We start from the raw sequence: 57,671 nt of genomic DNA, 5'->3' as shown, positions 1-57,671 counted from the left end.
TATACAACCAAACTTGAAGCCAAAAGCAGTAAAATACTTGCCAAAATCGGTTTTAAATTAATTTTTTCCATTGGTGTTGTGTGTTTGTAAAAATTTGAAAATTAAGTAGTTATCGTAAAGTTGGTAATTATTTTTAGTATGAAAATTGAAAAAAATGTTAATTGTCGTAAAAAAAATGAAAACGCTTGTTTTTTCATTTTTTTTGATTTCATTTGTCATGTCCTAATATACAACTTTGTGTGTTGGAGATTTCAAGCTTTTAGCTGAACATTATGTATCGTTATTCTATGTTCGGGTTTGAGGGAAATTGGAAGTATTTCCCACAAATGGCTTATAAGATAGGTTGCCGATTAGTAAAGCAAACTTCCAATTCATTTTCTACTATCATGCAAAGTCAGCATGATTACTTCTTTATTCCTACTACGCAGAGGCAAATTTTGGTGTGATACACTATTCAACATGGTTACGTTTTCTTAACTTTAAGTCTTTGGGCTAGTTACTATATTTAACAAATATCAAATTTCATTATAATTCAATTTCATGAATACCAAATACATTGATCTAATTGATCAAACTTACTATTTCCCCCAAGAAGAGTTCAATCTAGATGGTGAACACCTACAATTTCACGGCATACCTCTAAATGAGCTGGTAAAGCAATATGGCAGCCCTTTGAAATTTACTTATTTGCCTAAAATTTCAGAAAATATTCTAAGGGCAAAAAACTGGTTTGCAAATGCTATAGAAAAAAATAATTACAAGGGTAAATATCACTATTGTTACTGTACTAAAAGCTCGCATTTTCAGCATATAATGCATGAAGCTTTAAAAAACAATATTCATATGGAAACCTCTTCTGCCTTTGATATCAATATCATTGAAAAACTTAAAGCAGATGGTAAATTAAGCAATGACACTTTTGTTATCTGTAACGGATTTAAACGTGAAAAATACATTGATAATATTGCTCGCTTAATAAATAATGGACACCAGAACTGTATTCCTATTATAGATAATTATGAAGAAATAGATTTACTTTCAGATGCTATCAATGACACCTTTAAAGTAGGTATTCGTATAGCATCTGAAGAAGAGCCTAAATTCGAATTTTATACTTCTCGTTTAGGTATTGGCTATAAGAATATTGTTCCTTTCTATGAGAACCAGATCAAGGATAATGATAAGGTAGAGCTTAAAATGCTTCACTTCTTCATTAATACCGGTATTCGTGACAATGCTTATTACTGGAACGAGCTTGTAAAATGTCTTAAGGTTTATGTTCGTCTAAAGAAAATTTGCCCATCATTGGACAGTTTAAATATTGGTGGCGGCTTCCCTATAAAGAACACCCTGGCTTTTGAGTATGATTACCAATACATGATCAATGAAATTTTAAATCAGATCAATATCACTTGCTCAGAAGCAGATGTGCCCGTTCCTCATATTTTTACCGAATTCGGTAGCTTTACTGTAGGTGAAAGTGGTGGTGCCATTTATGAGATCTTATATCAAAAACAACAGAATGATCGCGAAAAGTGGAATATGATAGATTCTTCTTTTATAACCACATTGCCAGATACTTGGGCAATCAATAAAAGATTTATCATGTTACCGATCAATAGGTGGAATGATGAGTATGAGCGTGTATTGTTGGGCGGACTAACTTGTGATAGTGATGACTATTATAACAGTGAGCAGAACATGAACGCTATTTATTTGCCTAAGTATAAAAGGGAAAAACCGTTGTATATAGGTTTTTTCAATACTGGAGCCTATCAAGAGACCATTGGCGGGTATGGTGGTTTACAGCACTGTTTAATTCCACAGCCAAAACATATTTTGATTGATAAAGATGAAAACGGTAACTTCACTTACAAACTCTTTAGGTCCCAGCAAAAAGCAGAAGACCTGCTAAATATTCTGGGTTATGAGGTAGAGCCAGAAAATGAATAAAAATAATCCGGTAACAAAGACCGATAGAAATAGAAATACGTATATAAAATTGAAAATATTACTAAAAAACCACTTAACAATAGCTAATATATCATGAGTACATCTAAGAATTATGCCGGTATTTCCGATGAATTCGCACAACTAGAAAAATCCAAAATTATCTTGATACCTGTTCCTTATGACGGAACAAGTACTTGGGGTAAAGGAGCGGACAAAGGTCCTGAAGCTTTCTTGGAAGCTTCGGAAAACATGGAATTGTATGATATTGAAACCGATTCTGAAGTCTACAAGCAGGGTATTCATTTAACTGAGCCAATTACAGAGAATAGTTCTCCAGAGGCAATGGTAAATGAGGTACATAACATTACCAAAGATTTTATTAAACGTAACAAGTTTGTAACCCTTTTTGGCGGTGAACATTCAATATCTATTGGTTCTATTAGAGCCTTTAACGAGTGTTTTGATAATTTAACGGTATTGCAGATAGATGCACATGCGGATCTTAGGGAATCTTATGAAGGTACAAAGTATAACCATGCCTGTGCCGTATACGAAGCTAGCCAGACTACCAATTTGGTTCAGGTAGGTATTCGTTCTATGGATGTGATTGAAAAGACTGTATTGGATGAGGAAAAAACTTTTTTTGCCCATGATATGGTTGCTGATGAATATTGGTCAGATAAGGTTATAGAAGCAATGACCGAAAATGTCTTTATAACATTGGACCTTGATGCTTTTGATCCGTCCATTATGCCTTCTACCGGTACACCAGAACCAGGAGGACTACTTTGGTATGAGACCTTGGAGTTTTTAAAGCAGGTTTTTGAAGATAAGAACGTGGTAGGTTTTGACATTGTTGAACTTTGCCCTAACAAAAATGATAAATCGTCAGACTTTTTGGCGGCTAAATTATATTACAAAATGCTCAGCTATAAATTTGCGGGGCAAGACATAGATCAAGAGTATGACAATACTTTTGATATTGATTATAAAGCAAATACAAATTCAAGATTCGAAGATGACGAAGACTAAAGGTGCAATCACCAATTTCATAGAAAAATATTATTTACACTTTAATGCGGCTGCTTTGGTAGATGCTGCCAAAGGGTATGAAGAACAGCTGGACAACGGTGCCAAAATGTTGGTTTCTTTGGCCGGTGCTATGTCTACTGCTGAATTGGGTAAGATCTTTGCAGAGGTTATACGCCAAGATAAGGTACAGATCATTTCCTGTACCGGTGCCAATTTAGAAGAGGATATTATGAATTTGGTGGCGCATTCTCATTACAAGCGTGTACCTAATTATAGAGATCTGACTCCGCAAGACGAGTGGGACCTGTTGGAAAAAGGCTTGAATAGGGTTACCGATACTTGTATTCCAGAAGAGGAAGCTTTTAGAAGATTGCAAGAGCATATTTTCAAAATTTGGAAAGATGCAGATGATAAGGGCGAGCGTTATTTGCCACATGAGTTCATGTACAAAATGTTACTTTCCGGAGTGTTAGAGGAATATTATGAAATAGACCTTAAAGATTCTTGGATGTACGCTGCTGCAGAAAAGAACCTGCCTATTATTTGCCCAGGTTGGGAAGATAGTACTATGGGTAACATTTTTGCATCGTATGTAATGAAAGGTGAACTAAAGGCAAGTACCATGAAATCTGGTATTGAATACATGACCTTCTTGGCAGACTGGTATACGGCAAATTCTGAAAACGGAATTGGGTTCTTCCAAATTGGTGGAGGTATCGCCGGAGATTTTCCTATTTGTGTTGTACCAATGCTGTATCAAGATATGGAACGTACAGATACTCCGTTCTGGAGCTATTTCTGCCAAATTAGCGACAGTACCACAAGTTATGGTTCATACTCGGGCGCTGTACCAAATGAAAAAATTACCTGGGGAAAATTAGATATCAATACACCCAAATATATAATTGAAAGTGATGCGACAATTGTTGCGCCCTTAATTTTTGCTTACCTATTAGACATGTAATTATGGACAAGAACGCACATTTAAAAAGAGTCATAGTCGACTTTAAAAAATTGACACCAGAAGTGTTGAAACTGTTGGTAGAAAGATACCCGGATGGGTATGATGACCGTAATATTATCTCCTTTAGAAATGCTCAAGGAGAGCGTATAGAAGCTGTTGAGGTATTGACCGAAGACACTAAGTATTTAGTAAAAATCAGTGCTAAGCTTGAATATACAATGGAGAATTATGACGAGGATGATTATGAAGATTTTGATGATGATGATCCAACTGCCGTTGTAGAACCAAATCCTGAGGATATGGTGGATGGCGATGATGAAGATTAGTTTTTCTATCGCTCAAGTTGCTCCTGCACTTTAGAGAATAATACATCCGGTCTATTTTTTGTAGACCGGAAAACCAGGTCTTTCTCGCAATGCGAGATGTTACGATTACAATTTCCGATTGTCCTTTGGGACTGTCCCAAAATGGATTACCAATAAAACTATAAAACTAATTATCGTTGTGCTTACAACAGGTATATGAAAATTGATGAAATTGAAAATATTGAATTAAAGTTTTTGGACCTTGATGATTATCAAGAACTTAAAACTGCTATGATTTCTGCCTACACCAATATGCCGGGTTCATATTGGAAAGAGAAACATATAAAATCGTTGATCGAAAAGTTTCCTGAGGGTCAGGTCGTTATTAAGATCAATGGTCAACTTGCAGGGGTAGCCCTTTCTATTGTCGTAGATTATGATGCTTTTGATGACAACCATACCTATGAGCAGATTACGGGCAAATACTCTTTTGACACCCATGATAATGAGGGTGATGTGCTCTATGGTATTGAGGTGTTTATAAAGCCAAGCTTTAGGGGTCTTCGTTTAGGGCGTCGTTTATATGATTATAGAAAAGAGCTTTGTGAAAAGTTAAACTTAAAAAGCATTGTTTTTGGTGGTAGAATGCCAAATTACCATGCCTATGCATCAAAACTATCACCCAAAGAATACATTGATAAGGTTCGTAGAAAAGAGATTCAAGATCCTGTACTGAATTTTCAGATCAGTAATGACTTTCATCCTGCCAAGGTAATGAAAGGGTATTTAGATGGCGATAAGGCTTCTCAAGATTTTGCTATTTTGATGGAGTGGGATAATATCTATTACCAAAAACCGTCTAAAAAAGCCGCTACTAAAAAAACCGTAATTAGATTAGGGTTGATTCAATGGCAAATGAGACCGTACAAGGATCTAGATGAATTGTTGGAGCAGGCAGAGTATTTTATCGACGCCGTTTCTGGTTACCGATCAGACTTTGCATTGTTTCCGGAGTTTTTTAACGCACCCTTAATGGCGGTTAACAATCATATGTCTACGCCAGATGCTATTCGTGAATTGGCAAAGCATACACAGGCAATTGCCCAAAAATTCTCTGAGTTTTCCATATCGTACAACATTAATATCATTACAGGTAGTATGCCGGAAATGATCGATGGTCGCTTGTACAATGTGGGGTATTTATGTAGAAGGGATGGTAGTATGGAGCGCTATGAAAAACTTCACGTAACACCAGATGAAGCCAAGGTTTGGGGAATGCAAGGCGGTAATCAATTAAAGGCTTTTGATACTGATTGTGGTAAAATTGGGGTGTTGGTGTGCTATGATTCTGAGTTTCCTGAGCTTAGTAGACTGCTTGCAGATGAAGGTATGGATATTTTGTTCGTTCCTTTCTTGACAGATACCCAAAATGGTTATTCTAGAGTGCGTAATTGTGCGCAGGCTAGAGCAATAGAAAATGAATGTTATGTTGCTATTGCAGGTAGTGTGGGTAACTTGCCAAATGTTCAGAATATGGATATTCAGTTTGCCCAGTCAATGGTTTTTACACCGTGCGATTTCTCTTTTCCAACAAACGGAATCAAAGCGGAGGCAACACCGAATACCGAAATGATCTTAATTGCCGATGTTGATATTAGTTTATTACGTGAACTAAATCAGTTTGGTGCAGTACGTAATCTTCGTGATAGAAGAACAGATTTATTTGAGCTTAAAAAGAAATAAGAAAACTCCGTATTTAAAAGGAGCTAAAAATAAACAGAATTGGATAATTTAAAAATAATAGGTAGTGAAGAGTGGTGTGTGTTCAATGACCTGGGTATACCGGCAATTAAAGCCAGGGTAGACTCTGGAGCAAAAACATCTTCCATACAAGCTACTAATTTAAAAATAGTATCAAAAGGAGGTCAGGAATGGGTAAAATTTGAGGTTAGTCCGCTTCAAGAAAACCGTAGTATTGCCATTGAATGCCAAGCAAGGTTGATTGCCCGTCGTATGGTTAAAAGTTCATCGGGTATATCAGAAGAACGTCTGGTGATAAAAACACCGGTTACCTTAGGTGATGCCACATTTGATATTGAATTGACATTGGCCAATAGAGATACTATGGAGTTCCGTATGCTTTTAGGTAGAGAGGCTTTAAATGAGCGCTTTATTGTAAACCCTGCGGTAAACTATCAATTAGGATCGTTTGAAGATCAAGAGGTCAATAAGCTTTACGCTCCTTATTTTAAAGAAAAATCAGGACTAAAGATTGCTCTTTTGGCCAGTAATCCAAATTTGTACAGCAATAAGAGAATCATGGAAGCCGCAGAGGCAAGGGGTCATGAAATACATTTCTTAAATGTTGAGCAAGCCTATATGAAGCTTGATGCCCATTCGCCCGAAATTAGATATCGGGGTGGTATTATTCTTAAAGATTATGATGCGGTAATACCAAGAATAAAGCCATCCGTAACATTCTACGGTTGCGCATTGATCCGTCAGTTTAACAATCTAGGGGTGTACTGTCAGAATTCGGCAGAGGCTATTACACAATCCAGAGATAAATTGTTCGCATCACAGTTGTTTTCAAACTATGATATCCATATTCCTATCACCGGTTTTGCAAAATCACCTATGGATACCAAAGACTTGATCAAAATGGTCAACGGTGCACCATTGATCATTAAACTTTTGGAAAGTACCCAAGGTAAGGGTGTTGTTCTTGCCGAAACCAATAAGGCCGCTGAAAGTGTAATCAATGCCTTTAAGAGTGTTAACACCAACATTTTGGTACAAGAGTTTATTAAAGAAGCAAACGGACAAGATATCCGTTGTTTTGTGGTGAACGGTAGGGTAGTGGCCAGTATGCAGCGCCAAGCCCAAAAAGGAGAATTTAGGGCCAATATTCACCAAGGTGGTACCGCATCAATCGTTAAGATTACAGCTGATGAAAAGAAGTTGGCTTTAAAAGCCGCTAAAGTATTGAACCTTGCCGTTGCGGGCGTAGATATCATACGATCTAACAAAGGACCGTTGCTATTGGAAGTTAACTCATCACCAGGTTTAGAAGGTATTGAAAATGCTACAGGTAAAGATATCGCCAATGCCATGATCATGGCAATTGAAAAACGATTGAAGTTTAGTAACTAAATATTCATTTGAAGAACAGGCTAAATCCTGTTCTTCAAATTTTCCAACATTGTTTCAGTAGTTTTTTCAAGGTCAAATTCTGCATTCCAATTCCAATCTTTTTGGGCACTGCTATCATCAATACTACTTGGCCATGAATTGGCAATTTCTTGCCTAAAATCCGGTTCATAGGCCATTTCAAATTCAGGGATCACAGCTTTTATATTTTCGGCCATTTCTTTGGGCGTAAAACTCATTGCTGCCAAATTATAGGCAGAACGCTCTTTGATGTTCTCAGATGGGGCTTCCATGATTTGTAATGTGGCACGTATGGCATCGTCCATGAACATCATAGGTAATTTAGTGTCTTCTTCCAAGAAACAGGTGTATGAGCCTTCTGAAAGTGCTTTATGGTATATTTCCACGGCATAATCAGTTGTTCCGCCACCTGGCATGGTTTTCCAGCTAATAAGGCCTGGGTATCTAATGCTTCTTACATCTACGTCAAATTTTTTGAAATAATACTCGCACCAACGTTCACCGCTTTGCTTACTAATACCATAAACCGTACTTGGCTCCATTATGGTATTTTGCGGAGTATCGTCTTTTGGGGTATTCGGACCAAAAACGGCGATACTTGATGGCCAGAAGATCTTATCTATTTTTTTCTCCTTTGCCAAATTCAATACATTGAAAAGGGTATTCATGTTCAAATTCCATGCACGCATCGGAAATTTCTCTGCCGTTGCACTAAGCATAGCGGCCATTAAATACACTTCAGAAATTTCGTAATAGGCAATGACCTCTTCAAGCGCGTCATAATTAGTGGCATCTAATATTTCAAATGGTCCAGATTGCATTAAATCTTCATTACCTTCCCTAATATCACTGGCAATTACATACTCACTACCGTATTTCTCCCTAAGGGTTAAGGTTAGTTCTGTTCCAATTTGACCACAGGCCCCAATAATCAAAATATATTTCGGCATTAAATTTTTCGTTAAATGAATTTGAGATAAAGATACCTTTTCTTAAAATTTGTACATTCGCTTATGTCCAAAATTATCTTTTTTTTATCACTCATAATCCTAGTTGCCTCTTGCAAAGAGGAAGCAAAGGAAACCACGGTTGTACATGAATCTCTTTGGCAGTCTACAAAAGACAGCCTGCCCGTAAAAATTGGCTTAGATACCAAAGCCCATGCTATTTTAAAAGATTGGTTGGAATATAACGCCTTGGATAAAAGTTTTGATAAAATGTATTCTTCTGATTACATAGAAGATTTTGAACTTGTGATCGATGAGATTATAGAAAATCAAAAAAAACTAGAAGAAAGCGAATACCCTGAAAAATTCAATATCCAACAAATTAAGGGTAGGCAGAAACTGTTCAAAACCTTTGTTTTAAAAACGAAGGGCGATTTGGAGTATAGACAAAATCCTACGGAATCTATGATTCAGATGATAAAGGCCTATAATGATCTTAGAAATCAATTTAACGTTGTGGTCAACAATACGTTGCCAGAAGAACTACTTAAGAATGAAGAAAATTAGCCTATTTATATTACTGTTCTCCTCATTTATTTTTTCACAGAATAATGAGAAAGCACAAATTACCGAAACTTTGAACAGTTGGCATGCAGCGGCCGGTTCTGCAGACTTTGACGCCTATTTTGATTTAATGACGAATGATGCTGTATTTATAGGTACCGATGCTACCGAGAATTGGCAAAGAAATGCGTTTATGAGTTTTTCAAAACCTTATTTTGACAAAGGAAAAGCTTGGAATTTTACTGCGGTTGAGCGTAATATTTATATAAATAATGAAGCCGATTTTGCATGGTTCGATGAGCTTTTAGATACACAAATGAAAATTTGCCGTGGATCGGGAGTATTGAAAAAGATAGATGGACAATGGAAGGTAGCACATTATGTGCTGTCTATTGCGGTACCTAATGATTTGGTAGATGAGTTGGTAGAGCTGAAAAAAGAAACGGACAATACTCTTTTAGAAAAGCTAAAAACAAATTAATAAAAAAAGGCGAATCAAGTGATTCGCCTTTTTTTTAAACTTAAGTGACATTATTTTTTCTCGGTAGGTGCTTCTTTTCGGGAAGTCAATGCTTGCTTGCTTAAGCTGGCCAAATTAAAATTGGGATCAATGGCCAAAGCTTCGTCCAAAGTAGCTATAGCTTGGTCAATATTAGTTTTGTCCATATTGTACTGTATAAGTGCCTTTACATGAATAAAGGCGGCTTTTAAAGGTACTTCGTATGGTTGCTGACGCTCATAAAATGCATATTTCATATCGTCTTTGGCATTTGCAATACCATATTCAACATGTTTCATTGCGCCTACATTATCTCCTGTTTGTACCTTAAGGTCTGCTAGTTCATAAGCAAGGTAGGCATTTGGCTCTCTGGTATATAATGCTTCAAATTGCTCTAACGCCCTTTTTGGTTGGTTCAAAGCTTTTAAAGAAACCGCTTTTACCTGTATGGCCAAGTTAGAATCTGAATCCAGTTTTTCAATCCCTATAATATTCAATGCCTGTAAATGTTGGTTGTCATTGGCATAAATATAGGCTAGGGTATCATTTCTTTCTTTTGATGGTGATAGCACGTTTAGGTGAGTTAGGGCATTAATTACACCATCTACATCACCTTGTAACCTCATTTGGTCATAAAATGCTTCGTAATGTTTAAGTAATTCTGATTTGGTCTGTGCATATCCATAGCTGCCCGATAGTAAAATGGCCGCTACTAATATTAAAACTGATTTTTTCATTTATCTGATTCTTTTAAAGTGCGCTAAACTATTAAATTATTCTGTATGATCTTGTTAAGGAAAGGTTTAAATGTTCCAAACACAAAAAAAGACGCCTGTTCTGGCGTCTTTAATTTACAACGAATAGGGTTTTTTAAGCTAACTCTAATTGGTTTTTTGAACCTTTGAAAGAGTTTAAAAGTTGGGTGTAAAAACCAATACTTTTATTGTCTTTTTCTACACATGAAATCAAGAAATTACATAGATTGTTGAATAATAGATTCATGTAGAATGTAGGTAAATATGTATTTACCGTTTTAGGGTCATATAGACTAACATCTTCTATAACCTCCATTTGAATTCTATGACGGTGATAGTCTATGGTTACATTGGTAGCACTGTAATGCTTTTTTAAAAGTGCTACATGCAAATCTTCATATTTTTTAGAACCTGTTGGGTTCTTACAACTTAGGGAGATGAGCTTCTCTAATTCAACTAAAACCCTCTCCCGTAATTTATCTTTCTTCATAACATTATGGTTTTATATTGTTAAACAAAGGTATGTATTACGTCGATAAGTAGTTGAAAGTCAACATTATATTAACGCTGATTTTCAGGTTTTGTTGTGAAAGGATATTCTAGTGTTGTAAATGATCAATTTAGCGGGGTATGAAAATGATAATTATTAATAAGAAAAATCTTACAAAATTGAATTAATTTAAGGTTTTTGCCGGTGGAATGGTATGTGGGTGGTTCCAAGCCTCTCTTTATGGCTGCTTGGGTATAGTATTCTTTTTTAGTAGGATGCTCTGGATATACGGCATTTAAGACATCGTTAAAATGCTTATGTTCAATAATCGTTTTAATAATACCGATACAATCATCCAAATGAATTAAATTGATAGGGGCATCTCCGTTACTCAGATTTTTCCTGCCGGATAGTATCGTTATCGGGTGTCTATCAGGACCGATTAATCCACCAAATCTAATAATAACGGTATTCAGTTCTTTGTCGTTTTTCAGTAGGTTTTCACACTGAAGTAGTTGAATGCCAGATGCTGTAGTAGGTAGGGGCTTGGTTTCTTCGGTCACGATACCTTTTGCATCACCATATACAGCGGTACTGCTGGCGAATATGATATTTTTTACGTCAGACTTTTTAATGGTCAGGTACAGTAGTTTAATTTTATCAATATAGCTTTCCTTGGGACCTTTGCCACGTAGTTTAGGCGGAATATTTATAATTAGGACTTCTATGGATGAAAGAAAAGCATGGATATCTCCATTGATTTCCTTCTCGGAAATAGAAATTTGAAATGGTTGGATGCCTTTTTCCTCTAAAACGGCCATTTTGTTCTTAGAAGTGGTAGTTCCCCTTACTTCAAATCCGCCGTTCACTAAACTTTCGGCTAGGGGCAACCCAAGCCAGCCACAACCTATTATTCCTATTTTATTGACCAAATTTTAATTTTTGTACGGTTACTATTGCATCGTTCAACACAAAAGGCATTGGTATTTGATCTTCTCTACGTTCAGGTATAGAGAATAATTCGTTGTTTAATAAATCATTAGAGGCTTCATAAAATGTCAGTTCTAAAGGGGAGTCTGCCGGAAATTCTAAATTAATATCGGTAAAATTTTTATCACTAATGTAGTTGGTAATCAATCTACCACTATTTCTGTTTTGTAGAAAATGGTCAGACAATTGAATACCGTTCACATCTGCCTTTAGGATGTCAACTGGATTAGTGAAAACTTCCAAACGATTTATTGGTCTATTGGGCGTGATGCATAATCGTATAGAACGTACATTGTTGATTACAGTGTCTAACTGTACCTCAATAGTAGGTTTTGGAATGTTTTTAAGTGGAGCTTCATATGTATAGGTGAAATCAGTTCCATATTTACTGCTAATGGTTTCGTTTATTTGTGGTGGTACGGCAAGCTTATCTATGATGTATTGAGCGGTCCAATCAGATAATTTATGCTCATAGGTTGCCCACATAGCGGTATTGTCATCTGCATTTAATACATACAATAAACTTGTTGGTTTAGGTCTATCTTTAGTAAACCCAGAATCCATATGGGCCGATACCATAAAACCGGCAAACAACAGAAAACTTAAAAATGCCAAAGCACCCTTTTTTCTGTATTTTGATATTAAAGGCAGTAACAAAAAGAAGATGAGTGTAGTAAATAGGGTAGATGCAACCATCATTTTAAGCCCTAGACCAACCGGGAACATTTGTACAAACGGAGCAAATATGAACAGTGCCGGTATACCTAAGAACAACAATAAAAACGGATTCGGATTTTTCTGGTTGATATGAACATAAAATGCGACCAAAAAACTGTATAAAGGCACAATAAAAAAGGCGGCTCCTTTTAAATATATGGCTACCAAGCCACAAATAATTATCCAGATAATAAACGGAGCAACTAACAGATTAGCTGTCTTGATAACCCTAAACCTATAATATGCATAGAAGCATGTACTAAGTGAGAATAGGGCGAATGCAAAGATATAGGCATGACCGTTGTATGTAAAACCATGAAGAATATCAGTATATCCAGGATACACCCATTTTAAAAATTGCCAACTGTAATACCCAACAATGCCATTGACAACTAAGGTTAATAGTACAGGTAGAAATCCTTTGAATACATCTTTGGCATTCAATACTTTTTTCTTGAATCCTAAAATCAATAATAAGATAAAAATGAGAATGGCAAATATCAACATTGGCATGATCCAGCTAAATGGATAAGAAACCATCTTAAAAAAGGGAACGTTAAAATACACATTGTCATCTAAACTTTTCAAATTCGTGAGGTCAGTGTTGCTAAAATGCTTTAGTAAGGGCATTAAGTAACTACCTTGGTGTGCAAGCGTATTTCTATCTAGTCTTTCATAATTATCAATTTGGGTATGATAGTCAAAATGATCATCTATAAACGCAAAATTGAAGCCCTCAACATCGCCATCTTCCCTAAATACGGTTAGGTCAGTGTCATTAGGTAACATTTTGTATATACTGTATGCCAAAGAATTTGCCACGGGGTAATCAGGTTTAGCGGCTATAAATTCAGAAATTAACCTGCTGTTTCCCCTATTGGTTTCCATGAGCATATAGCTTGGTCCGCCACTACCGCGAGCCTCAAAATTGAGCACTAGGCCCACATCTTTTAACCATTCATGCTTATCAACAAAAAGGTCTGCTCCGTTGAGTCCTAATTCTTCGGCATCTGAAATTAAAATTATAATATCGTTTTTGGGTGGTGTGTTGGTTTTTAAAAATGCACGTATACCTTCTATGATAGTGGCAACTCCACTTGCAGCATCACTGGCACCTAATGATGAATGAGGATTACTATCATAGTGGCTCAATAACAAAAGTGCTTTTCTAGATTCGGTGCCTTTAATTCTAGCAAGTACATTTTCGGCTTTGCTTAGGTTGCCCCAATCCCCGGCCGTATAGCCCTCTTGTAATGTAGTTTCTAACCCTAACGATCGTAGTTGCTCTGTTATATAATTACGTACCGTGGTATGTGCAGGAAAACCAACACCATGTGGTTCTTTAGACATTTCTTTTACATGTACTAAGGCTCTGTCTGTTGAAAACTGAGTTTCAGCAACAGTTTCCCCTTCCGTATATTGAGGTAAAAGCACTCTAAAACTCCAATAAGTGGCAAGAATAATAAGTAGTAGGGTTAATACGGTTGGTGTTTTTTTCATAATTGCGATATTCTTTTAAAATGTATTAAAATTTTGAGTATTAATTGACATACATCGAAAATTATTAGCAAATTTCATTTTATTTATTATCTTTAGTAATCAACCTCTAAACATACTATCATGGGAATCAAAAGCTTTCAAGGCGTTAGAAAGGTATTTAAAAAAGAATTTGAAGCACCAATTCTTGTGGCCGATTACATGACCACTAAGTTAATCACTTTTTCGCCAGATGATTCAATTTTAGACGTTATGGAGAAATTTGCCAAACATCGCATTTCTGGTGGACCTGTTTTAGACGGAAACGGTTTTCTAGTAGGTATCATTTCTGAAGCCGATTGTATGAAACAAATTTCTGAAAGTAGGTATTTCAATCAGCCTATTTTAGATAAAAGTGTTGAGAAGTTTATGACCAAAACGGTGGAAACTATTCCGCATGATATCTCCATTTTTGATGCTGCGGGTATTTTTGCCCAGCACAACAGAAGAAGATTACCTGTAATGCGTAATGATATCTTAGTAGGGCAAATTAGTAGAAAAGACATTGTTGTGGCCGCTCTAAAATTAAGTGGTCATAATTGGAAATAGAGCTAGCCCCCAACCCCAAAGGGGAGCTTAAAATACATGAAGGTTTCCTATTAGGAAACCTTTTTTATATCAATAATATTCCCCCTTTGGGGGCTAGGGGGCTTGCTATTCTCTCTTTACTATCATATAGAAATCATTATCCAATGGGAGATATCCTAAATCATAAAGAAAGTAATAGGTAGTACCTTTTTTGGTGGTATATAAATTGGTAACATAATTGAAGTCAAAGCCTTTATCGATCAAGCGTGTGCCCGTGGTTTTGGTTTTTCCGTCCTTTAATTGAAAACTATCCAGTACTCGGTAATTTTTACGTAGCCTATTATTGATATTTCTTATAAGCTGCTTGCTAGCAGGGTTTACTTTGTTGTTATATATGTTGCGGCAATAATCATTGCAGAATTTCTTATCTATTCTACCAATAACTTCTGAACCGCATTCTAAACATTCTCTTTTCATTGTCTGTGATAGTTGAAAGTTATTTCATTTGATGTGCCTTCTTCTTCACTGACTTCCACATACATGTTTATCTCTGTATCAGAAATACGTTCAATAGTAAAATTGTCAAAGTAAAATTTATTCTCTTCGACTTTTACCAATATAAAATCTACGGTTTCATCTTTTTGTTCCCAACCGCCCAAATCACCATCAAAGTGTTTTAGCTGTAATAATAATGTATCATCTACCTCAATAATGTGTCCGAATTCATAAAAACTTACAGCGCCTTTATCAATTAGTCGGAAAGAAAACATCATGCTACCATCTGTAGGTGGGCTCCATATTTCTTCAGCAATGCCACCAAATGCTTCCCCTTTCCAATGACCTGCCAGCCATTCTATCTGACTTAATTTGGCTTTGGGACTTGTCATTTCAGGCTCAAATGATATGGTGTTCTGTGCATGGACCATAGCAGTGGTCGATAGAAGGAGTAATAGTAGAATTTTCATACTTCGGTATTTGTAACAATATACAAATTAAACGTTTACAAACGGATAGGTTTACTTTTCGTAAAATTCTATAGGAAGGTTGTCAGGGTCGGCAATAAAAGTAAATCGTTTGTTGGTGAACTCATCAATTCTAATAGGTTCTGCAATGACATTGTAGGATTTACAATGGGCAATTATCTTTTCTAAATCATCTACTTCAAAAGCCAAGTGCCGTAGACCACATGCTTCTGGCCTTGAAGGTCTCTTTGGTGGATTAGGGAAAGAAAACAACTCAATAATATAATCTCCGTTCAAAGCTAAATCCAATTTATAAGACTGCCGTTCTTGGCGATACACCTCACGAATTATTTCTAAGCCCAAAACATGGGTGTAGAATTTTTTGGAAATTTCGTAATTAGAGCAAATGATGGCGGTATGGTGTATTTTGTTCATTATATTAAATTTCATTTCTAAGATGCTTCCATAATTGGAAAATACTAAGAAGTAAGCCCAATATGCCTCCTATATAGCTGAAATTATGAACGGTTCCTGCCCTTAAAAATGCGTATGGATTGGTCATACTTTGGATTGATTCATCAATAATTCCTCCGTAATTAGGGAAATTTATTACTTCATAATGTTTTGTTGGTTGCCATTGTAGATGAGCAATAAGATATCCTATCGTACCAACCGTAATAGTAGTAATACAAATTGTACTAAATGCTTTAAACCTATCTTTAATTGTAAGAGTATCGTTCCTTATCCATAGTGATCCTAGAATGAAACCAAAAATTAGACCTACCCACCAAGTGGAATTCCAACCTATTACACTGGCACCTAATCTTGCTGGTTTTATAAAATATTCAGGAAGATGGTGTTGAATAAATTTAAAATGAGTAAAGTATTCAGAAGATATGGTAAACGTTACTTGATTATGTATTATGCCATATAATCCAGATATAATTATAGTGGAAACTATAAAAAGAAATAAATTCATTAGTTTCCTCATTGTTTAATTTCTCTATTGCTTCTTGATTTAAATAGCTCAATCGCTTTCAAATAATCCATAGCTCCCTTCATGGTCATGTCATTCACAAAACCATCTAATTCTGGGTGATTCAGTTGTACCCATTCTACTAAGGCATTTTTTTGCTGGTTCCATTCATTCCAATTAACATTAATATATTCAAGTTCTTCTAATTTGGAGATTTTTCCACTGGTAAATGAAACCCTGACCTTAAATTTTAGAGGGTTGTTTTGTAAAAAACTGTTTCTTTTATTTTTTTGAGCAACGGTAACTAAAACAGTATTGTTCTCTTCTTCTATTTCAATAGTGTTGTAAGTAGGTTTAAAAATGGAATCCCATTTATAGAATTCATAAAAAGCTTCTTTATCATAGTTTGTTGTAAAGTCGCCAGAAATTATTGTAACACTATCATTGGTAATTGCTTTTAAAGCGTTGTAATTTCCTGAATCAAAAGCACTGTAATATGATTTAACTACTGCGGCACGGTTGACATTTTGTTGCTGGCAACCAGTTAGAAACAACAGTAGAAGTAGCACGTGAAAACTGTTTTTCATTACAGGTTAATTTAAAGATTTTATCATATCCCTTATCTTTATCGCCTTCTCAAAATGGTCTAACTTGTTTTCTAATATCCACCATTGGGCAACTTCCATCAATAGTTCTGGATGGTCATTTTTATTTTTAAAAAAGGCATAGAAAGACAGCCCTACTTTTTCCCCTTTTGCTGCGATTTTAGCATCGCAAACTTGAATGATTTTTGCTTTTATTTCTTTGGTCATCAATCTTAATTATGAAAGAAAGTTAATTATTTAAAATTTGGGCTCAAATTAATACGATTCTTTACTCAATTAAAATGGATAATGTTAATCTTAAAAATTTCAATTTTACCTGTTTAGAGTCTTAAAAATCAATATTTTAAACTTTTTCTATAAATCTGTTAAAGTATTTGTAAACAGGTGTATTTGGTAGACTTTTTAATACGGTTGCTATAATTTTGAGAGTAAACCAATACTATGAAAACAATTCTATATATACTAGCGTCCACTACAATTTTAATGAGCTGTAGTAGTAAAAACAGTTAACTGAAAATTCAAAAGAAAAATGGCGAAATACGGGATCATCGGTTGTGGAAACCGCTATTGGACCTTTGGAATTAGTACCTCCATATTCATCTGAATCCGTTACTAAAAACAGTAAAATTATAGCGTGGCCATCAAACAAGTTGCCCAAAGCCCCAATAGGTTTTGAAGTTACAATATTTGCTCAAGATTTAGATCATCCAAGGTGGACATATGTTGCACCTAATAATGACATTTTTGTCGCAGAATCTAACACGAAAAATAGCGCTGATAGGATTACATTATTACGTGATAACGACATGGATGGTGTAATAGATGAAAGATATGTGTTTAAAGATCAACTGAATCAAAATTTAGGGATGTTGGTTTTAGATGGATATTTCTATATCGCTAATACAGATGGGCTTTATAGGTATGCTTACAAGGAAGGTCAGAACAAGGTTGAAGGGGAAGGAGAAAAAATAGTTGCTTTGTCTGCAAGTGGCTATAATAACCATTGGACACGTAATGTTATTGCGAATAAGGAAGGAAATAAGTTATATATCTCGGTTGGATCGGCAAGTAATGTGGGGGAGCAGGGTATGGATAAAGAGGAAAGACGTGCTGCTATTTTAGAGGTAAATACAGATGGGTCTGATGAAATAATATACGCAAGTGGTATACGTAATCCGGTGGGGATGGATTGGAACCCGGTTACTGGTGAATTATGGACGGCTGTTAACGAACGTGATAAGATTGGTAATAATTTAGTGCCCGATTACCTAACCAGTGTGAAAAAAGGAGGGTGGTATGGATGGCCTTATAGTTATTATGGAGATATAAATGATCCAAGATGGGAAGATGATCCGCACCAAAACCTTGTAGATATGACTATAGTTCCCGATGTGCCTTTGGGTAGCCATACCGCTTCTTTAGGGCTTACGTTTTATACCGCTTCACAATTTCCTGAGAAGTATAAAAATGGAGCATTTGTTGGTCAACATGGTTCATGGAACCGAGCGGAATTTGCTGGTTATAAGGTGGTATTCGTCCCTTTTCAAAACGGTAAACCTCAAAAACCAGTTGACTTTTTAACTGGTTTTATTGCTGATGAAGCAGCTGGTGAAGTATATGGTAGACCAGTTGGAGTGACCGTTGCCCCAGATGGATCTCTTTTGGTGAATGATGATGATGGTGGTGTTATTTGGAGGGTTTCGGCAATTGAATAATTAGCGTCTATCACTTTACGATTTGGACAGTTAGAGTGTTCAAAATGAATGACGATGCTAGTCTACCTTTTTCTCAAAAATCAATTCAAAGTAAGATGCGGCTCCATACCCTGAGGTCGCTGGTGCGAAAATTTGAACAAATCGCCACCCTTCCTTTGCTTTAGATGATATAATTTCTTTATAATTTGAGCTGGGCTTTGCGGTAAAAATACCTCCAAGGTTTATTTTAACAAATTGATATTCATACATATACTTATAATTTAAAATTACTTCAATATCTTCAATTTATACTTATGCAATAGACCTTCTAGCATGTCACTGGAAAAGATGGCGCCTTTTACCATGTTGTTTTCTAGGTCTATGTTAAAATGGGTTGCTGTGCTAAAATCTGCCTTTTGTAAATTGGTTCTTGAAAAGATGGTACGTTCTAAATTACAATCTACGAACTTGGCATTACTTAGGTCACAGTCACTAAAATCTGCTTCTGAAAGGTTACAGGCTTTAAATACCTGACCAATTAATTTTAATTCGGTAAATATGGAAAAATTCAAATTACAATCATAAAAGGAGAAGTCCATTAAAAAACTGTTACATGTGTGGAAAGCTAAACCCATAAGTTTGCAATGTGAAAATTTGACTTCTTTAAAAGTCGTGTTTACCAAATTCACATTACTTAGGTTACAATCTATAAACTCGCACTCCAAAAAGATTTGGTTGTCCAAGTATCCTTTGGAAAAATCGCATCTTTCAAAAATGCAATTTTCATATTCTGCACGTGGCAAACGGGAAATGGTATAATTTTCGCCTTTAAAAGTCTGGTCTAGTATTAGTTTTTCCAACTCAATTTTAATTTTGTGCTTGCGGTAATATAATTGCAGGGATTTCTAAACTTTGGAATAGGGTATTGTATGCCTTCATTTCTGTATTGATGATAGCATTATGTTCTGTTTTAAAACTGCCCCATATAGCAAGTAAATCACGTAATCTTTCTTTTGCGCCCATTGTAACGTTGGGTTCTGCTACGTCAATATATCCTCTTAAATTCAATAATTGCGCGTTTAGTTTATTTTCGAAATTTATAACATCTTGAAAGGTTTTTTGGTTGGGTTGAATAAGATTTTCTTCCCAAGATGAAATTCGTTTGATCAAAGAATCGCCTTGTTTTAAAAGTGCTTCTGCTTTTGTGTTGTCTTCAAGTAATTGATTATACTGTTTTAATTGAGATTTTGCTGATAGCATATCATTCACTGCAGTATGTATTTCTATTACGGTAGCTTCTATGGTTTTCAACATATTTTGTTGCTCTTCGTAATCTACCATGGTCGCTTTAATGTAGGGGAGAGGTAAAATGCTTACCGAGGTTTCTGCTGTTTCATTTTCTAAAGTAAGTCTTAGTTGATAATCTCCTGGGCCAACAATAGAACCATCTAATCCGCCCAGTACAAATACCTTGTCAACTGCAGGTAGTGGATCTCTTTTAAAATCCCAAGTAAAACGGTTATATCCTTTTTTAGAAGGCAATACGGCTGGTTTTGATGGTCCGCCTGGCCAAGAACTAAACTTTTTGTCTTTTTTATTGGCAATCGTTCGTATTACATCTCCATCTTTTAAAACTTCTAATTTTAGCTCAGTGCTATCTTGTGCTTCGTTTAGGTAATAATCAAAAGTAACGCCGCTTTTGGGGTTGCTTCCTATGCCTGGCACGGGTTTTTCGCTATATCCTCCAATGAATAAATAGGTGTCTTTGGGTTTAAAAATGTTCAATGCCTGTTTTGGTGAACTGGCATTTTGTAAAGCAGCTAAATCATCCAAAATCCAGAATGAACGACCGGCCGTTGCAGCGACCAAATCATTATCTTGAATAATAAGGTCGTTAATAGGGGTTAAAGGTAGATTCAACTGTAAAGGCTGCCAATGCGTGCCATCATCTAAAGAGACAAATAAGCCCGTTTCAGTACCTGCATATAGTAAACCTTTCACCTTTTTATCTTCACGAACCACTCTGGTAAAGGTATTGTCACCGGTAATGCCATTGGTGATTTTTGTCCAAGTAGTACCATAGTCCGTAGTTTTGTAAATGTAATTCTTGAAATCCATCGACTTATAACGCATTAAAACGATGTAAGCTGTTGCCGGATCATGTGGAGATACTTCAATGCTATTAATAATCCCTTCCATGGTGTCTGTAGGAGTAACATTTGACCAATTGGCACCACCATCTTTGGTTACATGTACCAAACCATCATCACTACCTGACCAAATTACACCTTCTTCATGTGGAGATTCTGTCAAATAGGTAAGTGTGTTATAAATTTCACCACCTGCGGCTTCATTGGTAAATGGTTTGCCGCCAAGTCCGTGCTTATCTTTCTCGTCTCGTGTTAAGTCCGGACTAATAACTGACCAGCTTTGACCTTCGTCGGTTGATTTGAAAACTACATTACCGCCGTGGTAAATTGTTTTTCTGTCATGTGGAGAGGTAATAATTGGGGCATTCCAATTATAACGGTACTTTGCATTTTCAGGGGATATACTTAATCCTAATTCAGGGTATTCTTTAATGGGTTTTGACTCTTTGGTACTTGCGTTCCACTTGTCAATATTTCCTTGGTATGTCCCGCCATAAATCAATTTTGGGTCGTCTGGGTCAAAAGCTAAAAAGGCGCTTTCACCACCTGCAACTGCGTACCAATCTTTCCAATCTATTCCGTTATCGTTTGTTCTTGACGCAATGGCAACGGTAGAATTATCTTGTTGCCCGCCATAGACATTGTACGGTACCAAATTGTCCGTTATCACCCTATAAAATTGAGCGGTATTTTGGTTTTGTTGCGTACTCCAACTCTTTCCACCGTTATTGGAAACGTTAGAACCACCATCGTTAGAGTTTATCATGCGTTGGTTGTTCAAAGGATCTATCCATAAATCATGGTTATCTCCATGTGGTGTTGGCAACGGTGTAAAAGATATACCGCCATCTATTGATTTTGTGACCGGTGCATTTAGCACATAGACAATATCTTCATTTTGGGGATCGGCAAAAATTTCCATGTAGTACCAAGACCGGGCAATATTAATACGGTCTTTATTGATCAATGTCCATTTTTTACCGGCATCATCAGAACGGTACACGCCACCTTTTTCTCCTTCCGCCTCGATCACTGCAAATACACGTTCAGGGTTGGCCCTAGATACAGAAATACCAATTTTCCCCATTTCTTTTGGTAGCCCCTCGGTTAATTGCTGCCAGGTTTCACCACTGTCGGTGGATTTATAGATACCTGAGTTTTTTCCACCAGATTCCATTGTCCAGGGATATCGTCTGTGTTGCCACATAGCGGCATATAGTATGGTAGGGTTGGTCATATCCATTGTAAGACCAGATGCTCCAGTAGTATTATCTACGAAAAGTACATTTTTCCAAGTATCACCGCCATCGGTAGATTTATAAATGCCTCTTTCAGTAGAAGGTCCATATTGTGCACCTTGTGCCGAAACAAAAATGATGTTTGGGTCTGTAGGGTCAATAATGACATCAGAAATGTGCCGTGTTTTGTCTAGCCCTATGTGTTTCCAAGTTTTACCCGCATCGGTAGATTTGTAAACACCATCTCCCATAGAGGTCATCACACCTCTTGCCGCATGTTCGCCCATGCCGGCAATTACAATATTCGGATTACTTTCAGATACAGATATGGCGCCAACGGTTGCCGTTTTTAGGAATCCGTCCGAAACACTTTTCCAAGTGATTCCATCATCCGTGGTTTTCCAAATTCCACCACCAACGGTTCCCATATAATACACCATGGGTTGACCAACCACACCGGTAGATGCTACACTTCTTCCTCCTCTAAACGGACCAATATTTCTCCATTTTAATACTGTAAAAAGAGAGTCTTCTAATGTAATTGATGGTTGGGTTATTTTACTTTTTCTACGTTGAGATTGTAAAGTCATAGGTGCAATCATCAATAGCACAAATAGAAATTTGATGGTTTTCATGGTGTGGTCAAATTAGTTGTTGAGTAGGTAAGATAACAAAAGCCTTTGTAAAAAGTGAGTGGGAAAATTTAATTTGGTAATTCTAATTTTAAGGGTGCCATTTTTATGGTTTTGACCAATATTATTTTCTTAAAATGATAAATTGATTTTAATGTGTGTAGGGTTTCTTTTTTAGGTTTAATCTGGTTAAGTTAGAAGGCGCATGACAAACCAAACTAGACTTTTAAGAAAAGAAATAAGTACTGAAAAACTTAAGGAATACTTCCCAAAAGGAGTAATAAAAACATACGAAAAAGGGTATGCTATTAGTTATATTCACAAAAAGGTAAACACTTTTAGATGGCTTATTGAAGGAAGCGTAAATTACTATATTTCTTTAGATAGCCCAGAGAGCGATATTTTGGTTTGCCAAAATTCAGAACCGTTTTCAACTATTGGTTTAAACGGATTTAACACGCCTAAACGCTTCACTTATAAAGCAATAGTGGCATCTGCAAAAGCTTCATTCTTTGAAATTCCTTTTAACGATCTTGATGCATACTTAAAAAAAGGGCACCAAAACGTTCTGTTGAAAAACATAGGTGCCAAGTTATATCACGTTTTGCGTACTGCATTATTGAAACAAACGGAATTGTTGAGCCCGGCAAGGTTTCAGCCTTTTGTAGAGGATAGGCAGTTTTTTATTTCCCCGGTAACGGAACAAGAAGAAATAGTCTCATTGATGAGACGTTCTCCGTTTTTAGATTTTTTTGAGGAGAAAAATTTAATGGCATTGGCCGCCTTGGCGGAAAGGCGTGAATATGAACCAGATGAGGTATTGTATGTGCAAGACGGTTCTAGCAACGGGTTATTTATTCTAATTCATGGCGAGGTTACTATAAAAAGAATTGAAAATACCATTGAAATTAAGCAGCGATCTATAAAAAACTCTGGGTTTGTTTTTGGGTGGTCTTGTCTTTTAAGGGAAAAAGATATTTGCTCTGCGATTACCAATACAAAGACATCTGCCTATTTTATACCGGAATGTGATCTCATGAAATTGTTTCAGAGAGATGATGCCTTTGAAGGTCAATTTTATCAACGGTTGCTTTGGCTCATGGGCAACCAACTGAATGCGGCTTTTGTTAGATATGTTGGTTTGTTGGGAAAACATAGTTTGCAAGCCGTATATCAATTGATCAAGAACAACAAATCGCGCTTATTGCTTTCATCGCCGTTACACCAAGTACCACATCTTTTAAAGAGTATGACTACAAAGCAATTTGCTTATGAAGCACTTGCAAATTTGTTAAAAAACGGTACAGCGTTAGAACGTCATATAGCCTCATTGAGTTTAGAATTATTGGGAGAAGATCAAAAGGAGCACGAGTTTGTTAATGGATTACAGCAGATGTATGAAAACGTTGCGGAAAATAATAGTAATGATGTAATGCTGAATAGAAAGGTATGTGCGGAATTGACTATGAAGGTCTTTAAAAACGTACCCTACATTATTGAAGGATGGGATAATTTACCTGATAAAACAGGGAATATCTTTATTTATAATCACCTGATCAATGATGCACATTATACTCTGAACAATAATTTTCAAATAACCTTAGATTCTCATTTTCTAAGTGCTATGGTACTGTATAGGAAATATGGAGAACCGGGTATTAGAACTGTTCGTATTGGGCAAGGACAGGAGTATGGCCATCAAAATTATTACAATAATCTAGGCTATATCAATGTTTACACCAAAGAATCTGAACAAACGACTAGTAATAAAAAGGAACAGGCGCGAAGCATATTTTATAGTGAGGCTTCTAAGCATTTAAAGCAGGAATATAACCTGATCATAAGCCCAGAAGGGACATCTTATAGAACTGAGGAATCTCCTGGGCCATTTAAAATGGGTGCTTTTAAACTAGCAATGCATACAGAACCGGAACCATACATTATTCCTATAGTCATGGTGAATTTTGACCACAGAATTGGTAAATCTTTATACTATTGCTCCATTAAAGAACCTTTTTTTTTGAGTGAAAAGGTGCCTTCTAAAAGCAATGAAGATCTATATGCTTTTATGGAGCAATACCAAGAGGAATATAAAGGGTATGTGCAAGCGGCAATTGAAAGAGCAGAGCAATTGAACGTATCTAGCTCAGGTGCCGATAGTTTAGAAGAACCACCCGCAATATGGTGTAATGAAATAAAGCGACTTAAAAGACGAGTGGCCAAATTGCCTACCCAAGATAATTTAATTGCCTTTTATGGTAGTTCATCTGTACGGCTTTGGGTGAATATGAAAAGGGACTTGAGTCCGTTCAATGTGGTTAACCTGGGTTTTGGCGGTTCTACTTTTGCTTGGTGTATTCATTATTTTGATGAAATATTTGTAGAGGCAAATCCGTCTAAAATTGTGTTGTATGCCGGTGAAAATGATTTAAATGATGGCAAGACACCCCAAGAAGTTCTTTCTGGGTGTATGGAGCTGGTAGAATTGATTAAGAATAAATACCCAGATGTAGAATTGGCGCTTATAAGTTTAAAACCAAGTGTAGAGCGTGAACATCTGATCCCGCTGATCATGGAAACTAATTTAATGCTGTCAAAATACTTTATTTCTGAGCTTAATGCCCAATACATTAATGTGTTTGCACAAATGATTACTACGGATAATAGGCCTATTCCAGAGTTATACCTTTCTGACGGATTACATTTGAACAAGCAAGGCTATGCACTGTGGAGTACTGCTATTAAAAAAGCATTACAGGCAGCGGATAGCCTTGAGCTTGAAAATCAGTTTTAGATGGTACCGTTAATCTTGTCCGCCTTTACGTTGTGGCCTTCTTGGTGTTGGCCATTCTCCTTTTTTGCCTGATCTTGGGTTAATGCCCAAAACAGCTTTTTCACGAGATGTTTTTTCTGGGTCTTCGCATGCCATATAGGTAAGAATAGCAGTTAATATGGCGTTGTTGCGTACATCGTCAAAAACAATTTTATCGTAGGTGTCCAAATTGGTGTGCCAAGTATAGTTCCAATAATCCCAACTCAACGAGCTTAGCGAAAACGCAGGGGCACCTGCCGCTACGAAAGAAGCATAATCTGATCCACCACGACCGGGCGAACCAGGGAATGTAGTTTCTATTTCGTTTTTGTAGGTTTCCGGTACGGCTTCTAACCATCGCCCTAAATAATCATATGCATGAAGAAATCCTTGCCCGGATAAACGAACCACACGGCCTGTACCATTGTCTTGGTTGAATAATGCTTGTACACCGGCAACAATTTCTGGGTGATCCTCAACAAATGAGCTAGAACCATTTAAACCTTGTTCTTCACTTCCCCAATGCCCTACAAGAATAGTCCTTTTTGGGTTTGGATATACTTTTTTCAGAATACGTGCCGCTTCTAGCATGGTAATGGTACCTGTACCATTATCGGTTGCACCTGTACCGCCGTCCCATGAATCAAAATGAGCGGAAAGAATCACATATTCATCAGGGAACTCGGTGCCGGGTATGGTGGCTATGGTATTAAATGTTGGTACAACGCCTAAGTCTTTGGACTCTGCCACTATTTTAATTTTGGTATCCGCACCGTGCTCTACCATCCTGTATAGCATTCCGTAATCTTCTAATGAAATATCAACAGCAGGAATTTTTTCAGTACCTGCACTAAAAATTTTATTGGCACCAAAACCCTCGGACCATCTTGATTGTGCAATACCTACCGCACCCGCTTTTTCAAATGCTGCATTGATGTTTCTACTGGTATAGCCCGTATTATTAATATTCTGTCTCCAGATTTTCTCCAATGAATCGCGCTCGCTCTTCATTTTTTCAAAAGATGCTTTGGTTGCGTATTCTTCCCAGTTTTCATCTGGTCTGCCCGTAGGTTGCAACATGCTCACCATTACTATTTTTCCTTTTACGTTAGGTAGCCATTTTACAAAGGACAATGAATCTGTAAAACTTGGCAGTGTAATTAATGAAGCCGTAACACCTTTAGAGCTAGTACTTGGGTTCCATGCCAATTGTGTTGCATGTAATGATGCTACACGAGGTGAAACCATATCTACATGGGTAATACCTCTTTGCCATCCTTTCCAGGTTCCCCATTGCTGGTTTTCTGCAGAAATTCCCCATTTTTTGTAGGTGTTTACCGCCCAATCATGAGCACTTTTCATTTCTGGCGTACCTACTAATCTTGGACCGTTGAGGTCCATTAATTCGTAAGCCAATTGTTCTAATTGAGAATTTTCAATGCCTTCTTTCTCTATGGCATTGACCATATCCTCTACAGTTTGTGAAATTGCAAATGTGGAGCATAGGAAATATGCTCCAATGAGTAGTACTTTTTTCATGTTCAAGTTAGTTTAGTTCTTTGAACTAAGGTACTCATTTAAGGGCGATAGCCGGCTGTTAAAATTTATGGGATTTTAAAAATTGGACAAGACTTTCCTGAATTAAATATTCCCAACCCGCTTTGCCACTTTCCCTATTAAATTCAGGAATGTTGGTGGGGAAATCTGTAATAACTTCACCGGTAAGGGTAAGAAAGGTGCCTTGTTCATTTTTGGATAACTCAAAGGTATTGATACTTTCTCCGGGGTATTCATCAAACGTCCAACGATAACTTATTTTGGATGGCGGTGTTACTGCTATTACTTCCCAGTTGTGGGTAAAATTTCTTCCTTCGTTGGTAATAAGAAAGCTGGTGGTGAAACCAACTTCTGGCTTAAAGTCCGGAATAACAGGAAAGTACCATTTTAGCATGTATTCCAAATGTGTCAATGCTTTCCATACCTGCTCCATTGAAGTGTTAAAAAGCTGAGTGACAATTATAGGTTCATTGTTTCTCATAATATTATGCTTTAGTTGTTCTCCAGTTCTTTTTTATTGAAAACACAATTTTCCATAGGAGCTTCATTACGTAAAATTGCCAAGGTATTTTTAACCGTCATGGTACACATTTTAGTATACGTTGTTTTGGTTAGGCTGCCTAAATGTGCCGTAATCAATACATTTTTTAATTGAAGTAATGGATCATTTTCCACTGGTGGTTCTTCTGCCAGAACATCGGCAGCGAAACCTGCTATGCTATTGCTTTGCAGGGCAGTGAACAACTCCTTTTGATCTATGATTCCTCCTCTGGCGGTATTGATCAACAACGCATTGGTTTTCATTAATGAAAAGGCAGCGGAATCAATTAGTTTTTCTGTTTTAGAGGTCAAAGGCAGGTGTAAACTAATTGTGTCTGAAGTGGTTAAAAGGTGTTGAAATTCTACAAATGAGAAGGGTACATCTTCTTTTTTTGAGCTCCAATAAATGACATTCATGCCTAAGGCCTTGGCGATATGTGCTACTTTTTTTCCAATATTTCCCATACCGATAATCCCCAAAGTTTTGCCATGGGTTTCATCGCCAACATACGTTCCCCGGTCTCCCCAGCTATTTTCTTTGACCATGGTTACGGCATTGTACAAATTCCGCTGAAGCATTAATAGCAGGGCAATAGTGTGTTCTGCAATGGTGTCGGCATTGGAATTTGGGGCGTTCACTACTTTGATTCCTCGTTTGGTGGCACTTGATACATCAATATTGTCCAAACCAACACCACAACGGGATATTACTTTTAAATTGGGCAACTGTTCCATGAACGAATCACGTACCTGACCCTTCCCTCGTGTAATGATGGCATCAATCACGTTGTTTTCTATTTGATGCTTCAGTGATGTTTCATCAAACCCTGTCAAAATATTGATGTCCGAAGCATTTCTAAACATACTCATAGCATCTTCGGCAACCGTTTCTAGTAAAAGAATATTTTTTCTATTCATCTGATTTATGGTAAAGCGTGGCGTCTTTGGATTTGTATCCACGGAAATCATTTCTGCCCGAGACATAAATTCCTTCTTTGAACAACTCGTCTTCAAAAATCTTTGGGTCTATATAATCACCGGGAACGGAAGAGAGCTCTACCAAATTCCCCGATGGGTCACGAACAAACATTTGTATGGCGCCGTCCGGTAGTTGACGTACATTGCCCCACGGTTTTATATCAATGGCACCGAGCTCTTTCATTCTAAAGAATAAGGTATTGATGTCATCTACCTGAACACAGATGTGACCTCTAAACGAATAGGCATCTTCCCACTCTGTTAAATGCAATTGTTGTTCCTCGTTGAATTTAAAAAATGCCGTGGGATAATCAAATAAGAATGCGGGTATGGCTTCCAAACCGAGTTCTTCCTCGTAAAATTTACAAGCTTCTTCTAAATTGCTTACCACTAGTGCAACGTGGTTAATATGTACTGCCTTTGCCATGGTTTATTGTTTAAAGTCTTTTACAAAATCCCAATTAGGGGTTAAACCGAGTCCGGGTTTGGTGGGTGCATTGAGCATACCTACATTATCCACCGTAATTTGTTCCTCTACCAAATCATACATCATAGGGTTGCCGCCCAACGAGAACTCTATTACATTGGCAGAAGGGGAAGCGAATGCCACCGAAAGTCCCGCCATAAATGAAAATGCTGATCCCCAACAATGCGGTGCCAATTCCAGTTGATAGGTATGTGCCAATTGTGAAACCCGCATGGCTTCTGTAATACCGCCAATTATAGCGCAATCTGGTTGTAACACATCTAACGCACGTTCAGCTATTAAATCGCGAACATCAAAAGCGGTGTACTCGCTTTCACCAGCGGCAATGGGTATAAAGGTATTTGCGCGAACTTCCGCGGTACCTATTTTATTATCTGGACTAATAGGTTCTTCAAACCAATATAAGTTGCAGTCTTCTACACCCTTTGTAAACTGCTTGGCTTCGGGTACGCTAAAAGTACCATGGGCATCGGTCATTAACTTTATGTGATCGGGCAAGGCTTCACGTGCTGCTTGAACTCTTTTTACACTTTCGGCAACGGTTTGATCCATTATACCAACACGCATCTTTACACCGCTAAACCCTTTTTGGGTATACCCCAACAATTGTTCGCCAATAGCATCGGCTTTTGCCCAACCACCACTGGCGTATGCTGGCATTTTATCGCGACAGCTACCACCCAACAATTCTACCACAGGAGCTTTTAAAGCCTTTCCTTTAATATCCCACAGCGCAGTATCTATTCCACTCATGGCAGAAATGGTCAATCCCCTTCTTCCTAAAATGGGAAATTTACGACCTCTTGATAGGGAATAATGATCTCGTGTGCCGTTGTATACGTGTTCCCAAATACGGGAGATATTTCGGGCATCCTTACCTATTAATTGTGGTTTTAGTTCGTTTTCTATGCAGCTGACTATAGAGGCACAAGACCCGGAAGAACCTACAGCTGCCTTTGCTTCGCCAAAACCTTGTAATCCAGTATCGGTCGTTACCACTACCAAGGTCATATCAAAATTTGTCAATAGACCATAATCTGAAAAATGTTGCTTTTCTTTTGGTATTGGACAGCGTAACCAAAACGCTTCTATATTGGTGATTTTCATTTAATAAGCTCTTTTAGGGTGTCTATGGATTTTTTGGTCAGCATGGTGTAAAACTCATCGGTAACGGCTGAACTACCGTGATCTTCCAAGAATTTCTTTTGTTCTGCAGTGAGTCCCTCAGGATTTGTTTCTATGGAATTCGGATACGGATTGGCAGGTGTTCTATCTAACGGGGAACAAAATTCTACTGATAGCACCTTGTCATATTCAATCTCTTTTAATGTATTTATGATTTTAGTCCAATTGAGGTGCCCCATCCCCGGTGCCATTCTATTATTATCGGCAACATGAAAATTTACCAAACGCTTGCCTACTTTTTTAATGGTGTCAAACATATTGACCTCCTCTAAATTCATATGAAATGTATCTAGGCAAACTCCACAATTAGGACCAACAGCTTCTGCAAGTGCCAATGCCTGTTCGCCCCTGTTGATAAAATAGGTCTCAAAACGGTTAATGGGCTCAATGCCTATTTGTAAACCGTGGTCTTCGGTATATTTATAAATTTCTTTAATGCCTTCTACTGCCCATTCCCATTCCTCTTCAGGTCTGGCATCGGGGACAATTTTGCCTACGGTTGCCGGCACTAAAGAAATGACTTTACCGCCCAATTCATATACCATTTTGGCAACATCTTTTACGTATTGAATAGACAGTTTCCGTTGCGCGGGATCTTTAGCAAGTAAATTACGTTGCTCTAACATAAGTGTTACAGATCCCCAACATTTAATTCCGTAGAGGTCTAAAAGTAATTGAGCTTTTTTTATATCGTAATTCTCTGGGGTTCCTTGTATTTCTATATGCGTGTAATCTAATTTGTTGATCCTATTGAGTGTGTGTTCTAAAGTCTCGGCACGCATCCAATTATGTATGGCTAATTCCATGGCTAGGCAGATTTGTTTTGATTATCCTATAAATTCTATTTTTCTATGGGCACCATCGCAAAACGGTTTGTTTTCAGATGCGCCACAACGACAAAAACCTGTGGTACCTTCTTTAGTTACAATTTCACCTGAGGCCAATTTTATTTCTAGGTTTCCTTTAACTTTTAAAGGACCGTTGTTGGCTACAATAATAGTGATGACGCATTGGTCATTTGATTTGTTTTCTTCCATTTGTAAGTTGTTGATTTTAGAATTTTTAAGTTAGGAAAAAAATGATTCTTTTAGGAAGATAATTGGAACTGGTTTGTAAAACAGTACTCTTTTAAGCCACAATAGCTTTTGAGAAGGTTTATGTTACTTTGTATTGTAGGGTGAGCCTATACATCAATGCTTTGTAAGGTATCTTAATCTGGTAAAATATTCTCAAAACTTAGGGTGAACTTAGTGCCTTTGTTGATTTCGCTTTCGCATATTATTTTTCCACCATTCATTTCTGCAAAATCTTTTGTAATCAAAAGCCCAAAACCGGTACCGACTTCACCTTTGGTGCCTTTTTTGGTTTGGGGACAATGTTCGTTTTTTGAATTGAACCAATCTACTTGCATACCTGTTCCAAAATCTTCAACGATGATGTCAATTGTATCGGAGTTACATTTTGAAGAGAACATAATTTTTTGACCGTATTCACTGAACTTTATAGCATTTGATAAAAGGTTACGTAGCATAACCTTTAACATATTCTGGTCTATGTAAATAACGGGACATAAAACCTCTTGTTCTATGGTTATGTTTTTATCAAGTGCAGCCCGTTCAAATTCCTTTATGATAGTAATGAAAATTGCATTTAAATCACATTGTTCTTTATGGACCTTAACGCCTTCTAGTTGTTTATAAGACCAGTCTAACAAAGTGTTGATCATTGATACCCTGTCATTGACATCACTTTTTAATTTGGATGTAATTTCCTTTAATGGACTATCTGATAATTTATTTTCTATCAATTCAATTAAGGTACTAACATTGTTGAGTGGTCCTCTTACATCATGCGTAAGCAAGGAGAATAGTTTGTTTTTTAATTTATTTACCGTTTCAAGTTCTTTATTTTGAATTTCAAGTTCCTTTTTGGCTAATTGTAATTGTTTGGTTTGTAAATCAACTTCGAATTCTAATCTATTATTGGCCTCTACCTGTATTCTCTTATTTTCATCTTGAATAGATTTGAATTTGAAACCCATTAATATGGAGAAAAGTATGATCTGTAAGGTTATTAAAATTGAGGTGATTAATAATATATAGTCAGTTTTGATATTGAAAAAATAACTTAACAACCAGGTAATTACGTATAAGATCGAGGCTAAAAGGTAAGGTGTGTAGGAATAGAGGTAGTATTTATTGAATTTTTCTGCATGAAATAATTTAACTCCTGAGATGATATTTAATATCATGGTTGCCAATGCGGTAAAAGCGGCTAATAATTCTAGAAGTTTGCTAAAGGTATTGTAGCCAGAGATAATGATATTAAGAATATGAATAATGGTTAAGGCGATTGTTGCTACAATTAGAAATTTATAGGTTTTGTTTAACCTTGGTGTCTTATACTGGTTTATGGTAAGATAATTCCTTGTAAAGATTAAAAACCCAAAGGTGGTAACCATAGCGGTGATCAACGATGTATTTTGAACTAGTAGAGAAAAGCTCTTATCTGCATAGAATAGCAATAAATAGAGCGTAAAATGTGCGGTTAAGCCTATTAATATAACACAGTAGTAAAGTAATGCCTTATACCTTAGAATTATGTAAAGTAATATGTGATAGATAGCAAAAACACCAAATATTGCCGTAAAAATAAAAGTTTCAAAATATTGATAATCAATAACGTTCATAAGTGCAATAGGTGTATTAGGTGATACAAAAAGAAGTTTTCATTGTAACTTCTTGCCTATACTATTCCAGAACATATAGAATATAGGTTTTCAAAATGGTTGGTTTATTAATTACTTTGTTTAAAATAGACAAAAAAGCTAATTTAATTAAACAGTGTTCATGTTTTAGTATTAAAAAGCATGTTAGTGATAGTTATTTAACAAAAATCTTTACTAGTCGTAATTTTATAGTTAGCTAAGATTTAAATTGTACTGTTTATATTTATATAATGACAGCGTTAGAACAGCAACTTAAAAATCCGGTGTGGTATTCCTTAAATGAAACACACAAAAAATTTGCGGTTAAGTATAAGGAAGTATTATTTTATGATCAAGAAGTGTGCACTTTTGGTGCATTTTTTGATGAAGATAGAACCACTGCCGCTTCGAACCAATACCTTAAAACTACTGATAGTTTTTTCTTTGTATCAGAAAATAATACTCCAAAAGTTGATAGTGCCAATGTTTTTTTGGAAAAGAAAATAGATGGTTGTCAAATGGTTCTGAATGAGTTGTCAGATGTTTCTATCACTGAGGAAATTGTTTTGTTGGGAGATGAACATATCAATGAAATATATGATTTGGTTTGGTTGGTAATGCCCGGATATTACAGAAGAAGAACTTTTGAAATGGGTAATTACTACGGTATTTTTAAGGAAGGTAAATTGGTTTCAATAACAGGTCAACGAATGCAAACAAATCTTTTTATTGAGGTTAGTGCCGTTGTCACCCATCCGGATTTTACGAGGCGAGGACTTGCAAAACAACTAATTGCACATACAACAAAGAAGATTCTAAAAGAGAATAAGAAGCCCATTCTTCACACCAATAAGGGTAACTCTGCAATACCTCTGTATGAAAAATTAGGATATACTTTAACTAGAGATATGAATTGGTGGTTATATCGTAGAAAATAATAAAACTCTTCTGTGTTTTGTAAATTACTGTAAATCAACAATAAAAACGTTTATAAACGAATGTAAACGACAACAAGCGATAGTAAACGTTTACATACCGAATAAAATTTCAATGCTGTTCTAGGTTTGCGGTGTTGGGCTATAGTAGCTTGATAGTATGAACTGTTAAACCATTAAATTTTAGTAAGATGAACGCATTAAAGAACAAAGTACAGTTGATTGGACATTTAGGGCAAGACCCAGAAATTGTAAACTTGGAAGGAGGCAACAAATTGGCAAAATTTTCCATTGCTACCACGGACAGTTACAAAAATGCAAACGGAGAAAAAGTAGACGATACCCAATGGCATAATATTGTAGCGTGGGGTAAGACTGCTGAAATCGTAGAGAATTATTTGATAAAAGGCAAACAGGTTGCCATAGAGGGTAAGTTAACCCATCGCTCTTATGAAACCAAAGAAGGTGATAAAAGATATATTACCGAAGTTAGATGTAATGAGCTGTTGATGTTAGGAAAGTAAAAATGAGTATCAGGTCTTTGGACTGTGCTAAAAACGGGTTGATACACATCTGAATATTAGGAGTTAATTATGTGTAAAGTTCACTTGGCACCATTAAATCGGCATTATAAATGTAGATGTATGCAAGTCTTAATACAGTCCAAAGACCTTTATGGTATTCAAACTTCTTATTTTTGCAAAACATGATGACACAAGAGCAAGAGTTACTTCCCTTATTAAAGAAATATTTCGGTTATGATTCCTTTAAACCGAATCAATTATCAATTATTGAAGATGCATTGCAACAAAAAGATGTATTGGCGATAATGCCAACAGGTGGTGGTAAATCCCTTTGCTATCAATTAACGGCTCTGGCACTTGAAGGAACCGCTATTGTGATTTCACCACTTATAGCGTTAATGAAAGATCAGGTAGATGTGCTTAAAGCTAACGGTATAGCTGCAGAGTACTACAACAGCTCCCAGTCTGTAGAAACACAACAAGAAATTTTAGGGAAGTTAGAGAGAGGAGAGTTGAAACTATTTTACGTTGCTCCTGAAAGTTTAGGCTTCTTTAATAACATTCTCGGGAACTTAAAAATAAGTCTTTTCGCAGTTGATGAAGCACATTGTATCTCTTCATGGGGACATGATTTTAGACCGGCTTATACTCAGCTCGGCGGATTGAAAAGAAGGTTTTCGAATATTCCTTTTATGGCTCTTACGGCAACTGCCGATAAGACTACACAAGATGACATTGTTGATCAATTAAGTATTCCGAATGCCAATCGCCATTTAGCTTCTTTTAATAGACCTAACCTGTATTTGGATGTAAAACCTGCTCAAGATAGAATAAAGCATATATTAGAATTTTTAGAGGAGCGTCCTTTTGAAAGCGGTATTATCTATTGCCTTAGCCGTAAAAGTACCGAGGCTATTGCCGAGAAATTGCGCAATGCAGGTTTTAAGGCCAAAGCTTACCATGCAGGTATGTCTTCAGATGAGCGATCATTAGTGCAAGAAGAATTTATTACAGACAAAGTACCAATCATTGCAGCCACCATTGCATTTGGTATGGGTATAGACAAAAGTAATGTGCGTTGGGTCATACATTATAATTTACCTAAAAATATAGAAGGCTATTATCAAGAGATTGGTCGTGGTGGTAGGGACGGACTGCCAGCACATGCCTTGTTGTTCTATAGTTTTGCAGATGTAGCGCAATTACGAAGGTTTATAACCCAAAGTGAAAATGCAGATGTTGAATATGCTAAATTAGAGCGCATGCAACAGTTTGCCGAAGCCTTAAGTTGCCGTAGGATTGCATTGTTGAACTATTTTGGAGAACAAGTTACCCAAGGTTGTGGTAATTGTGATATATGTACCGCACCGCCTGCTTATTTTGATGCTACGGTATTGGCTCAAAAAGTATGTTCCGGAGTTGCCAGACTAAAGGAGCGTGAGCCTATGGGTATGGTGATTGATGTTTTAAGAGGGGCAAAAAACGCACAGTTATTAGAGAAGGGATATCAGCATATAAAAACCTATGGTGCCGTAACAGATGTTGCATGGTTAGATTTACAGCAGTATGTAATTCAAATGTTGAACCAAGGTATTTTGGAAATCAACTTTAGGGAAGGGGCTAGGATCGGGTTAACACCCTTGGCAAACGAAGTTTTGTTTTCCGGTAAAAAAATACAATTGGCCGTTCTACAAAAAGCAGTGGAAAAGAAAAAGGCACCATCCAAAGCAAAAGTGAAGAAAACCGATTTATTCGAAAAGTTACGATTGCTTAGGCAACAGATCGCAACAGAACAGAATGTACCTGCTTATGTAGTTTTCGGTGACGCCAGTTTGAAAGATATGGAAGCCAAGTTACCTAAGAACGAAACGGAATTTATGGAGGTATCCGGAGTAGGGCAGGCGAAATTGGAGAAGTATGCAGATGTGTTTTTGCAGGAAATTAAAAAGCATGTAGGCACTAAAAAATCTAAAAAGAAAACTCACGATCAAACTTTTGAACTGTTTTCTGACGGATTATCGGTTTCTGAGATAGCCACGCAAAGAAACCTATCTGAAAACACCATTTACGGACATTTAATGAAAAAACATGCCGAAGGTGAGGAGCTAGATTTAGATCAGTTTGTTGATGCTAAAGAAATAGCACAAATAGAAAAAGCCAAATCAGAATTAACCGATGCTACAGGGTTGAAAGATTATTTTGAATACTTTGAAGAAAAGGTGCCTTATTGGAAAATTAAGTTTGCGTTGTATATGTTGGATGACTGACTTTAATAGTACTATGGTTCAGATTATCGGTCGATATATAAATAGCCTTGTATTGAAAATTCTCCTCCATTTACAGCTGCTATATAGTAATAAATACCTTGGGCTAAACCTGCATCTCTATCTAAAGCAGATATTGTTTTTCCGGTATTTCCATCAAATTCATCGGTATAATTTTGTGCTTCAAAAACAAGTAATCCATTTCTATCGTAAATATGGAGTACGTTATTTTCATAATCCGCTAGTTCTTCAATAATAAACTTGTCGTTTATACCATCACCATTCGGACTAAGCATATAATGATAACTGTTTAGTGGAATTTCTGGTTGTTCGTTTTCATTTTGGTTAAAAATTCCAAAAGTAATTGCGGCGTAATCATTGGGTATAAAAGGTTCTGAACTTAAAAATCCACTGTTCAAGTCGCCTGTATTCCCTCTGCCTCCTAAGCTTTTCCATTGAGATGTAGAAATATGATAACCAACTATTTCAATGTCATTGATATCATCGGTAATTCTTTCTATGCTGCTACGTTCATTCCAATCAATTGTTATTGAAACTTGGTGAGCTCCTTTTAGTATCCAAAATTCGTTAGTGTTGATCTGTGCTATTTCTTCATTACTATAAAACGGATAGTTCTTTGTAGAATCTTCAAATAAATAGCAGGCCATATGTTTAACATTCAATAGCGTACTTTCAACAGAGATGGGTCTTAAAAAGATATTGTCACCTGTAGGAAACATGAAGTGATCTTGGACATTGGCTTTAACAAAACCATTCATTTTAGAGAAATCAGATGATCCGGTTGAAAAAGACAATTGGCTGAATTCCAAATAGTTGATGCTATCTGTTTTTGTGGTTTCTAAATCTCCTAAAATAAAATTTACATTATTGCTGATTGTAACAGGTACATTTAATAATATGCTTGAAGCATTTGCTATTTCTAAATCATAGAGTTTTGGTACTACGTTTCCTGAAATATGATAAGAACTTTCTCCGTACAGTCCGACTAATCCACTATTACTAAAAAAAAAGCCGTCATTTATTATTGGTCCAAAAAATCCCACTTGCCCATTAGTATGAACTTCAAAATCTCCATGGTTTCTCATTTTTTGTCCTTGTAATTGCATGGCAGTTACTAAGAATAGCAATATAAATGGGTATGTAAAATTTTTATGTTTCATAAAATGGGATGTTAGAAGAATGAACTTTAAAGTGATCTTTTCAATTTTAACTCTGCATTTAAAACTTGAGATATACCAGTTGCGCCTAAACTTCTAGACATTCTTAATTCAATAACATCGTTGCCATTACTTGTATATTCAAAAAATCTACTCGTTGGGGCAGAGGTAATGTTTACAACGTTTGGCCAAATGTTCAATACTGGAGTAACTCGTGTACCATTTACATAAATAGCGAATCTGTTTTTAAATATTCCCAACGTCTCTAAAATTTCCCATTGGATTTCCCCTACATATTTTGCTCCTGAGATATTACTTAATACGGGATTAAAGGTATGTGCCACTATACTCAACTCAATAGTGTCAATGCCCAGAAGGCTTGAAGTGCTAAAAGTAGTTGACTGGGTTAGTATTTCTGTTTGAAGATATGATATTAACGCAGAGGTACTTAAGGTTGTAATGGCATCTGCATTGTCTAAATTCTGAACAATTGCTGATGCGCCATCAGTTCCTTCAAGACTAGTAAGCCATTCCGATTCCGTTCCGGAGTATCCATTGTTCACTGCAATTTGGTAAGCGCTAAGTCCTTCAGCGCCTGTTGCTCCAGTTGCGCCTGTAGCACCGTCGTTTCCGTCAGTTCCATCGGTACCTTCAAGACTGGTAAGCCATTCTGATTCCGTTCCGGAGTATCCATTGTTCACTGCAATTTGGTAAGCGCTAAGTCCTTCAGCGCCTGTTGCTCCGGTTGCTCCGTCGTTTCCGTCAGTTCCTTCAAGACTGGTAAGCCATTCCGATTCCGTTCCGGAGAATCCATTGTTCAACGCGATTTGGTAAGCGCTAAGTCCGTCTTCGCCTGCAGCACCTGTAGCACCATCGTTTCCGTCAGCACCATCTGCACCTTCAATGCTGGTAAGCCATTCCGGTTCCGTACCGGAGAATCCGTTGTTCACCGCAATTTGGTAAGCACTAAGTCCATCGGCACCTGTTGCTCCGTCGTTTCCATTCGTTCCATCTGTACCTTCAAGACTGGTAAGCCATTCCGATTCCGTTCCCGAAAACCCGTTGTTCACTGCAATTTGGTATGCGCTAAGTCCATCTTCACCGTCTGCACCCGCTGCTCCGGTTGCTCCGGTTGCGCCTGCAGCACCGTCGTTTCCGTCAGTTCCATCTGCACCTTCTAGGCTGGTAAGCCATTCCGGTTCCGTTCCGGAGAACCCGTTGTTCACTGCAATTTGGTATGCGCTAAGTCCATCTTCACCGTCTGCACCCGCTGCTCCGGTTGCTCCGGTTGCGCCTGCAGCACCGTCGTTTCCGTCAGTTCCATCTGTGCCTTCAAGGCTGGTAAGCCACTCCGATTCCGTTCCCGAGAACCCGTTGTTCACTGCGATCTGGTATGCACTAAGTCCGTCTTCGCCTGCAGCACCTGTAGCACCATCATTTCCGTCACTTCCTTCAAGACTAGTAAGCCATTCCGGTTCCGTACCGGAGAATCCATTGTTCACTGCTAATTGATATGCGCTAAGTCCATCTTCACCGTCTGCACCCGCTGCTCCGGTTGCTCCGGTTGCTCCAGTTGCGCCTGTAGCACCGTCGTTTCCGTCAGTTCCATCTGTGCCTTCAAGGCTGGTAAGCCATTCCGATTCCGTTCCCGAGAACCCGTTGTTCATTGCGATCTGGTATGCACTAAGTCCGTCAGCGCCTGCTGCTCCGGTTGCGCCTGTAGCTCCGTCGTTTCCGTCAGCACCATCTGAACCTTCTAGGCTGGTAAGCCATTCCGGTTCCGTTCCCAAAAATCCATTATTCACTGCTATTTGATATGCGCTAAGTCCATCTTCACCGTCTGCACCCGCTGCTCCGGTTGCTCCAGTTGCGCCTGTAGCACCGTCGTTTCCGTCAGTTCCATCTGTGCCTTCAAGGCTGGTAAGCCATTCCGATTCCGTTCCGGAGAATCCGTTGTTCACTGCAATTTGGTAAGCACTAAGTCCATCGGCACCTGTTGCTCCAGTTGCGCCTGTAGCTCCGTCGTTTCCGTCTGTACCTTCAATGCTGGTAAGCCATTCCGATTCCGTTCCGGAGAATCCGTTGTTCAACGCGATCTGGTATGCGCTAAGTCCGTCGGCGCCTGCAGCACCTGCCGCTCCGGTTGCACCTGTAGCACCATCATTTCCGTCAGCACCATCTGCACCTTCAAGGCTGGTAAGCCATTCCGATTCCGTTCCCGAGAACCCGTTGTTCACCGCAATCTGGTAAGCGCTAAGTCCGTCGGCGCCTGCTGCTCCGGTTGCTCCAGTTGCACCTTTAGCTCCGTCGTTTCCGTCTGTACCTTCAATGCTGGTAAGCCATTCCGGTTCCGTTCCCGAGAACCCGTTGTTCATTGCGATCTGGTATGCACTAAGTCCGTCAGCGCCTGCTGCTCCGGTTGCGCCTGTAGCTCCGTCGTTTCCGTCAGCACCATCTGCACCTTCAATGCTGGTAAGCCATTCCGGTTCCGTACCGGAGAATCCGTTGTTAACTGCAATTTGGTAAGCACTAAGTCCATCGGCACCTGTTGCTCCGTCGTTTCCATTCGTTCCATCTGCACCTTCTAGGCTGGTAAGCCATTCCGATTCCGTTCCGGAGAATCCGTTGTTCAACGCGATCTGGTAAGCGCTACGTCCGTCGGCGCCATTCTGTCCTGGTAAACCTTCTGCGCCAATGTCTCCTTTTTCCCCTTTAAGGCTGGCAGCATTGGGAGATGTGAACGTTGAACCATCATTTGCAGTTAATGTAAACGATCCATCCTCATTATCTATTATTGAAATATTGTTTGTTGATTCTTCACATAAACTTATCCACTGAGTGCCATTGTATGTATAAATACATCTATTGTCAATATTATATACAAGTGCACCGTTAAGGGGACTTATATTCAACATTTGTGAATTTGTAACTCTTGTTAAGACAAGTACTTTTGTGTTGCTTTCAAGTTCTAAGAGAGAGGAATTATCTATGGAATTCACTTCGTCCCCTATTTTGACCTGTGCAGAGGCGAAACTAGATATTAAAAAAAACAACAATAATTTGTAGGTAAAACTTAAATGCATAGCGTTTGTTTATTTCGCTAAGAACATTAATATTAAGGTCTTATGTAATAAAATGTTGTAAAATGTAGGAAAACACCTATATAAATGTATTAATCTGTTGTAGGAATTTAAAAATTAACGGTCACACCCATAGTGCCTGGACCAAAATTTAAGTTCCAACTGACCAACTTCTTTTGGTCGTTGTACTTTTGGTCATATTTTTTGTCCAAATATCTGTCTATGGATTCTACTGTTGCAATACTTATGGCAAAAGCAAAGACCATATCGCTCAACCAATGTTGACCGTCCCAAACACGTGAAATTCCAGGTATAGCTCCTAGGGTATAAATTCCTGCTTTCACCCATGGACTCTTAAATTGCTTGCCTATGGCATATGCATTCGTAAATGCAAGTAGGGCATGTCCAGATGGAAAAGAATGGAAATTTCTGCTGGAGTTGAATGGATCAAAGGTATCCTTGCCTAGATCGGCGAGCGGTCTTGCTCTGCCCACGACCGATTTTAAGACCTGCTGTAATAATCCGGCGGAGGTGGCTGAGGATATCAGTAGCACACCGGTTCTTCTTAGTTTTTCGTTCTTGGTTATTAATCCCACAGCATAAACAGCAGAAGTTGCCATGTAGTTGTTTGACGGGCTACCATAAAATTCTCCATAATCACGAATTACTTGAGGCACCCCTTCCCTGTTATTTCTAATAAACCTAGAGGTATCATCATCTGCTAAATATACCAAAGCTGTACCGCCAACGACCGCACCAAATTGAGCCCATTGATTTCCTTCCCAATGTAGGGGTCTTGTATAAGAATATCCCACACCTTGAAACATGGTGGCAATATCATACTTGAACATATTCCATCTTGTTTCAACAGAATCTTTACTGGTTTCTTGTGCACTTAATGAAATACATAAAATAAAGCCTAAAAGGATCAATAATTTTTTCATGGTGCAAATTTAATGGGTTGGTCGTTTAGAATATAGTGAAATTAGAACAATGTTTGATCCTATTACTATTGAAAAGACATTAAAAATATAGACGCTGTGCTATTCTAAATGTATTTGCATGGGCATTTACAATAATCTTGATATCTGGAGAATAACCACCACCCATGCTGCATTGCACAGGTATTTTTAGTCTATGGCAGGTGCTTAGAACAAACTCGTCCCGTTTTTTGCATCCTTCCAAAGTCAAACCTAAAGTTCCTAACTTGTCACTTTCAAGAATGTCTACGCCACATAGATAAAAGATAAAATCTGGTTGTATATTTTCAATTAGTCTAGGTAATTCTTTCTTTAAAATAGAAAGATAGGTCTCGTCGTTGGTTCCTTTAGGTAGGGCAATATCAAGGTCAGATTCTTCTTTTTTGAACGGGTAGTTACTAGCCCCATGCATGGAGAATGTAAAGACCGATTCATCATTTTGAAATATTTCTGCCGTTCCGTTGCCTTGGTGCACATCCAGATCAACAATGAGAATTTTTTTCGCGAGTCTTTTATTCAGTAGATACCTTGCGCCAATAGCCTGATCGTTCAGCATGCAAAAGGCTTCACCATGGTCGCTATAAGCATGGTGGGTGCCACCGGCAATATTCATGGCAATGCCATTTTTTAATGCATATTCACAACCTTTTATGGTGCCATCGGCAATAATACGTTCTCGTTCTACCAGTTCTTCTGATAGCGGAAAACCTATTTTCCGTGCCATTTTTGGCGAAATCATAATGTTCAATAAATCATAGAAATACTCAGGATCGTGTACCGCTACAATATGCTTGTCATTTGGTATTTCTGGCTCAAAGAAATTAGCCACGGTACATGTGCCTTCATGAATAAGTTGCTGTGGTAGCAGTTCATATTTTAGCATTGGAAACCGGTGCCCTTCTGGCAATGGATGTCTGTAAATAGGATGATAGGCTATTTTTAGCATTACATTTCTATTTGTGAAGCTTCAATTGAATTCGTTTTCTTGAAACATCAACATCTAACACCTTTACAATAATTTGTTGGTGTAAATGAACATGCTCGTTAACATCTTTTACGAAGCTGTCCGAAAGATTTGAAACATGGATCAATCCGCTTTCCTTTATACCTATATCCACAAAACACCCAAAGTTGGTAATGTTGTTGACAATACCTGGTAGTAATTGCCCACTGTGTAGATCGGTGATCGATTTAATAGTTTGGTCAAAGGTGAACACCTTTGCCTTTTCCCTGCGGTCTAGTCCAGGCTTTTCAAGTTCTGAACGAATATCCTCCAAGGTGGGTAATCCAACTTCGGCGGTGCAATATTTTTTTAGGTCTATGTCTTTAAGAAGCGTTTTGTTGCCAATCAAGGAAAGAATTTCGGTTCCTTTATCTTTTGCCATTTGTTTTACGATACTGTAACTCTCTGGGTGAACGGCAGAATCGTCAAGCGGATTTTCAGCATCTTTAATACGTAGAAATGCCGCCCCTTGTTCAAACGCTTTGCCGCCTAAACGAGGAACATCCATAATATCTTTTCGGCTTTTAAAAGCTCCTTTTTCCTTTCTTTGGCTTACAATATTCTCCGCTAATTTAGGACCAATACCAGATACATAACTTAATAGTGGAACACTGGCAGTATTGATATTTACGCCGACGGAGTTCACACAACTTTCAACTACCGTATCTAACGAAGTTTTGAGCTTGTTTTGGTCTACATCATGTTGGTATTGCCCTACACCAATAGATTTAGGGTCTATTTTTACCAGTTCCGCAAGTGGATCAGCCAAACGCCTACCAATAGAAACGGCGCCACGTACGGTAACATCATAATTGGGAAACTCTTCTCGCGCAATTTTAGATGCGGAATAGATAGAGGCACCAGCTTCGCTCACTACAAAAACTTCAACGGGATTGTTGAATAGTACTTTCTTTACAACTTGTTCCGTTTCTCTTGACGCTGTGCCGTTGCCAATGGCAATAGCCTCAATTTTATAAGCATTTGCCAATGAGCTTAATTTTTTGATAGCTCCGCCAACATCGTTTTGTGGTGCATGTGGGTATATGGTTTCATTGTGTAGCAAATTGCCTTGGGCATCTAAACAAACCACTTTGCAGCCCGTTCTAAAACCGGGGTCAATGGCAAGTATACGTTTTTCTCCCAAAGGAGCGCCCAATAATAATTGTCTAAGATTATTGGAAAATACAGCAATGGCATCATCGTCTGCTTTTTCCTTTGCCGCTTTTAAAAGTTCGTTGGATAAAGAAGGAAACAATAATCTCTTATAGGCATCTGCCAAAGCCATTTCAATTTGTTGGGCACAGGCATTATTTGTTTTTATAATTCTGTTTTCTATTCGGTCAAGTAATCGTTCATCATCCAATTCAATTTTAACCCGAATGAATTTTTCAGATTCTGCACGAAGTATAGCTAATAATCTGTGTGACGGACATTTGTTCAAAGGCTCGTTCCAATCAAAATAATCACGAAATTTCTGCGCCTTTTCATCATCTTTTTTTGTGCCGATCACTTTGGTGCTAATAATGGCAAATCTTGCTAATTGAGATCTGATAGATGCTCTAATATCAGTTCTTTCATTGATCCACTCAGAAATAATATGGCGTGCACCTTCTAAAGCATCATCTTCATTTTCAACAGTATTGCTAAGGTATTTAGATGCCGTAAATTCAATATCATCATTACGTTGCGCCATAATGATTTTTGCCAAAGGCTCTAGTCCGTTTTTACGGGCAACTTCGGCTTTAGTTTTTTTGCTTTTTTTGAAAGGTAAATAAAGATCTTCTAATTGGGTAAGATCTTCCGCGCGCTCAAATTTTTGTTGTAGTTCCGTTGTAAGTACGCCTTGCTCATCAACTGCCCTTATAATTGCTTTTTTACGTTTTTCTAGCGCTTCAAATTGTTCCTTGAATTGAACTATGGCTCCCACTTGGACTTCATCTAAATTGCCGGTTTTTTCTTTACGGTATCTTGATATAAAAGGGATGGTGCAATCGGCATTTAAAAGCTCAATGGTATTCTGTATTCCTTTTTCGGGCAGTTGGGTGTGTTTAAGTATAAAGGGCAGTAATTGCATGTAAAATCGTTTAGAACTTTTAAAAATACCCATTATTAGGTATTGAAATCAAGGTGTAGTCCTATTTATCTAAAAACAAAAAGCTTTGGTGATTAACCAAAGCTTTTAATGATATATTCTGTTTGGTTTAATTAATGGTCAATCCATTACTAACCCCATCCTCATCTGGGTTAACGAACACTAATTTTCCATCGGCGTTTTCTGTCATTAATATCATACCTTCGCTATCAACACCACGCAATGCTCTTGGTGCTAGGTTGACTAACACCGTTACCTTTTTACCAACAATTTCTTCTGGTTTAAAGCTTTCTGCAATACCGGAAACTATGGTTCTAACATCTAATCCGGTATCAACTTTAAGTACTAAAAGCTTTTTGGCCTTCGCCATTTTCTCAGCTTCGATAATGGTACCTACACGCATATCCAATTTAGAAAAATCATCAAAGGTAATCGTATCTTTTTGTGGCATTACTTGTTTGTTTTCGTTCTCGTTCGCTTTTTTGGTCGCTTCTAACTTATCTAACTGAGTTTGTATTTCAGCATCCTCAATTTTTCTGAAAAGTAATTCTCCTTTATTTATTTGATGCTCAGGTTTCAATAATGCTTCTTTATTAGAAACATCGTTCCAGTTAAGACTTTGGCTACGCTCAGTCCCCGAAGAAGATAGATTTAAAATATTCTTTAATTTATTAGATGTAAATGGTAAAAATGGCTCACTTAAAACAGCTAAACCTGCAGCTATTTGTAAAGCCACGTTCATAATTGTTTTTACGCGTTCTTCATCTACCTTAATGACCTTCCATGGTTCTTCATCGGCTAAATATTTATTCCCCAAACGGGCAAGGTTCATTAATTCTTGACCAGCTTCTCTAAAACGGTAGCGCTCAATAGAAGTTGAAATGATTTCAGGGTATTTTGATAATTGCTCAAGTGTCTCTGCATCAACGTTGGTTAAACTACCTGTAGCTGGTATTTTGCCATCATAATATTTGTTGGTCAGTACAACTACCCTGTTAATGAAATTACCTAAAATGGCAACTAATTCATTGTTGTTACGTGCTTGAAAATCTTTCCAAGTAAAATCATTATCCTTTGTTTCCGGTGCGTTTGCTGTAAGTGTATAACGTAGCGAATCTTGCATTTCTGGAAAATCCACTAAATATTCATGTAACCAAACCGCCCAATTTTTAGATGTAGAAAGCTTGTTTCCTTCTAAGTTCAAGAACTCGTTTGCAGGAACGTTTTCCGGTAAAATATAGCTTCCTTCTGCCTTTAGCATGGATGGGAAAATAATACAGTGAAAAACAATATTATCCTTACCTATAAAGTGCACCAATTTAGTGTCTTTATCTTTCCAATACGGTTCCCAGTCTTTTCCTTCACGAGCAGCCCATTCTTTGGTAGATGAAATATATCCGATCGGGGCATCAAACCATACGTATAATACTTTTCCTTCTCCGCCTTCAACAGGTACCGGTATACCCCAGTCTAAATCCCTGGTGACAGCTCTTGGCTCTAAGCCTCCATCGATCCAAGATTTGCATTGACCGTAAACATTTGGTTTCCAATCGTCCTTATGCCCTTTTAATATCCAATCTTTAAGAAAATCCTCATATCTGTCCAATGGTAAGAACCAGTGTTTTGTTTCCTTGGTGGTTGGTACTGTTCCGGTAATGGTCGACTTCGGATTTATTAAATCCGTCGCATTTAAACTTGACCCACAATTTTCACACTGATCACCGTATGCCTCTTCATTTCCACACTTTGGACACGTACCTATTACAAAACGATCAGCTAAAAATTGCTGGGCTTCCTCATCATATAATTGGGCTGTAGTTTCCTCTATGAAGTCTCCTTTCTTGTAGAGTGTCGTAAAGAAATCCGATGCTGTTTTGTGATGAACGGGAGCAGAGGTTCTAGAATAATTATCGAACGTAATACCAAAATCCATAAACGATTGCTTAATTATTGCGTGGTATTTGTCAATAATATCTTTTGGGGTAACGCCTTCTTTTTTAGCTTTCATTGAAATGGCAACACCATGTTCATCGCTACCACAAACAAAGGCGACATCTTTACCTATTGATCTTAAGTAACGGGCGTAAATATCTGCAGGCACATAAACACCGGCCAAATGACCAATATGAATTGGACCATTTGTGTAAGGTAGTGCTGCAGTAATCGTATATCTAGAGGGTGATTTAATATCGGACATCAAAATAAATTAAGCCACAAAAATACTGAATTTGCTGGGAGAATTACTAATATCCGAGCAATTGAAGTTATCGTCCTAATGAAACTATAGTCAATATAGGATTGGTAAGTGAAGTAAATATTAGGGAGGTTACTGAAAAATATACTAAAACGAACAAAAAAAAGTTCTATTGTAAGAAAAAACTTATTTTTTTAACTAAAATATATACGGTATGGCAGTTGGTGATTCAAAAAAACTAAAGCTAGATAAAAGTTTAGAAAAGTTAGATATAGAAGGAAAGAGCGTTGAGAAAAACATTAAGAATGTGGCTTTGGTTCACAAGAACAAAAACCATAGGGTTATTAAAGAATTAAGATTTGAATCTAAGATGAACAATTCTAAATTTACATAAAAAAAGCCCTATTTACATATTGCAAATAGGGCTTTTTCATTTGTGGGAAACAAACTAGGCTACCATAACAGATTTACTCATCTTTTGATTTTGTACATTGATTCTATAGATGTATTTACCTGTAGATAACTGTTCGGGCATGCGCTCTCGTATATTTATTTCTGTAGAACCTTCTAACATCATTTCGTTGAAAACGGTGCCTACTTTCTGTCCTAAAATATTATAAAGTTGAATATCTACGTGTGCAGAAAATGGCATTTCTAGGTAGATATGTGGTGTCTGATCCGTTGGGTAGAATGGTTTATGTACCACAGCGTTCAATAAATCTGGAGTTATAGGTGTTTCGGCCTCTTCCCCTGGCGGTACCGGTGGTGTAACTTCACCATCACTGTAAGCTATATCTGGAAATGGTTCTCCACTACAACTAAAACCTAAATCTACCGGAACATAGGGTTTGTAATTCAATAAATGTGCCTCTACCAATGGAATGTCAACGCATAGCCACTCTGCTAATACCGTGGCGTACAGATCTCTAAAATCCATTGTATATTCTAAATTACCTCTTCCGTCCGGGTCATCTAAAGTGGGGTGGTCACCTACAAAAGCACTACCGTTTAAGCCTGATCCAAAGAACAAGGTTGGTGTGGCCTTACCGTGATCGGTACCATTAGAACCATTCTCGAAAATACGTCTACCAAATTCAGAAAAAGTCATGCTCAATACTTTATCATCTTGTTGAGTAAATGCAATATCTTCATAGAAGTTATTTACGGCTACAGATAAGTTGGTCATTAAACGTGCATGTGCCTGTGGTTGATTGCCATGGGTATCAAATCCTCCCATAGAAATCATATAAACCTTAGTACCCAGATTACCTTTGATCAATCTTGCTATAAGAGCCAGTTGGCGGGCAAAACTATTATCTTGATATTCAACTTGGTTTTGTCCACGTGTGTAAGCGTCGTGAATAATGCCTGAATATTCATAGGTTGTATTGGCAACACCTCTTAAGAACTTTAATTGATCACCGTACATACAATTGTTGAACAAAGTATCTTCTAGACCATAAACTACACCAGATTCGGCTATTTCTTCTAGTTGGTCCACATTTGAGGTGACAAAGGCATAATTGGTTTCGTCCCCTTGAAAGACCAAACTACCGAATTGTCCAATTTGAATGGCAGCAGGTGCTGCTGGCGGATTTACTAAATAATCTGGGTAAATACTTTCAAAGTGCCTGCCCATCCAACCAGTATTTAGTCCACTAAAACCCGTAGTTTCTATGTCTGTATTGGCAAAAATATCTGAACCTGTAAAGTGTGATAAACTTTGACCTTCATATCCTACACCATGAACAGCTTTAAACTGACCTTGATCCCACATTGGGGCAATGGAATTCATATAGGAAGGAACACCAAATTCATCGGTCAATTTAAGTACTTTACTTTCTGGTATATATATGTTAGGTCTTGCATTTGCGTAGCTATCATATTGTTCAATGGGAATAACGGTGCTTAGCCCGTCATTGCCACCAGATAAGCGAATGAGTATAAGAATATTATCTGTTTCTGCTGCTGATATACCTGCAGACAATGCAGATGGGGCAGAAGCTGATAGCATGTTGGAACCTAACATCATTGAGCCTGATCCCGCAATGCCCATTGCTTGTAAAAAAGAGCGTCTGCTCCATGTTTTATGTTCTTCATCATGACCTTCGTGATGTAGGCCTTTAAATGGGGTATGGTGTGTATTGCACATAGATGTAGGTGTTATTTTAATTGAAACTCAGGTTGTCTCGCTAAATATTGAAAAAGTAGATATACTTGAAAAGGTGCTTGTGGCCAAGTGGCCAAGGTCCAAGATTCTTGGTTGCCACCTTCATAATACACATCTTCAACATCACTCCTGAAAATTGTAAACGCTTTGGCATATTCATCTTCATTTAAAAGTCCTTTGGAGAGAATAAAATCGATTATTAGCCTTGCAACTTCATCTGGGTTAGAACTGGTTAAGCCTGCATTACCGGATATTTCTAAACCAAAAGACCTAAATTGTTCATTATCGGCCATGTAGAAATTCTCTAAAATACTCTCTATGGTAAGCCATCTCCCGATCATAAAATTAGTGTTGATCCAAGATCGGTCTCTTTGCCAACCGGCAACATCAAATGGTTCAAATATCTCTTGACTTAGCAATGCGCTATAATTTACCATTTCGGCTACATTGGTATCGGTATAAGCAAAACCAGATTCGTTGAGCGTGTTAAAATAGAAATCTACAGGGCTCTTTATAATAACCCCAATAGCTTCATCGTCAAAAAAATGTTGACTCTTGAATAAAAGTCTTAGAACCGGTGCTAGTTCAAAATCATTGGAAACAAAGGTAGCTGCCATGCCATCGATTATAACTTGTGCGTTATTGGCATCATCCCTAGAGTCTGGGTGAACAAAGAATTCGTATAGTTTTCTACAAATAAATTCGGCTATTTCAGGAGCCCTTTGCTCAAAAAGAATATTGATGACATCATCATAGCCCCAATTACCTGTTTGGCCCAAAATGGTTTTACTACCGGCATCGTGCTTGGTAGCATCAAAGGCTACTGGAGAACAACCAATTTCACCACGTTCTACATAACCGCTCAAAGCCTTGGCAGTTTCAACAATATCTTCTTCCGTATAAGCGTTGCCCTCACCTAAAGTAAAGAGCTCATACAACTCCCTTGCATAATTCTCATTGGGATTGTTACCATTGTTATATACACCATCTAGGTAGTACAACATGGCATTTGTAAGCCCTATTTCTCTGGTAAAGGTTCTAAAATTACCTATTGAGTTTCTTTGCAAACAGTCTATATATTCATATAAATAGGAGTTGCAGTTATACACCTCTAATTCCGTAACAAAATGGTTACTCCAAAAAAAGCTTAACCTATCTCTTAAATTATTGTTCAACAAGCTATTGGCATATGCTAGCTGAAACTCGTTCTTCTGTTCTCTCTTTAATTGATTACTGGCATCATCATCTTCAGGATAATTAGCATTAGTCCATGTTGCCCAGGTAGGAGCAGTTATCGTGGGCATATTCAACGCTTCATCAACCAACTGATCAACCAAGGTGCCGGCATTTTGTCCCGTAGCTTGGTCTATAGTGGCGACAGAGGCGCTAAACCCTAATCGTCTATATAAATGAGATGCTCTAAGCTGGTCTAAATTAGCTGTATACGGAGCAAGAGTAGAAGTATTACAATTAATGAAATATTCCATAGTCTTAAAATAGGCATTTGTATTACGTTCGTAGAGTTGGGGCTTCTATGCTAAACGTTTCGAAATTTGGTATAGTATTTAAAACTATCTATTTTCGATAATCTGGAATCAAATAACGAGAATTATCCTTATAATGGCGTCGAAATTCCTACATTTTCGATGAATTGCACAATTTGAGCACTACTACATGGGAAAACATAACGAATTTGGAAAGGAAGGAGAACAATTAGCGGTAGACTTCCTTAAAAAGAATGGGTATGTCATTTGCTACAAAAATTATAGGTACTTAAAGGCGGAAATAGACATCATCGCTAGAAAGGATGATGTGCTGGCCATTGTTGAAGTCCGATCAAGAAGCTCAGATTTTCTAGAGAATATTGCTGAAACGGTTACACCGAAAAAAATAAAACTATTGGTTATGGCAGCTGACCATTATGTTAACGAGAATAATATGGATGTTGAGGTTCGATTTGATATTATTACCATCCTTAAAAATACCAAGCAATTTCAACTTGAACATATAGAATCTGCATTCTTTCATTTTTGAATAATCTACTTAATTAGTAGATTTATATAAAAACATTTTGTTTTATTTATAACAAGTTGTTATATTTGCACAACAACCAGTTATAAAAATGAAAACAATATCGTCAGTCGTTGAAGAGTACATCAAGAAAAAACCATTTTTGCAAAGTGCTCTTGCTCAGGGAATCATCAATCTTACATCGCTATCTAGAATAGTAAAACCAGAAATTGAGCATGAATTAGGTAAGGATATTCGTAATGGTGCAATTGTAATGGCACTAAAACGCTTGTCCGATGACCTAGAATTTAGAGCTACTCATAAAATTCTTAAAGTTTTAAAGAATATTGGTGAGATTACCGTAAGGTCTTCTTTGACCGATTATACTTTTTTGGCATCGGACAAAATATTGGTGCACCAAGCTAAGCTTCTTGAAGAGATCAACGATAACCAAGATGTATTTTATACCTCTAGCCGTGGTGTTAACGAAATAAACATTGTTATTAGCAATGTGATGGACAAAACGGTTGAAAAGCTTTTTAAGGATGAAAAATGTACACAAAAAGCAGAGGAACTTTCTTCCATAACGGTAAAATTACCTGCTGAAAATGTTTCGGTACCCGGAATTTATTATTTTATTTTTCAGCGTTTGGCTTGGGAAGGCATTGTACTTTATGAAGTAATTTCTACAACCAATGAGTTCACTATTCTTGTTAATGACGAACAAGTAGATATGGCATTCAAAACTATTAAGGATTTAAAATCTCTTTAATTTTCTAGAAATTCAACCACCTCTTTATCAGATTCTGGTTTAGCTAAAAATCGCTTTTCGCTATCCAAGATAAAATAGGTTGGTGTACTTTGAATACCAAAGGTTTTGGCATAATCACTTTCCCATTTGCCTAAAGCAATGGCGTGGTTAAATGCAGGTAATGTGGCAGATACTTTTTTCCAATTAATGGCATCGTCCTCTAAACCAACGGCTATTACCTTTAAATCTTCATATTCTTTAAGTTCTTTATGAAGTGTAGGTAGTTCTTTTAGACAGTGAGAACATGTGCTGCTCCAAAAAATAAGTAAGTAGTTTTCTGCTGGGTCAATGGTTGAAAGTGATTTCTTCTTACCATTGATTTCCCAGGTTATGTTGGGGGATTTTGCACCAATTCTTAACCGTGAAGCCATTTCTAGTTCATCTACAAGTTTTTGGTCATTGTTAGCTATTGCTGCTTTTTTCAAATAATTTTTAAAAATGTAATCTTGAACTTCTGCCATACCGTTGGCATCTGCAATATTCCATAATTGGTGAAATGATCTTACTTGAAAACCTGTAGATGTATTCGCAATCTTAGAAGCGGTAACATTTACATTTTTAATGACTTCTGTAATTAATTGTTCTTTGGTGGTAATATTCACCGGTAATGCTGAGAAAACGTAACTGGCAAATTTATCGGTCAAAAAATTAGAGCCCTGTAGTATAGGATCATTGATAGTTAAATGATCAAAATGATGCTGTTTTTTATTTTTCAGGAAGGTTTCTAGATTCTCATATTCCGTGGGCAAATAACTACGGTTGGCCTTTATGAATTTATGAGCAATTGTATTGGCATGGTTCTCCTCGTATGTATCTTGAAGTGTTTGTAACTCTTTAAGAATGGCCATGTATTCTTTTTTTGAATCTTTGCCTAGCTCATAATATTCCAATAAACGGTCTTGTGCAGTTGTTATTTTTGAAAAATATTCATTGTACCATTTATTTTCTATTGAGTTGGTTATAGTCAGCCCATCTTGAAGGTCAAAATTGAATTTTACCTCTTCTTTTTTATCATAGATGATATCAATGTAAAACTCATCTTGTGGTACTGCATAAACTAGTCTGTACATTCCTGCCTGTGCGGTCACGGGCATTTCTAAAGTAAATGCACCATCTTTAACAGCGGTGTCTTTACTGTAACGTTCACCATTGGGGGTGAGCTCATAGGCAATGAGCCATTTAAAATCTTTTGTCGGGGAAAAATTGCCGCTTATAGAACCTTGCGCTTGTATGCTTATGGTAATAAAAAAGATGCAAAAACGTAAAAATACTCTCATGCTGAATTAAAAAACAATTATTATACCAATTACCTTGCTAGCACCTGTAAATAAAGATGTTGATTTAAAAGGTATTGTTTTGGTCATTGACGGAGTGAAGATTTTAATATTCACGGTATAAAAGTACTAATAGACCCGCAATTGAAAGCTTTAATTTTGAAAAGGTTATGATAATTCTTTTTCAATTTCCATGTGGCCAAGAGCCTCTGAAATTTTTAGTATTTCTTTTTCATGTACAAAGCCATCTGATAATGCAACTTCATCTAAGAGTTGGGCAAGAGCCTTTTTTTTGGGCAGGGACATTGTACTTAAAATCTTATAGGCTAAATCTTTATTTAAATTACGGGCTTGACCTATAAAGAAACTGTCAAAAGTAAAGCGATCCATTAGTTGGGTAAGAAATTGCATTTCTGCAGGAGCAACCTTGCTATCGGCTAAAATAACATAGTCAACCATTTTTACCACAGCTAGCTTTTCTTCCTTTGTGTAATTCATCATACTTTTAGTTATTCCGTTTCTTCGCCTAAGCCTATATTTATAAATGTTTCTATGATTAGATCCATTTCTTTTTTATGAATGGCACCGTCTGAGATAGCAACCTCATCTAAAATTTGGGCCAAAGCTTTCTTTTGGTCATGAGGCAAATTATAAAGGGTAATTAAGGCATTGTCGTAGTCCAATTTCTTTGCACGTTCTAAAAATTTATTATCAAAACCGATAATGTTCTTTAGTTTGTTCAAGGTTTCTAATTCCGCGGGGTGAATTTTACCGTCTGCCTCTATAACCTCATAAATCATTTTTACAAAGGCCGCTTTTACAAAATCTTCAAACTCCATGTACTTTTTTTTGGAGCTGAAAGATAAGAAAAACAAGAGGATATCTTATTGACTTTAACTACTAGTTATTCACTAATATTTTAGAGGCTATATTAACTTAAAAGGGGTAAGGACCATATACTGCATCTCTAAATTGCTTATGTAACCCTATCTGGTCATAAGGAAAAAGTTGTACGAACAATACAGCCGTTAATTGATTTACGGGGTCTACCCAAAATAAAGTAGATGCTGCACCGTCCCAATAAAATTCGCCAACCACACCGTTATTTTCATTTGGCGTTTTTGGTGGTGCCACCCTAACGGCAAAGTCAATGCCAAAACCAACCTGACCTTTGCTGGGCAACCAAGAACGTTTGGTAACACTATCAGGCAAGTGGTTGGTAGCCATAAGTTTTACCGTTTCTGGTTGTAATACCTGTACGCTATCTAAACTTCCTTGATGGACTAGTATTTGTGTAAAACGCATATAATCATCTAAGGTTGAAGTCAGTCCAGAGCCACCACGTGTAAGTGGCCAATGTGCTGTATAATTACTATAGGTCGTAGTATCTTTAACTAACTCACCTTCACCTTTTCTAATATATAATTTTGAGAATCTATCTCTATCTTTTTTAGGTACGAAATATCTGGTTTCATCCATTTTTAAAGGAGATAATACATGTTGTTGTACGTATTCACCGTAGGGGATTCCTGAAATTCTTTCTACCAATAAAGCTTGTACATCTACACTGGGACCATATTCCCATTGTGCACCTGGCTGAAACCATAAAGGTACTTTTGCCATTTTTTCCGCCATTTGAGTAAGTGTATTTTCTCTATTCATAGCATCTGCCTTGCGAAATAACTTGCTTAGACCAGGAATGTCGTCCCTGTTGGGAAAACCAGCGGTATGCCTGGTTAGATCTCTAATTGAAATTTCTCTCTTAAGTGGTTCGGTTTTCATTTTGCCATTTTCATCTACACCAGCATACACGGTCATATTTTCAAACTCGGGAATGTACTTTGATAAAGGGTCATCTAGTTTGAATTTTCCCTGCTCAAATAAAGTCATTAGAGCCGTACCCGTAATGGGCTTGGTCATGGAGTATATTTGAACTATAGTATTTCTTTGCATTGGTTTTTCTAAGGCGATATCGGCATAACCAAAAGCATTATAATATACCTCTTCTCCATTTTCAAAAATGAGTGCAGAAGCACCGGCAATATTTCCAGATTGTACGAAAGCGTTGAGTACCGAGTCTATTCTTGCTTTTGCAGTTGTGGTAATTATTTTGTTTTTGATTATAACTTTCTCAGGTGCTTTGCCCTTAGATACTTCTTTACAAGAGCAAACAATCAATAAGGCGAGAAGTGGGAGTAGAACTTTTTTCATGAGCATTACATTGATGGTGAAACAGTTAAAGGTATAAAATTATACACTTGACAATTAATTGTTTACGCAATAAGCTCAAGAATTTTTTTCCATATTACCGTGTTGACCTGCATTCCTTCTTTAATGGATTTTGATCTTTGTTTTAAAGTTCGTTCCCCAGGGTAGTAGGTTCTGTCTCCCTTTGAGATTGGACTGCTGTCATGGGCAAAACCAATAATTTCGTTTAGCAGTTTTTCTTGAATTTCTGTATCCTTAAAGGTTGATGGGTCTATGCATAGAAATACTTGTGATAACGCGGTTTCATCTTTTTCTAAGCCTATTTTATACGTTGAGTTTCCTGCTGACAATAAAGTGGCCAACATATCTAAAATCATTGATAGTGCAGATCCTTTCCAATAGCCAACGGGCAATGCCTTACCAGAATCAATAATGGCTTTTGGGTCTTTACTTAAATTTCCGTCATTATCCCATCCACCGTCAAAGGGTAAATCTTGGTCGTTTAAAGCTAAACTTTGCATTTTCCCGAAAGAATATTGTGATAGTGCCATGTCTAAAACTACATGTCCATTTTTACGTGGAATACCAATGACTAATGGGTTATTGCCAATTCTATTTTCTTTTCCGCCCCAAGCTGGCATATTAGGTATGGTGTTTGTAAAAAGTATAGAGATGCATCCTTTTTTAGCTGCTTGCCAGGCATAAGTGCCACCGCGCATCCAATGATTGGTATTTCTAAGGGCAACTAAGCCCATGCCGTGCGTTTTAGCCATATCAACAGCCCTGTTCGTACATTTTATGGCGTTGAGTACGCCAGATGCACGGTTGCCATCCCATCTTTCTATACTTCCGATAGCAGTAACTTTACTTGCTGTGGTGTCTATATTAATTAACCCCTTTTTTAAGTAATCTATAAATACGGGTATTCTATTGATACCATGTGAATATATGCCATCAATTGTGCTTTCGGTATGTATACGGGCCAATGTTTTTGCTTGTTCTTGTGGAAAATTGTATTTGGTGAACAAAGTCGCCAATACAGTTTGCATTTCTTGTGAAGAAACTATGATGTGGTTCAAAACGGTTTATTTAAATTCTACCGTTAAGATACATAAGTTGCTACGGATAATAAATTAATATAGAGTCAACACAATTATTGTAACAGGATATGATTAAGCTTTTTTAGAAACGCCTATCTCTGAAAATACATGACGTATTACATCACTTTCCTTTTCATGCACATAGCCATCTGAAATAGCGACTTCTTCTAAGATTTCTGCCAGTTTACTTTTTTTATCTTCAGTCATTTCCTTTAGAATAAGTACACTTTGATCAATGTCTATGGTACGTGCCTGAATTAAGAAATTACTATCAAAGTCAATAATGGGCATTAATTTGCTAAGGGCATTAATTTCACCTTCATGTACTTTACCGTCTGCAATGATTACAGAGTCTATAAGATGGACGATCGCCAATTTTTCTGAGATGTCAAATTCCATTTTATACTGTTGTTTTTTCTTTACTTTCAAAGGGTCTTAATGCTAAATAAGCCCTGTCAATTGATCTTATACTATCAAAAACCAATAAAAGTCTTAGACCGTTACGGGTCTGTTTTTCTTTGATCTTGCATTGCTGAGCATGTGATTGTACATATTGTAATACTTTGGTAAATGTTGAAGTTTGATAAAAGGCCGATTGTTGGTCACTTATAAAATAACCGATCATTTTACCTTGTTTCATTACAATTTTCTCTAAACCAATGCTGTTAGCAATCCATTTTATACGTACTGAATTCAGTAAATCTTGAGCTTCATCGGGCAATTCGCCAAAACGGTCTACAAGCTGTGCTTCAAATTTTTGAAGGGCTTCCTCATCCTTTACTTGATTCAGTTCTGTATATAACGTTAGTCTTTCTGTTATATTATTGATGTAGTCATCCGGGAAGAGTAATTCAAAATCAGAATCTATCTGTGT

54 protein-coding genes and 1 pseudogene (2 of these 55 cut by a window edge) are annotated in these 57,671 nt (G+C 37.2%); 17 read left to right on the top strand and 38 right to left on the bottom strand.

Translation table 11 applies throughout. The features are described from left to right. Nucleotides 1–71 carry the 5' portion of a hypothetical protein gene (locus CSC80_RS04970; RefSeq protein WP_236973324.1) on the bottom strand. Its footprint begins 664 nt before the window's first position, so the window shows 71 of its 735 coding nt (coding positions 1–71); it begins with the start codon at nucleotides 69–71; the stop codon falls past the left edge of the window. 469 nt (nucleotides 72–540) lie between these two features. Here CSC80_RS04970 and CSC80_RS04965 point away from each other — a divergent pair, with 469 nt between their 5' ends. From CSC80_RS04965 to rimK, 6 genes are all read left to right on the top strand, one after another. Then, nucleotides 541–1,953 carry an arginine decarboxylase gene (locus CSC80_RS04965; protein ID WP_058104187.1) on the top strand — a complete coding sequence of 471 codons (1,413 nt, stop codon included), beginning with the start codon at nucleotides 541–543 and terminating at the stop codon, nucleotides 1,951–1,953. Between the two features lie 93 nt (nucleotides 1,954–2,046). Continuing rightward, the gene (speB, locus tag CSC80_RS04960; protein ID WP_099190203.1) at nucleotides 2,047–2,985 is read left to right on the top strand and encodes an agmatinase; all 939 of its coding nucleotides are present in this window, start codon (nucleotides 2,047–2,049) and stop codon (nucleotides 2,983–2,985) included. After that, the gene (locus tag CSC80_RS04955; protein ID WP_071342557.1) at nucleotides 2,972–3,949 is read left to right on the top strand and encodes a deoxyhypusine synthase family protein; all 978 of its coding nucleotides are present in this window, start codon (nucleotides 2,972–2,974) and stop codon (nucleotides 3,947–3,949) included. Before speB ends, CSC80_RS04955 begins: the two co-directional genes overlap by 14 nt. Before the next feature lie 2 nt (nucleotides 3,950–3,951). Then, a complete protein-coding gene (locus CSC80_RS04950; protein ID WP_058104185.1) occupies nucleotides 3,952–4,275 on the top strand; it encodes a hypothetical protein in 324 nt (107 codons plus the stop codon). Nucleotides 4,276–4,470: 195 nt separating this feature from the next. Next, nucleotides 4,471–5,997 carry a bifunctional GNAT family N-acetyltransferase/carbon-nitrogen hydrolase family protein gene (locus CSC80_RS04945; RefSeq protein WP_058104184.1) on the top strand — a complete coding sequence of 509 codons (1,527 nt, stop codon included), beginning with the start codon at nucleotides 4,471–4,473 and terminating at the stop codon, nucleotides 5,995–5,997. A 39-nt stretch (nucleotides 5,998–6,036) separates the two neighbouring features. Next, nucleotides 6,037–7,407 carry a 30S ribosomal protein S6--L-glutamate ligase gene (gene rimK / locus CSC80_RS04940; RefSeq protein WP_099190201.1) on the top strand — a complete coding sequence of 457 codons (1,371 nt, stop codon included), beginning with the start codon at nucleotides 6,037–6,039 and terminating at the stop codon, nucleotides 7,405–7,407. 20 nt (nucleotides 7,408–7,427) lie between these two features. Here the strand turns inward: rimK and CSC80_RS04935 are convergent, their stop codons facing one another. Next, nucleotides 7,428–8,375 (bottom strand): NAD-dependent epimerase/dehydratase family protein, encoded by a 948-nt coding sequence (locus CSC80_RS04935; protein WP_099190199.1) that lies wholly within the window; start codon nucleotides 8,373–8,375, stop codon nucleotides 7,428–7,430. A 63-nt stretch (nucleotides 8,376–8,438) separates the two neighbouring features. Between CSC80_RS04935 and CSC80_RS04930 the strand changes: the two genes are divergently transcribed. Together CSC80_RS04930 and CSC80_RS04925 are read left to right on the top strand one after the other, a co-directional pair. Beyond that, complete coding sequence (locus tag CSC80_RS04930; protein WP_099190197.1) at nucleotides 8,439–8,939, top strand: hypothetical protein; 501 nt, start codon at nucleotides 8,439–8,441, stop codon at nucleotides 8,937–8,939. After that, entirely contained in the window at nucleotides 8,926–9,417 is a 492-nt protein-coding gene (locus tag CSC80_RS04925; RefSeq protein WP_099190195.1) for a nuclear transport factor 2 family protein, read from the top strand. Before CSC80_RS04930 ends, CSC80_RS04925 begins: the two co-directional genes overlap by 14 nt. A gap of 50 nt (nucleotides 9,418–9,467) precedes the next feature. Here CSC80_RS04925 and CSC80_RS04920 read toward each other — a convergent pair whose 3' ends face one another. The 4 genes from CSC80_RS04920 to CSC80_RS04905 all read right to left on the bottom strand — a co-directional run bounded on the left by CSC80_RS04920 (nucleotide 9,468) and on the right by CSC80_RS04905 (nucleotide 13,887). After that, nucleotides 9,468–10,172, bottom strand: coding sequence for a hypothetical protein (locus CSC80_RS04920; protein ID WP_099190193.1), 705 nt, complete (start codon nucleotides 10,170–10,172; stop codon nucleotides 9,468–9,470). A gap of 133 nt (nucleotides 10,173–10,305) precedes the next feature. Further along, entirely contained in the window at nucleotides 10,306–10,680 is a 375-nt protein-coding gene (locus CSC80_RS04915) for a hypothetical protein (RefSeq protein WP_099190191.1), read from the bottom strand. Nucleotides 10,681–10,805: 125 nt separating this feature from the next. Beyond that, complete coding sequence (locus CSC80_RS04910; RefSeq protein ID WP_099190189.1) at nucleotides 10,806–11,612, bottom strand: SDR family oxidoreductase; 807 nt, start codon at nucleotides 11,610–11,612, stop codon at nucleotides 10,806–10,808. Next, nucleotides 11,602–13,887, bottom strand: a complete 2,286-nt coding sequence (locus CSC80_RS04905) for a M28 family peptidase (RefSeq protein WP_099190187.1) — start codon at nucleotides 13,885–13,887, stop codon at nucleotides 11,602–11,604. Before CSC80_RS04905 ends, CSC80_RS04910 begins: the two co-directional genes overlap by 11 nt. A gap of 120 nt (nucleotides 13,888–14,007) precedes the next feature. Between CSC80_RS04905 and CSC80_RS04900 the strand changes: the two genes are divergently transcribed. Then, nucleotides 14,008–14,472 carry a CBS domain-containing protein gene (locus tag CSC80_RS04900; protein ID WP_058104175.1) on the top strand — a complete coding sequence of 155 codons (465 nt, stop codon included), beginning with the start codon at nucleotides 14,008–14,010 and terminating at the stop codon, nucleotides 14,470–14,472. A 105-nt stretch (nucleotides 14,473–14,577) separates the two neighbouring features. Here the strand turns inward: CSC80_RS04900 and CSC80_RS04895 are convergent, their stop codons facing one another. The 6 genes from CSC80_RS04895 to CSC80_RS04870 are packed head-to-tail and all read right to left on the bottom strand — an operon-like array spanning nucleotide 14,578 to nucleotide 17,201. Continuing rightward, the gene (locus tag CSC80_RS04895) at nucleotides 14,578–14,928 is read right to left on the bottom strand and encodes a hypothetical protein (protein ID WP_058104174.1); all 351 of its coding nucleotides are present in this window, start codon (nucleotides 14,926–14,928) and stop codon (nucleotides 14,578–14,580) included. Continuing rightward, nucleotides 14,925–15,416, bottom strand: coding sequence for a DUF6265 family protein (locus CSC80_RS04890; RefSeq protein ID WP_099190185.1), 492 nt, complete (start codon nucleotides 15,414–15,416; stop codon nucleotides 14,925–14,927). Before CSC80_RS04890 ends, CSC80_RS04895 begins: the two co-directional genes overlap by 4 nt. Nucleotides 15,417–15,467: 51 nt before the next feature. Continuing rightward, nucleotides 15,468–15,848 carry a VOC family protein gene (locus CSC80_RS04885; RefSeq protein WP_236973323.1) on the bottom strand — a complete coding sequence of 127 codons (381 nt, stop codon included), beginning with the start codon at nucleotides 15,846–15,848 and terminating at the stop codon, nucleotides 15,468–15,470. A 4-nt stretch (nucleotides 15,849–15,852) separates the two neighbouring features. Then, nucleotides 15,853–16,392 (bottom strand): hypothetical protein, encoded by a 540-nt coding sequence (locus tag CSC80_RS04880; RefSeq protein WP_143751719.1) that lies wholly within the window; start codon nucleotides 16,390–16,392, stop codon nucleotides 15,853–15,855. 8 nt (nucleotides 16,393–16,400) lie between these two features. Then, on the bottom strand, nucleotides 16,401–16,976 hold the full coding sequence (locus CSC80_RS04875; RefSeq protein WP_099190179.1) for a hypothetical protein: 576 nt from the start codon (nucleotides 16,974–16,976) through the stop codon (nucleotides 16,401–16,403). A gap of 6 nt (nucleotides 16,977–16,982) precedes the next feature. Further along, on the bottom strand, nucleotides 16,983–17,201 hold the full coding sequence (locus CSC80_RS04870) for a DUF6500 family protein (protein WP_074671393.1): 219 nt from the start codon (nucleotides 17,199–17,201) through the stop codon (nucleotides 16,983–16,985). A 234-nt stretch (nucleotides 17,202–17,435) separates the two neighbouring features. On the opposite strand from CSC80_RS04870, the pseudogene CSC80_RS04865 reads away from it, so the two are divergent. Then, a pseudogene (locus CSC80_RS04865) lies at nucleotides 17,436–18,709 on the top strand (sorbosone dehydrogenase family protein). Nucleotides 18,710–18,766: 57 nt separating this feature from the next. Here CSC80_RS04865 and CSC80_RS04860 read toward each other — a convergent pair. The 3 genes from CSC80_RS04860 to CSC80_RS04850 are packed head-to-tail and all read right to left on the bottom strand — an operon-like array spanning nucleotide 18,767 to nucleotide 22,711. Continuing rightward, nucleotides 18,767–18,958 (bottom strand): DUF4177 domain-containing protein, encoded by a 192-nt coding sequence (locus CSC80_RS04860; protein ID WP_071341059.1) that lies wholly within the window; start codon nucleotides 18,956–18,958, stop codon nucleotides 18,767–18,769. Nucleotides 18,959–18,975: 17 nt separating this feature from the next. Then, the gene (locus tag CSC80_RS04855) at nucleotides 18,976–19,548 is read right to left on the bottom strand and encodes a pentapeptide repeat-containing protein (protein WP_099190177.1); all 573 of its coding nucleotides are present in this window, start codon (nucleotides 19,546–19,548) and stop codon (nucleotides 18,976–18,978) included. Nucleotides 19,549–19,555: 7 nt separating this feature from the next. Next, nucleotides 19,556–22,711 carry a sialidase family protein gene (locus tag CSC80_RS04850; RefSeq protein WP_099190175.1) on the bottom strand — a complete coding sequence of 1,052 codons (3,156 nt, stop codon included), beginning with the start codon at nucleotides 22,709–22,711 and terminating at the stop codon, nucleotides 19,556–19,558. Between the two features lie 202 nt (nucleotides 22,712–22,913). Here CSC80_RS04850 and CSC80_RS04845 point away from each other — a divergent pair, with 202 nt between their 5' ends. Beyond that, on the top strand, nucleotides 22,914–25,502 hold the full coding sequence (locus CSC80_RS04845) for a cyclic nucleotide-binding domain-containing protein (RefSeq protein WP_099190173.1): 2,589 nt from the start codon (nucleotides 22,914–22,916) through the stop codon (nucleotides 25,500–25,502). A 9-nt stretch (nucleotides 25,503–25,511) separates the two neighbouring features. Here the strand turns inward: CSC80_RS04845 and CSC80_RS04840 are convergent, their stop codons facing one another. From CSC80_RS04840 to CSC80_RS04805, 8 genes are all read right to left on the bottom strand, one after another. Beyond that, a complete protein-coding gene (locus CSC80_RS04840) occupies nucleotides 25,512–27,059 on the bottom strand; it encodes a M20/M25/M40 family metallo-hydrolase (RefSeq protein ID WP_099190171.1) in 1,548 nt (515 codons plus the stop codon). Between the two features lie 58 nt (nucleotides 27,060–27,117). Then, nucleotides 27,118–27,558 carry an SRPBCC domain-containing protein gene (locus CSC80_RS04835; RefSeq protein WP_236973322.1) on the bottom strand — a complete coding sequence of 147 codons (441 nt, stop codon included), beginning with the start codon at nucleotides 27,556–27,558 and terminating at the stop codon, nucleotides 27,118–27,120. 11 nt (nucleotides 27,559–27,569) lie between these two features. Continuing rightward, nucleotides 27,570–28,535 (bottom strand): hydroxyacid dehydrogenase, encoded by a 966-nt coding sequence (locus CSC80_RS04830; RefSeq protein ID WP_099190167.1) that lies wholly within the window; start codon nucleotides 28,533–28,535, stop codon nucleotides 27,570–27,572. Then, a complete protein-coding gene (locus CSC80_RS04825) occupies nucleotides 28,528–29,022 on the bottom strand; it encodes a VOC family protein (RefSeq protein WP_099190165.1) in 495 nt (164 codons plus the stop codon). Before CSC80_RS04825 ends, CSC80_RS04830 begins: the two co-directional genes overlap by 8 nt. 3 nt (nucleotides 29,023–29,025) lie before the next feature. After that, nucleotides 29,026–30,189: a mandelate racemase/muconate lactonizing enzyme family protein gene (locus CSC80_RS04820; protein WP_099190164.1), complete on the bottom strand. Its 1,164-nt coding sequence runs from the start codon at nucleotides 30,187–30,189 to the stop codon at nucleotides 29,026–29,028. Then, nucleotides 30,186–31,073, bottom strand: coding sequence for a sugar phosphate isomerase/epimerase (locus CSC80_RS04815; RefSeq protein ID WP_058104159.1), 888 nt, complete (start codon nucleotides 31,071–31,073; stop codon nucleotides 30,186–30,188). Before CSC80_RS04815 ends, CSC80_RS04820 begins: the two co-directional genes overlap by 4 nt. Before the next feature lie 21 nt (nucleotides 31,074–31,094). Then, nucleotides 31,095–31,304: a CDGSH iron-sulfur domain-containing protein gene (locus CSC80_RS04810; RefSeq protein WP_099190162.1), complete on the bottom strand. Its 210-nt coding sequence runs from the start codon at nucleotides 31,302–31,304 to the stop codon at nucleotides 31,095–31,097. A 173-nt stretch (nucleotides 31,305–31,477) separates the two neighbouring features. Continuing rightward, on the bottom strand, nucleotides 31,478–32,956 hold the full coding sequence (locus tag CSC80_RS04805) for a sensor histidine kinase (protein WP_091607420.1): 1,479 nt from the start codon (nucleotides 32,954–32,956) through the stop codon (nucleotides 31,478–31,480). Between the two features lie 269 nt (nucleotides 32,957–33,225). Here CSC80_RS04805 and CSC80_RS04800 point away from each other — a divergent pair, with 269 nt between their 5' ends. The 3 genes from CSC80_RS04800 to recQ all read left to right on the top strand — a co-directional run bounded on the left by CSC80_RS04800 (nucleotide 33,226) and on the right by recQ (nucleotide 36,700). Continuing rightward, nucleotides 33,226–33,912 carry a GNAT family N-acetyltransferase gene (locus CSC80_RS04800; protein WP_099190160.1) on the top strand — a complete coding sequence of 229 codons (687 nt, stop codon included), beginning with the start codon at nucleotides 33,226–33,228 and terminating at the stop codon, nucleotides 33,910–33,912. A 188-nt stretch (nucleotides 33,913–34,100) separates the two neighbouring features. Next, nucleotides 34,101–34,433 carry a single-stranded DNA-binding protein gene (ssb, locus tag CSC80_RS04795; protein ID WP_058104152.1) on the top strand — a complete coding sequence of 111 codons (333 nt, stop codon included), beginning with the start codon at nucleotides 34,101–34,103 and terminating at the stop codon, nucleotides 34,431–34,433. 182 nt (nucleotides 34,434–34,615) lie between these two features. Continuing rightward, nucleotides 34,616–36,700: a DNA helicase RecQ gene (gene recQ / locus CSC80_RS04790; RefSeq protein ID WP_343224332.1), complete on the top strand. Its 2,085-nt coding sequence runs from the start codon at nucleotides 34,616–34,618 to the stop codon at nucleotides 36,698–36,700. A 23-nt stretch (nucleotides 36,701–36,723) separates the two neighbouring features. On the opposite strand, the gene CSC80_RS04785 is transcribed toward recQ, so the two are convergent. From CSC80_RS04785 to metG, 6 genes are all read right to left on the bottom strand, one after another. Continuing rightward, a complete protein-coding gene (locus CSC80_RS04785; RefSeq protein ID WP_099190158.1) occupies nucleotides 36,724–37,878 on the bottom strand; it encodes a gliding motility-associated C-terminal domain-containing protein in 1,155 nt (384 codons plus the stop codon). Nucleotides 37,879–37,904: 26 nt separating this feature from the next. Then, nucleotides 37,905–40,958 (bottom strand): hypothetical protein, encoded by a 3,054-nt coding sequence (locus CSC80_RS04780; RefSeq protein WP_099190156.1) that lies wholly within the window; start codon nucleotides 40,956–40,958, stop codon nucleotides 37,905–37,907. Nucleotides 40,959–41,065: 107 nt separating this feature from the next. Then, on the bottom strand, nucleotides 41,066–41,899 hold the full coding sequence (locus CSC80_RS04775; protein ID WP_099190154.1) for a phosphatase PAP2 family protein: 834 nt from the start codon (nucleotides 41,897–41,899) through the stop codon (nucleotides 41,066–41,068). A 79-nt stretch (nucleotides 41,900–41,978) separates the two neighbouring features. Further along, entirely contained in the window at nucleotides 41,979–42,881 is a 903-nt protein-coding gene (locus tag CSC80_RS04770; protein ID WP_099190152.1) for a histone deacetylase, read from the bottom strand. A 7-nt stretch (nucleotides 42,882–42,888) separates the two neighbouring features. Then, nucleotides 42,889–45,012 (bottom strand): Tex family protein, encoded by a 2,124-nt coding sequence (locus CSC80_RS04765; RefSeq protein ID WP_099190150.1) that lies wholly within the window; start codon nucleotides 45,010–45,012, stop codon nucleotides 42,889–42,891. Nucleotides 45,013–45,139: 127 nt separating this feature from the next. Then, nucleotides 45,140–47,227 (bottom strand): methionine--tRNA ligase, encoded by a 2,088-nt coding sequence (metG, locus tag CSC80_RS04760; protein ID WP_099190148.1) that lies wholly within the window; start codon nucleotides 47,225–47,227, stop codon nucleotides 45,140–45,142. Between the two features lie 211 nt (nucleotides 47,228–47,438). On the opposite strand from metG, the gene CSC80_RS04755 reads away from it, so the two are divergent. After that, nucleotides 47,439–47,618, top strand: coding sequence for a hypothetical protein (locus tag CSC80_RS04755; RefSeq protein WP_099190146.1), 180 nt, complete (start codon nucleotides 47,439–47,441; stop codon nucleotides 47,616–47,618). A 54-nt stretch (nucleotides 47,619–47,672) separates the two neighbouring features. On the opposite strand, the gene CSC80_RS04750 is transcribed toward CSC80_RS04755, so the two are convergent. Next, complete coding sequence (locus tag CSC80_RS04750; protein ID WP_071341079.1) at nucleotides 47,673–49,376, bottom strand: DUF1501 domain-containing protein; 1,704 nt, start codon at nucleotides 49,374–49,376, stop codon at nucleotides 47,673–47,675. Between the two features lie 11 nt (nucleotides 49,377–49,387). Next, complete coding sequence (locus CSC80_RS04745) at nucleotides 49,388–50,881, bottom strand: DUF1800 domain-containing protein (RefSeq protein WP_099190144.1); 1,494 nt, start codon at nucleotides 50,879–50,881, stop codon at nucleotides 49,388–49,390. 187 nt (nucleotides 50,882–51,068) lie between these two features. On the opposite strand from CSC80_RS04745, the gene CSC80_RS04740 reads away from it, so the two are divergent. Then, nucleotides 51,069–51,428 carry a YraN family protein gene (locus tag CSC80_RS04740; protein WP_071341081.1) on the top strand — a complete coding sequence of 120 codons (360 nt, stop codon included), beginning with the start codon at nucleotides 51,069–51,071 and terminating at the stop codon, nucleotides 51,426–51,428. 88 nt (nucleotides 51,429–51,516) lie between these two features. After that, on the top strand, nucleotides 51,517–52,176 hold the full coding sequence (locus CSC80_RS04735; protein WP_058104143.1) for a hypothetical protein: 660 nt from the start codon (nucleotides 51,517–51,519) through the stop codon (nucleotides 52,174–52,176). Here the strand turns inward: CSC80_RS04735 and CSC80_RS04730 are convergent. The 7 genes from CSC80_RS04730 to mfd form a co-directional block, all read right to left on the bottom strand. Further along, entirely contained in the window at nucleotides 52,173–53,492 is a 1,320-nt protein-coding gene (locus tag CSC80_RS04730; protein WP_099190142.1) for a TlpA disulfide reductase family protein, read from the bottom strand. The genes CSC80_RS04735 and CSC80_RS04730 overlap by 4 nt on opposite strands. 165 nt (nucleotides 53,493–53,657) lie before the next feature. Continuing rightward, nucleotides 53,658–53,990, bottom strand: a complete 333-nt coding sequence (locus CSC80_RS04725) for a TerB family tellurite resistance protein (RefSeq protein WP_074671461.1) — start codon at nucleotides 53,988–53,990, stop codon at nucleotides 53,658–53,660. Nucleotides 53,991–53,998: 8 nt separating this feature from the next. Continuing rightward, nucleotides 53,999–54,328: a hypothetical protein gene (locus CSC80_RS04720; RefSeq protein WP_074671463.1), complete on the bottom strand. Its 330-nt coding sequence runs from the start codon at nucleotides 54,326–54,328 to the stop codon at nucleotides 53,999–54,001. 97 nt (nucleotides 54,329–54,425) lie between these two features. Next, nucleotides 54,426–55,700 carry a serine hydrolase domain-containing protein gene (locus tag CSC80_RS04715; RefSeq protein ID WP_099190140.1) on the bottom strand — a complete coding sequence of 425 codons (1,275 nt, stop codon included), beginning with the start codon at nucleotides 55,698–55,700 and terminating at the stop codon, nucleotides 54,426–54,428. A gap of 62 nt (nucleotides 55,701–55,762) precedes the next feature. Beyond that, nucleotides 55,763–56,776, bottom strand: a complete 1,014-nt coding sequence (gene yiaK, locus CSC80_RS04710) for a 3-dehydro-L-gulonate 2-dehydrogenase (RefSeq protein WP_201796623.1) — start codon at nucleotides 56,774–56,776, stop codon at nucleotides 55,763–55,765. Between the two features lie 93 nt (nucleotides 56,777–56,869). Further along, nucleotides 56,870–57,196: a TerB family tellurite resistance protein gene (locus tag CSC80_RS04705; RefSeq protein ID WP_071341087.1), complete on the bottom strand. Its 327-nt coding sequence runs from the start codon at nucleotides 57,194–57,196 to the stop codon at nucleotides 56,870–56,872. Nucleotide 57,197: 1 nt separating this feature from the next. Beyond that, on the bottom strand, nucleotides 57,198–57,671 hold the 3' portion of the coding sequence (gene mfd, locus CSC80_RS04700) for a transcription-repair coupling factor (RefSeq protein WP_099190135.1). Its footprint extends 2,895 nt past the window's final position; only the last 474 of its 3,369 coding nucleotides appear in the window; its start codon lies off the right edge, out of view; it ends in the stop codon at nucleotides 57,198–57,200.

This window comes from Maribacter sp. 6B07 (genome assembly GCF_002700155.1).
GTDB classification, from domain to species: Bacteria; Bacteroidota; Bacteroidia; order Flavobacteriales; family Flavobacteriaceae; genus Maribacter; species Maribacter dokdonensis.
The sequence above is the reverse complement of the archived record's forward strand: the minus strand, read 5'-3'. Positions and strand labels throughout refer to the sequence as shown.

Excerpts from the sequence above, each read along its gene's own strand:
- CSC80_RS04775 (WP_099190154.1), bottom strand. The coding sequence starts at position 41,899 with ATGAAAAAATTATTGATCCTTTTAGGCTTTATTTTATGTATTTCATTA.
- CSC80_RS04780 (WP_099190156.1), bottom strand. The coding sequence starts at position 40,958 with ATGCATTTAAGTTTTACCTACAAATTATTGTTGTTTTTTTTAATATCT.
- CSC80_RS04750 (WP_071341079.1), bottom strand. The coding sequence starts at position 49,376 with ATGTGCAATACACACCATACCCCATTTAAAGGCCTACATCACGAAGGT.
- CSC80_RS04915 (WP_099190191.1), bottom strand. The coding sequence starts at position 10,680 with ATGAAGAAAGATAAATTACGGGAGAGGGTTTTAGTTGAATTAGAGAAG.
- CSC80_RS04895 (WP_058104174.1), bottom strand. The coding sequence starts at position 14,928 with ATGAAAAGAGAATGTTTAGAATGCGGTTCAGAAGTTATTGGTAGAATA.
- CSC80_RS04920 (WP_099190193.1), bottom strand. The coding sequence starts at position 10,172 with ATGAAAAAATCAGTTTTAATATTAGTAGCGGCCATTTTACTATCGGGC.
- CSC80_RS04785 (WP_099190158.1), bottom strand. The coding sequence starts at position 37,878 with ATGAAACATAAAAATTTTACATACCCATTTATATTGCTATTCTTAGTA.
- CSC80_RS04900 (WP_058104175.1), top strand. The coding sequence starts at position 14,008 with ATGGGAATCAAAAGCTTTCAAGGCGTTAGAAAGGTATTTAAAAAAGAA.
- CSC80_RS04770 (WP_099190152.1), bottom strand. The coding sequence starts at position 42,881 with ATGCTAAAAATAGCCTATCATCCTATTTACAGACATCCATTGCCAGAA.
- CSC80_RS04925 (WP_099190195.1), top strand. The coding sequence starts at position 8,926 with ATGAAGAAAATTAGCCTATTTATATTACTGTTCTCCTCATTTATTTTT.
- CSC80_RS04810 (WP_099190162.1), bottom strand. The coding sequence starts at position 31,304 with ATGGAAGAAAACAAATCAAATGACCAATGCGTCATCACTATTATTGTA.
- CSC80_RS04850 (WP_099190175.1), bottom strand. The coding sequence starts at position 22,711 with ATGAAAACCATCAAATTTCTATTTGTGCTATTGATGATTGCACCTATG.
- ssb (WP_058104152.1), top strand. The coding sequence starts at position 34,101 with ATGAACGCATTAAAGAACAAAGTACAGTTGATTGGACATTTAGGGCAA.
- CSC80_RS04860 (WP_071341059.1), bottom strand. The coding sequence starts at position 18,958 with ATGTATGAATATCAATTTGTTAAAATAAACCTTGGAGGTATTTTTACC.
- CSC80_RS04845 (WP_099190173.1), top strand. The coding sequence starts at position 22,914 with ATGACAAACCAAACTAGACTTTTAAGAAAAGAAATAAGTACTGAAAAA.
- CSC80_RS04870 (WP_074671393.1), bottom strand. The coding sequence starts at position 17,201 with ATGACCAAAGAAATAAAAGCAAAAATCATTCAAGTTTGCGATGCTAAA.
- CSC80_RS04745 (WP_099190144.1), bottom strand. The coding sequence starts at position 50,881 with ATGGAATATTTCATTAATTGTAATACTTCTACTCTTGCTCCGTATACA.
- CSC80_RS04725 (WP_074671461.1), bottom strand. The coding sequence starts at position 53,990 with ATGATGAATTACACAAAGGAAGAAAAGCTAGCTGTGGTAAAAATGGTT.
- CSC80_RS04880 (WP_143751719.1), bottom strand. The coding sequence starts at position 16,392 with ATGAATTTATTTCTTTTTATAGTTTCCACTATAATTATATCTGGATTA.
- CSC80_RS04945 (WP_058104184.1), top strand. The coding sequence starts at position 4,471 with ATGAAAATTGATGAAATTGAAAATATTGAATTAAAGTTTTTGGACCTT.
- CSC80_RS04730 (WP_099190142.1), bottom strand. The coding sequence starts at position 53,492 with ATGAGAGTATTTTTACGTTTTTGCATCTTTTTTATTACCATAAGCATA.
- CSC80_RS04825 (WP_099190165.1), bottom strand. The coding sequence starts at position 29,022 with ATGGCAAAGGCAGTACATATTAACCACGTTGCACTAGTGGTAAGCAAT.
- CSC80_RS04955 (WP_071342557.1), top strand. The coding sequence starts at position 2,972 with ATGACGAAGACTAAAGGTGCAATCACCAATTTCATAGAAAAATATTAT.
- CSC80_RS04885 (WP_236973323.1), bottom strand. The coding sequence starts at position 15,848 with ATGAACAAAATACACCATACCGCCATCATTTGCTCTAATTACGAAATT.
- CSC80_RS04720 (WP_074671463.1), bottom strand. The coding sequence starts at position 54,328 with ATGGAGTTTGAAGATTTTGTAAAAGCGGCCTTTGTAAAAATGATTTAT.
- CSC80_RS04800 (WP_099190160.1), top strand. The coding sequence starts at position 33,226 with ATGACAGCGTTAGAACAGCAACTTAAAAATCCGGTGTGGTATTCCTTA.
- CSC80_RS04740 (WP_071341081.1), top strand. The coding sequence starts at position 51,069 with ATGGGAAAACATAACGAATTTGGAAAGGAAGGAGAACAATTAGCGGTA.
- CSC80_RS04765 (WP_099190150.1), bottom strand. The coding sequence starts at position 45,012 with ATGCAATTACTGCCCTTTATACTTAAACACACCCAACTGCCCGAAAAA.
- CSC80_RS04755 (WP_099190146.1), top strand. The coding sequence starts at position 47,439 with ATGGCAGTTGGTGATTCAAAAAAACTAAAGCTAGATAAAAGTTTAGAA.
- CSC80_RS04875 (WP_099190179.1), bottom strand. The coding sequence starts at position 16,976 with ATGAAAAACAGTTTTCACGTGCTACTTCTACTGTTGTTTCTAACTGGT.
- CSC80_RS04950 (WP_058104185.1), top strand. The coding sequence starts at position 3,952 with ATGGACAAGAACGCACATTTAAAAAGAGTCATAGTCGACTTTAAAAAA.
- CSC80_RS04905 (WP_099190187.1), bottom strand. The coding sequence starts at position 13,887 with ATGAAAAAAACACCAACCGTATTAACCCTACTACTTATTATTCTTGCC.
- CSC80_RS04735 (WP_058104143.1), top strand. The coding sequence starts at position 51,517 with ATGAAAACAATATCGTCAGTCGTTGAAGAGTACATCAAGAAAAAACCA.
- CSC80_RS04715 (WP_099190140.1), bottom strand. The coding sequence starts at position 55,700 with ATGAAAAAAGTTCTACTCCCACTTCTCGCCTTATTGATTGTTTGCTCT.
- CSC80_RS04820 (WP_099190164.1), bottom strand. The coding sequence starts at position 30,189 with ATGAAAATCACCAATATAGAAGCGTTTTGGTTACGCTGTCCAATACCA.
- CSC80_RS04840 (WP_099190171.1), bottom strand. The coding sequence starts at position 27,059 with ATGAAAAAAGTACTACTCATTGGAGCATATTTCCTATGCTCCACATTT.
- CSC80_RS04835 (WP_236973322.1), bottom strand. The coding sequence starts at position 27,558 with ATGAGAAACAATGAACCTATAATTGTCACTCAGCTTTTTAACACTTCA.
- CSC80_RS04965 (WP_058104187.1), top strand. The coding sequence starts at position 541 with ATGAATACCAAATACATTGATCTAATTGATCAAACTTACTATTTCCCC.
- recQ (WP_343224332.1), top strand. The coding sequence starts at position 34,616 with ATGATGACACAAGAGCAAGAGTTACTTCCCTTATTAAAGAAATATTTC.
- speB (WP_099190203.1), top strand. The coding sequence starts at position 2,047 with ATGAGTACATCTAAGAATTATGCCGGTATTTCCGATGAATTCGCACAA.
- CSC80_RS04805 (WP_091607420.1), bottom strand. The coding sequence starts at position 32,956 with ATGAACGTTATTGATTATCAATATTTTGAAACTTTTATTTTTACGGCA.
- CSC80_RS04935 (WP_099190199.1), bottom strand. The coding sequence starts at position 8,375 with ATGCCGAAATATATTTTGATTATTGGGGCCTGTGGTCAAATTGGAACA.
- CSC80_RS04890 (WP_099190185.1), bottom strand. The coding sequence starts at position 15,416 with ATGAAAATTCTACTATTACTCCTTCTATCGACCACTGCTATGGTCCAT.
- CSC80_RS04705 (WP_071341087.1), bottom strand. The coding sequence starts at position 57,196 with ATGGAATTTGACATCTCAGAAAAATTGGCGATCGTCCATCTTATAGAC.
- CSC80_RS04815 (WP_058104159.1), bottom strand. The coding sequence starts at position 31,073 with ATGGAATTAGCCATACATAATTGGATGCGTGCCGAGACTTTAGAACAC.
- CSC80_RS04830 (WP_099190167.1), bottom strand. The coding sequence starts at position 28,535 with ATGAATAGAAAAAATATTCTTTTACTAGAAACGGTTGCCGAAGATGCT.
- metG (WP_099190148.1), bottom strand. The coding sequence starts at position 47,227 with ATGTCCGATATTAAATCACCCTCTAGATATACGATTACTGCAGCACTA.
- CSC80_RS04930 (WP_099190197.1), top strand. The coding sequence starts at position 8,439 with ATGTCCAAAATTATCTTTTTTTTATCACTCATAATCCTAGTTGCCTCT.